This is a genomic window from Streptomyces sp. NPDC002513, from assembly GCF_053595355.1.
The window spans coordinates 1-50,641 of record NZ_JBSFXK010000053.1; the positions used below are offsets into that span (position 1 = coordinate 1).

General features: G+C 71.5%; 42 protein-coding genes. 20 read left to right on the forward strand and 22 right to left on the reverse strand.

The window, feature by feature from the left end:
• Positions 1–207 precede the first annotated feature (207 nt).
• Positions 208–1,197, forward strand: a complete 990-nt coding sequence (locus tag ACWD5Q_RS27445) for a DUF6397 family protein (protein WP_451429725.1) — start codon at positions 208–210, stop codon at positions 1,195–1,197.
• 43 nt (positions 1,198–1,240) lie between these two features.
• Here ACWD5Q_RS27445 and ACWD5Q_RS27450 read toward each other — a convergent pair whose 3' ends face one another.
• Together ACWD5Q_RS27450 and ACWD5Q_RS27455 are read right to left on the reverse strand one after the other, a co-directional pair.
• Positions 1,241–2,113 (reverse strand): acyl-CoA thioesterase, encoded by an 873-nt coding sequence (locus tag ACWD5Q_RS27450; protein WP_451429726.1) that lies wholly within the window; start codon positions 2,111–2,113, stop codon positions 1,241–1,243.
• Between the two features lie 19 nt (positions 2,114–2,132).
• Positions 2,133–4,646: a DEAD/DEAH box helicase gene (locus ACWD5Q_RS27455; RefSeq protein WP_451429727.1), complete on the reverse strand. Its 2,514-nt coding sequence runs from the start codon at positions 4,644–4,646 to the stop codon at positions 2,133–2,135.
• Positions 4,647–4,791: 145 nt separating this feature from the next.
• On the opposite strand from ACWD5Q_RS27455, the gene ACWD5Q_RS27460 reads away from it, so the two are divergent.
• The gene (locus tag ACWD5Q_RS27460) at positions 4,792–5,586 is read left to right on the forward strand and encodes a metal-dependent hydrolase (protein ID WP_451429728.1); all 795 of its coding nucleotides are present in this window, start codon (positions 4,792–4,794) and stop codon (positions 5,584–5,586) included.
• Between the two features lie 204 nt (positions 5,587–5,790).
• Here ACWD5Q_RS27460 and ACWD5Q_RS27465 read toward each other — a convergent pair whose 3' ends face one another.
• From ACWD5Q_RS27465 to ACWD5Q_RS27480, 4 genes are all read right to left on the reverse strand, one after another.
• On the reverse strand, positions 5,791–6,066 hold the full coding sequence (locus ACWD5Q_RS27465) for a type B 50S ribosomal protein L31 (protein WP_451429729.1): 276 nt from the start codon (positions 6,064–6,066) through the stop codon (positions 5,791–5,793).
• 33 nt (positions 6,067–6,099) lie between these two features.
• Positions 6,100–6,570 (reverse strand): DUF5709 domain-containing protein, encoded by a 471-nt coding sequence (locus ACWD5Q_RS27470; RefSeq protein WP_451429730.1) that lies wholly within the window; start codon positions 6,568–6,570, stop codon positions 6,100–6,102.
• A gap of 254 nt (positions 6,571–6,824) precedes the next feature.
• Positions 6,825–8,606, reverse strand: coding sequence for an ABC transporter ATP-binding protein (locus ACWD5Q_RS27475; protein WP_451429731.1), 1,782 nt, complete (start codon positions 8,604–8,606; stop codon positions 6,825–6,827).
• Positions 8,603–10,438 carry an ABC transporter transmembrane domain-containing protein gene (locus tag ACWD5Q_RS27480; protein ID WP_451429732.1) on the reverse strand — a complete coding sequence of 612 codons (1,836 nt, stop codon included), beginning with the start codon at positions 10,436–10,438 and terminating at the stop codon, positions 8,603–8,605. The genes ACWD5Q_RS27475 and ACWD5Q_RS27480 overlap by 4 nt, the downstream gene beginning before the upstream one ends.
• Before the next feature lie 464 nt (positions 10,439–10,902).
• Between ACWD5Q_RS27480 and ACWD5Q_RS27485 the strand changes: the two genes are divergently transcribed.
• The gene (locus ACWD5Q_RS27485) at positions 10,903–11,685 is read left to right on the forward strand and encodes a hypothetical protein (protein ID WP_451429766.1); all 783 of its coding nucleotides are present in this window, start codon (positions 10,903–10,905) and stop codon (positions 11,683–11,685) included.
• Between the two features lie 437 nt (positions 11,686–12,122).
• On the opposite strand, the gene ACWD5Q_RS27490 is transcribed toward ACWD5Q_RS27485, so the two are convergent.
• Both ACWD5Q_RS27490 and ACWD5Q_RS27495 read right to left on the reverse strand, forming a co-directional pair.
• A complete protein-coding gene (locus ACWD5Q_RS27490; RefSeq protein WP_451429733.1) occupies positions 12,123–13,301 on the reverse strand; it encodes a Cmx/CmrA family chloramphenicol efflux MFS transporter in 1,179 nt (392 codons plus the stop codon).
• 423 nt (positions 13,302–13,724) lie between these two features.
• On the reverse strand, positions 13,725–14,198 hold the full coding sequence (locus tag ACWD5Q_RS27495) for a MarR family winged helix-turn-helix transcriptional regulator (RefSeq protein WP_451429734.1): 474 nt from the start codon (positions 14,196–14,198) through the stop codon (positions 13,725–13,727).
• A gap of 138 nt (positions 14,199–14,336) precedes the next feature.
• On the opposite strand from ACWD5Q_RS27495, the gene ACWD5Q_RS27500 reads away from it, so the two are divergent.
• Entirely contained in the window at positions 14,337–16,139 is a 1,803-nt protein-coding gene (locus ACWD5Q_RS27500; protein ID WP_451429735.1) for an ABC transporter ATP-binding protein, read from the forward strand.
• Positions 16,140–16,182: 43 nt separating this feature from the next.
• Positions 16,183–17,010: an endolytic transglycosylase MltG gene (gene mltG / locus ACWD5Q_RS27505; RefSeq protein WP_451429736.1), complete on the forward strand. Its 828-nt coding sequence runs from the start codon at positions 16,183–16,185 to the stop codon at positions 17,008–17,010.
• 77 nt (positions 17,011–17,087) lie between these two features.
• Here the strand turns inward: mltG and ACWD5Q_RS27510 are convergent, their stop codons facing one another.
• Positions 17,088–18,194, reverse strand: coding sequence for an NAD(P)-binding domain-containing protein (locus tag ACWD5Q_RS27510; protein WP_451429737.1), 1,107 nt, complete (start codon positions 18,192–18,194; stop codon positions 17,088–17,090).
• Between the two features lie 104 nt (positions 18,195–18,298).
• Between ACWD5Q_RS27510 and ACWD5Q_RS27515 the strand changes: the two genes are divergently transcribed.
• Positions 18,299–18,721, forward strand: a complete 423-nt coding sequence (locus tag ACWD5Q_RS27515) for a secondary thiamine-phosphate synthase enzyme YjbQ (protein WP_451429738.1) — start codon at positions 18,299–18,301, stop codon at positions 18,719–18,721.
• Between the two features lie 118 nt (positions 18,722–18,839).
• Here the strand turns inward: ACWD5Q_RS27515 and ACWD5Q_RS27520 are convergent, their stop codons facing one another.
• The 3 genes from ACWD5Q_RS27520 to ACWD5Q_RS27530 form a co-directional block, all read right to left on the reverse strand.
• On the reverse strand, positions 18,840–21,515 hold the full coding sequence (locus ACWD5Q_RS27520; RefSeq protein ID WP_451429739.1) for a SpoIIE family protein phosphatase: 2,676 nt from the start codon (positions 21,513–21,515) through the stop codon (positions 18,840–18,842).
• A gap of 352 nt (positions 21,516–21,867) precedes the next feature.
• The gene (locus tag ACWD5Q_RS27525) at positions 21,868–22,608 is read right to left on the reverse strand and encodes a class I SAM-dependent DNA methyltransferase (RefSeq protein ID WP_451429740.1); all 741 of its coding nucleotides are present in this window, start codon (positions 22,606–22,608) and stop codon (positions 21,868–21,870) included.
• Between the two features lie 59 nt (positions 22,609–22,667).
• Positions 22,668–23,246 (reverse strand): TetR/AcrR family transcriptional regulator, encoded by a 579-nt coding sequence (locus ACWD5Q_RS27530; protein WP_451429741.1) that lies wholly within the window; start codon positions 23,244–23,246, stop codon positions 22,668–22,670.
• A gap of 287 nt (positions 23,247–23,533) precedes the next feature.
• Here ACWD5Q_RS27530 and ACWD5Q_RS27535 point away from each other — a divergent pair, with 287 nt between their 5' ends.
• Genes ACWD5Q_RS27535 through ACWD5Q_RS27550 form a run of 4 tightly spaced genes read left to right on the forward strand, consistent with a single transcriptional unit; the run spans position 23,534 to position 28,365 of the window.
• Complete coding sequence (locus ACWD5Q_RS27535) at positions 23,534–24,106, forward strand: 2Fe-2S iron-sulfur cluster-binding protein (protein ID WP_451429742.1); 573 nt, start codon at positions 23,534–23,536, stop codon at positions 24,104–24,106.
• A complete protein-coding gene (locus ACWD5Q_RS27540) occupies positions 24,103–25,095 on the forward strand; it encodes an FAD binding domain-containing protein (protein WP_451429743.1) in 993 nt (330 codons plus the stop codon). Before ACWD5Q_RS27535 ends, ACWD5Q_RS27540 begins: the two co-directional genes overlap by 4 nt.
• Positions 25,092–27,230 carry a xanthine dehydrogenase family protein molybdopterin-binding subunit gene (locus tag ACWD5Q_RS27545; RefSeq protein ID WP_451429744.1) on the forward strand — a complete coding sequence of 713 codons (2,139 nt, stop codon included), beginning with the start codon at positions 25,092–25,094 and terminating at the stop codon, positions 27,228–27,230. Before ACWD5Q_RS27540 ends, ACWD5Q_RS27545 begins: the two co-directional genes overlap by 4 nt.
• Positions 27,223–28,365 (forward strand): XdhC family protein, encoded by a 1,143-nt coding sequence (locus ACWD5Q_RS27550; RefSeq protein ID WP_451429745.1) that lies wholly within the window; start codon positions 27,223–27,225, stop codon positions 28,363–28,365. The genes ACWD5Q_RS27545 and ACWD5Q_RS27550 overlap by 8 nt, the downstream gene beginning before the upstream one ends.
• 118 nt (positions 28,366–28,483) lie before the next feature.
• On the opposite strand, the gene ACWD5Q_RS27555 is transcribed toward ACWD5Q_RS27550, so the two are convergent.
• Together ACWD5Q_RS27555 and ACWD5Q_RS27560 are read right to left on the reverse strand one after the other, a co-directional pair.
• Positions 28,484–30,655, reverse strand: coding sequence for a hypothetical protein (locus ACWD5Q_RS27555; protein WP_451429746.1), 2,172 nt, complete (start codon positions 30,653–30,655; stop codon positions 28,484–28,486).
• 207 nt (positions 30,656–30,862) lie between these two features.
• Entirely contained in the window at positions 30,863–32,740 is a 1,878-nt protein-coding gene (locus ACWD5Q_RS27560) for a glycoside hydrolase family 15 protein (protein WP_451429747.1), read from the reverse strand.
• Positions 32,741–32,999: 259 nt separating this feature from the next.
• Between ACWD5Q_RS27560 and ACWD5Q_RS27565 the strand changes: the two genes are divergently transcribed.
• The gene (locus ACWD5Q_RS27565) at positions 33,000–33,839 is read left to right on the forward strand and encodes an SDR family oxidoreductase (RefSeq protein WP_451429748.1); all 840 of its coding nucleotides are present in this window, start codon (positions 33,000–33,002) and stop codon (positions 33,837–33,839) included.
• Between the two features lie 179 nt (positions 33,840–34,018).
• On the opposite strand, the gene ACWD5Q_RS27570 is transcribed toward ACWD5Q_RS27565, so the two are convergent.
• Positions 34,019–34,423 (reverse strand): DUF5997 family protein, encoded by a 405-nt coding sequence (locus ACWD5Q_RS27570; RefSeq protein WP_451429749.1) that lies wholly within the window; start codon positions 34,421–34,423, stop codon positions 34,019–34,021.
• A gap of 58 nt (positions 34,424–34,481) precedes the next feature.
• On the opposite strand from ACWD5Q_RS27570, the gene ACWD5Q_RS27575 reads away from it, so the two are divergent.
• Positions 34,482–35,282 (forward strand): LysR substrate-binding domain-containing protein, encoded by an 801-nt coding sequence (locus ACWD5Q_RS27575; protein ID WP_451429750.1) that lies wholly within the window; start codon positions 34,482–34,484, stop codon positions 35,280–35,282.
• A gap of 77 nt (positions 35,283–35,359) precedes the next feature.
• Here ACWD5Q_RS27575 and ACWD5Q_RS27580 read toward each other — a convergent pair whose 3' ends face one another.
• Complete coding sequence (locus ACWD5Q_RS27580; RefSeq protein ID WP_451429751.1) at positions 35,360–35,836, reverse strand: Lrp/AsnC family transcriptional regulator; 477 nt, start codon at positions 35,834–35,836, stop codon at positions 35,360–35,362.
• Between the two features lie 228 nt (positions 35,837–36,064).
• Here ACWD5Q_RS27580 and ACWD5Q_RS27585 point away from each other — a divergent pair, with 228 nt between their 5' ends.
• Positions 36,065–37,549 (forward strand): FUSC family protein, encoded by a 1,485-nt coding sequence (locus tag ACWD5Q_RS27585; RefSeq protein WP_451429752.1) that lies wholly within the window; start codon positions 36,065–36,067, stop codon positions 37,547–37,549.
• A 78-nt stretch (positions 37,550–37,627) separates the two neighbouring features.
• Positions 37,628–38,647: a lactonase family protein gene (locus ACWD5Q_RS27590; protein ID WP_451429753.1), complete on the forward strand. Its 1,020-nt coding sequence runs from the start codon at positions 37,628–37,630 to the stop codon at positions 38,645–38,647.
• Between the two features lie 134 nt (positions 38,648–38,781).
• Here ACWD5Q_RS27590 and ACWD5Q_RS27595 read toward each other — a convergent pair whose 3' ends face one another.
• The 3 genes from ACWD5Q_RS27595 to ACWD5Q_RS27605 form a co-directional block, all read right to left on the reverse strand.
• Positions 38,782–39,705, reverse strand: a complete 924-nt coding sequence (locus ACWD5Q_RS27595; RefSeq protein ID WP_451429754.1) for a sirohydrochlorin chelatase — start codon at positions 39,703–39,705, stop codon at positions 38,782–38,784.
• A 590-nt stretch (positions 39,706–40,295) separates the two neighbouring features.
• A complete protein-coding gene (locus ACWD5Q_RS27600) occupies positions 40,296–40,973 on the reverse strand; it encodes a uracil-DNA glycosylase (protein WP_451429755.1) in 678 nt (225 codons plus the stop codon).
• A 199-nt stretch (positions 40,974–41,172) separates the two neighbouring features.
• The gene (locus ACWD5Q_RS27605; RefSeq protein WP_451429756.1) at positions 41,173–42,315 is read right to left on the reverse strand and encodes a WD40/YVTN/BNR-like repeat-containing protein; all 1,143 of its coding nucleotides are present in this window, start codon (positions 42,313–42,315) and stop codon (positions 41,173–41,175) included.
• A gap of 180 nt (positions 42,316–42,495) precedes the next feature.
• Between ACWD5Q_RS27605 and ACWD5Q_RS27610 the strand changes: the two genes are divergently transcribed.
• The 3 genes from ACWD5Q_RS27610 (at position 42,496) to ACWD5Q_RS27620 (ending at position 45,435) form a co-directional block, all read left to right on the forward strand.
• Positions 42,496–43,089, forward strand: coding sequence for an Rv1733c family protein (locus ACWD5Q_RS27610; protein ID WP_451429757.1), 594 nt, complete (start codon positions 42,496–42,498; stop codon positions 43,087–43,089).
• Between the two features lie 169 nt (positions 43,090–43,258).
• Positions 43,259–44,692 carry an MBL fold metallo-hydrolase gene (locus ACWD5Q_RS27615; protein ID WP_451429758.1) on the forward strand — a complete coding sequence of 478 codons (1,434 nt, stop codon included), beginning with the start codon at positions 43,259–43,261 and terminating at the stop codon, positions 44,690–44,692.
• Positions 44,689–45,435 (forward strand): sulfite exporter TauE/SafE family protein, encoded by a 747-nt coding sequence (locus ACWD5Q_RS27620; RefSeq protein ID WP_451429759.1) that lies wholly within the window; start codon positions 44,689–44,691, stop codon positions 45,433–45,435. The genes ACWD5Q_RS27615 and ACWD5Q_RS27620 overlap by 4 nt, the downstream gene beginning before the upstream one ends.
• Positions 45,436–45,467: 32 nt before the next feature.
• Here ACWD5Q_RS27620 and ACWD5Q_RS27625 read toward each other — a convergent pair whose 3' ends face one another.
• Positions 45,468–45,755, reverse strand: coding sequence for a metal-sensitive transcriptional regulator (locus ACWD5Q_RS27625; protein WP_451429760.1), 288 nt, complete (start codon positions 45,753–45,755; stop codon positions 45,468–45,470).
• 75 nt (positions 45,756–45,830) lie between these two features.
• Here ACWD5Q_RS27625 and ACWD5Q_RS27630 point away from each other — a divergent pair, with 75 nt between their 5' ends.
• Positions 45,831–46,430, forward strand: coding sequence for a rhodanese-like domain-containing protein (locus ACWD5Q_RS27630; protein ID WP_451429761.1), 600 nt, complete (start codon positions 45,831–45,833; stop codon positions 46,428–46,430).
• Positions 46,431–46,618: 188 nt separating this feature from the next.
• On the opposite strand, the gene ACWD5Q_RS27635 is transcribed toward ACWD5Q_RS27630, so the two are convergent.
• Positions 46,619–47,698 (reverse strand): NADH:flavin oxidoreductase/NADH oxidase, encoded by a 1,080-nt coding sequence (locus ACWD5Q_RS27635; RefSeq protein ID WP_451429762.1) that lies wholly within the window; start codon positions 47,696–47,698, stop codon positions 46,619–46,621.
• Between the two features lie 146 nt (positions 47,699–47,844).
• Between ACWD5Q_RS27635 and ACWD5Q_RS27640 the strand changes: the two genes are divergently transcribed.
• Positions 47,845–48,198 (forward strand): ArsR/SmtB family transcription factor, encoded by a 354-nt coding sequence (locus ACWD5Q_RS27640; protein WP_451429763.1) that lies wholly within the window; start codon positions 47,845–47,847, stop codon positions 48,196–48,198.
• A gap of 175 nt (positions 48,199–48,373) precedes the next feature.
• Here ACWD5Q_RS27640 and ACWD5Q_RS27645 read toward each other — a convergent pair whose 3' ends face one another.
• Complete coding sequence (locus ACWD5Q_RS27645; RefSeq protein ID WP_451429764.1) at positions 48,374–49,813, reverse strand: FAD-dependent oxidoreductase; 1,440 nt, start codon at positions 49,811–49,813, stop codon at positions 48,374–48,376.
• 226 nt (positions 49,814–50,039) lie between these two features.
• Between ACWD5Q_RS27645 and ACWD5Q_RS27650 the strand changes: the two genes are divergently transcribed.
• Positions 50,040–50,504, forward strand: coding sequence for a DUF6214 family protein (locus ACWD5Q_RS27650; protein ID WP_451429765.1), 465 nt, complete (start codon positions 50,040–50,042; stop codon positions 50,502–50,504).
• Positions 50,505–50,641: the final 137 nt, after the last annotated feature.

Consider the following 50,641-nt stretch of genomic DNA (forward strand, 5'->3'; position numbering starts at 1 on the left):
GCCCAACAAGGAAAACGCCCTGCCTGCGACCAAGAAGCCGCAGGCGAGAGCCATCTACGCCCCTTGACAGGCCCGGCCCTCATGGGTGCGGAAACGAGTCGAGCGCGGAGTTATCCACAGGCACTCTCCGAGATCTGGCGATCGGGCTACGGTTTTTCCGACGCGGATGCACACGGTGTCCGCGAGGAAATCCACGGGGAGACCGCCATGTCCGGACACACGATCACACCCACGCGCGCCGACGCTGCCGACGCCTTCGCAGGCCGCATCTCCCGCCGGTCTTCGCTGGCGTTGAGCCGAGCGGCCCGAGAACTCGACCTCAGGCTGAGCGAGTTCGACCTTGCCGTCCGGCTCGGGCGGGTACGGACCATTCCGGACGAGGGAGGAGGAGGCCGCCGCGTCACACGCGCGGAGATCGACCGTGTGCGTGCGGAGGACGGATTCCCCGAGGCCTTGCGGGGGCGGGTCGAGACCGTGGGCACCAGGGACGGCGCGGCCTTGATGGGAGTGACCCCGGGCAGGTTCACCCGGTTCGCCCGCCTGGGCCTGGTGGTCCCGGTGAAGTGGTACGTGAACCGCTACGGGGCCGTGGTGTGGCGGTATCTCGCCGAGGAGGTACGGCAGTTCGCCACCGCGCCGGACAACGCCCGGCTGCTGACCGGCCGGACACCGGAGGGGCTGCGCGGCCAGCTGGAGGCGGGAGTGGATCTGCGGCCCCGCAACTGGCGCGGACGCCACCTCGGATTCGAGCTGCGCCAGGTGGAAGACCCATGGGCGAAGGCCGCCGTCGTGGCGTCGCTGCTGGATCCGGTTCAGTTGGCGCAGATCGTCCGAGATCCGCACGAGCATGCCCATCTGGACCGTCTTCGGCCCGCCCGGCCCAGGCAGCCGGCGCCCGATTCGCCCACGGCCTCGATCGCGGCACGGATCATGACAGCGCAGGATTCCGACGAGATCGACTGGCTCCGCGCCGAGCTGGCACAGACGCTGATCGAGGCCCGCCGGCACCGGTCCGCTTCGAGGCCGGCGCCGGGGCCGCCGGACGGGCAGCCCACCCTGTCTGCCTGCCCGCCCGCGGCCTGCGGTGAGGCCGTGCGCGTTCCCGGGAACGTCCCGATCGGTGACGCCTCGGCCGCGCGCCCGGAACCGACGCGGCCGCGAGGCATGCTCGGGTGGCTGCGTCGCAGAGAGACCTGACCGTACGGCGCCGTCGGCCGGGCGTCATAGGACACCCATGACGTCACCGCTCGAGTCTGCGGAACAGTCCCTCCTGGACGACCGAGACGAGCAGGTGCCCCTGAAGGTCGTAGATGCGGCCCCGGGCCAGGCCACGGCCACCCACCGCGATCGGGGACTCCTGGTCGTACAGAAACCACTCGTCGGCGCGGAACGGCCGATGGAACCACATGGCGTGATCCAGCGACGCCATGTCGAAGCCACGTGGCCCCCACAGGGGTTCGACGGGGATACGGACGGCGTCCAGGAGTGTCATGTCGCTCGCGTACGTGAGCGCGCAGGTGTGCACGAGCGGGTCGTCCCCGAGCGGACCCACGGCGCGCATCCAGACGGCGCTGCGCGGCTCCGCGTCCTTGATCTCCTCGGCGTTCCAGCGCAGCCGGTCCACATAGCGGATGTCGAAGGGCTGGCGCCGGGCCATCCGCTCCAGCGTCTCGGGCAGCGCGCCCAGATGCTCCTTCAGCTCCTGCGCCACCGTCGGCAGCGACTCCGGGCCCGGAACCTCGCGGGCCGGCGGCAACTGGTGCTCGAAGCTCCCCTCTTCAGGCTTGTGGAAGGAGGCGGTCAGATTGAAGATCGTGCGGCCCCGCTGCACGGCCGTGACCCGGCGGGTCGTGAAGGACCTCCCGTCACGGATCCGTTCGACCTGGTACACGATGGGCATGCCCGGGATGCCCGGGCGCAGAAAGTACGCGTGCAGGGAGTGCACCGGCCGTTCGCCGTCCGTGGTGCGGCCGGCCGCGACCAGTGCCTGGCCGGCCACCTGGCCGCCGAAGACCCGCTGCAGGGACTCCTGCGGGCTGCGACCGCGGAAGATGTTGACCTCGATCTGCTCGAGGTCGAGCAGATCGACGAGCCTCTCGGCTGGGTTCGTCATGAGTGGGCTTCTCCTGTGCTCACAGCTGGCCGACGTCGGTGACGCGGACGACGGCGCGGCCCTCCGCGTCGGAGGCCGTGAGGTCGATCTCGGCGCTGACGCCCCAGTCGTGATCGCCGTTGGGGTCGGCGAAGGCCTGGCGGACCCGCCACAGCCCGTTCCCCGGCTCCTCCTCGATCATCAGCAGCTTCGGGCCGCGGGCGTCGGGGCCGGTGCCGAGTTCGTCGTACTCGTCCCAGTACTTGTCCATGGCCGCGCCCCACGCCTCAGCGTCCCAGCCGGCCTCGGCATCCATCTCGCCGAGTTCCTCGATCTGGTCGAGGGCGGCCAGTTCCACACGGCGGAACATGGCGTTGCGTACCAGGACGCGGAAGGCGCGGGCGTTCGCGGTGACCGGCTTGACCTGGTCGGCCTTCTCCTGGGCCTCCTCGGCCGTCATCTCCTCCGGATTGGCCAGCTGTTCCCACTCGTCCAGCAGGCTGGAATCGACCTGGCGCACCATCTCGCCCAGCCAGGCGATCAGGTCCTCCAGGTCGTCCGACTTCAGATCGTCCGGGACGGTGTGATCGAGGGCCTTGTAGGCGCTGGCCAGATAGCGCAGCACGATGCCCTCGGTGCGGGCGAGCTCGTAGAAGGAGACGAACTCCGTGAAGGACAGAGCCCGTTCGTACATGTCGCGGATGACAGACTTCGGCGACAGTGGATGGTCACCGACCCACGGGTGGCTCTTGCGGTACGTGTTGTACGCCTGGAAGAGCAGCTCCTCCAGTGGCTTGGGGTACGTCACGTCCTGGAGCCGCTCCATGCGCTCCTCGTACTCGACGCCGTCCGCCTTCATCGCGGCCACAGCCTCACCGCGCGCCTTGTTCTGCTGGGCGGCCAGGATCTGCCGCGGGTCATCCAGGGTGGACTCGAGCACGGAGACCATGTCGAGAGCGTAGGAGGGGGACTCCGGGTCGAGGAGTTCGAACGCGGCCAGGGCGAAGGTCGACAGCGGCTGGTTGAGCGCGAAGTCCTGCTGGAGATCGACCGTGAGGCGCACGATACGGCCGGTGGCGTCCGGCTCGTCGAGCTTCTCGACGATTCCGCCGTCCAGCAGCGAGCGGTAGATCGCGATCGCCCGCCGGATGTGCCGCAGCTGCTGCTTGCGCGGCTCGTGGTTGTCCTCCAGCAGATGGCGCATGGCCTCGAAGGCGTTGCCCGGCCGGGCGATCACCGAGAGCAGCATCGTGTGGGTGACCCGGAAGCGGGAGGTGAGCGGTTCCGGCTCGGAGGCGATCAGCTTCTCGAAGGTGTTCTCCGTCCACCCGACGAAGCCCTCCGGTGCCTTCTTGCGCACCACCTTGCGGCGCTTCTTCGGGTCGTCGCCGGCCTTGGCGAGCGCCTTCTCGTTCTCGATGACGTGTTCTGGCGCCTGGGCGACGACGAGTCCGGCCGTGTCGAAGCCCGCGCGCCCGGCGCGGCCCGCGATCTGGTGGAACTCGCGGGCGCGCAGGGTGCGTACGCGGTTTCCGTCGTACTTGGTCAGCGCCGTGAACAGCACCGTCCTGATGGGGACGTTGACGCCGACTCCCAGGGTGTCCGTGCCGCAGATGACCTTCAGCAGACCGGCCTGGGCCAGCTTCTCCACCAGGCGCCGGTACTTGGGCAGCATGCCGGCGTGGTGGACGCCGATGCCGTGCCGCACATAGCGGGAGAGGTTGCGACCGAACTTGGTGGTGAAGCGGAAATTGCCGATCAGCTTGGCGATCTCGTCCTTCTCCTCGCGCGAGCTCATGTTGATGCTCATCAGCGCCTGGGCCCGCTCCACGGCCTGCGCCTGGGTGAAGTGGACGATGTAGACCGGTGCCTGCCGGGTCTGGAGGAGTTCGGTGAGCGTATCGGTGAGCGGGGTGAGCCGGTATTCGTACGAGAGCGGCACCGGACGGGTCGCCGAGCGGACCACTGCCGTCGGCCGGCCGGTGCGGCGAGTGAGGTCCTTCTCGAACATCGAGACGTCGCCGAGCGTCGCCGACATCAGGATGAACTGCGCCTGGGGCAGTTCGAGGATGGGAATCTGCCAGGCCCAGCCGCGGTCGCCCTCGGCGTAGAAGTGGAACTCGTCCATCACGACCTGGCCGACGTCGGCTCGTTTGCCGTCGCGGAGCGCGATGGAGGCCAGGACCTCGGCAGTGCAGCAGATCACAGGGGCGTCGGCGTTGACGGAGGCGTCGCCGGTGAGCATGCCGACGTTCTCGGTGCCGAAGAGCTTGCACAGCTCGAAGAACTTCTCCGAGACGAGTGCCTTGATCGGCGCAGTGTAGAAGGTGACCTCGTCCCGGGCGAGGGCCGCGAAGTGAGCGCCCGCGGCGATCATGCTCTTGCCGGAGCCGGTGGGAGTCGACACGATCACGTTCGCCCCCGAGACCGCCTCGATCAGCGCCTCCTCCTGGTGCGGATAGAGCGTGAGGCCGCGCTCCCCGGCCCACGACTCAAAGGCTTCGTAGAGGGCGTCGGGGTCTGCGGTCTGCGGGAGCTGATCGATGAGGGTCACGCCCCCATCTTGCCTGGCCTCGCACCCGATGAGGGAATCGGCTGCCCTCGCGAAGATCACGAACGCTACGCTGTGGCGCCGATGACGCGTCAGCGCACGGGTACAACCGGGCAGCGCTGCAAGAGAAATGGGGCGGAAAGCAGCCATGATGGGACCAGCACACTCACTGTCGGGGGCCGCGGCCTGGCTCGGGGTGGGGGCGGCCGTCGCCGCAGCGGGTCACCCGATGCCCTGGCCGGTCCTCCTCGTCGGCGCGCTGATCTGCGCGGGTGCCGCGCTGGCTCCGGATCTGGACCACAAGGCAGCCACCATCTCGCGGGCCTTCGGCCCCGTCTCCCGCTGGCTGTGCGAGATCGTCGACAAGCTGTCGTACGCCATGTACAAGTCGACCAGGAAGCCGGGCGACGCGCGACGTTCCGGCGGTCACCGTACGCTGACCCATACCTGGCTGTGGGCGGTGCTGATCGGTGGGGGCGCTTCGGTCATGGCCGTCACCGGCGGCCGGTGGGCGGTGCTGGCCATCCTCTTCGTGCACATGGTGCTGGCCATCGAGGGACTGCTGTGGCGGGCGGCGCGTGGTTCGAGCAGCGATGTACTGGTGTGGCTGCTGGCCGCGACGAGTGCCTGGATCCTTGCGGACATACTCGACAAACCGGGCAACGGGTCGGACTGGCTCTTCACCGCGCCGGGCCAGCAGTACTTGTGGCTCGGCCTCCCGATCCTCCTGGGTGCCCTGGTGCACGACATCGGAGACGCGCTGACGGTCTCCGGCTGCCCGATCCTCTGGCCGATACCGCTGGGCCGCAAGCGCTGGTACCCGGTGGGCCCGCCGAAGGCGATGCGGTTCCGGGCGGGCAGCTGGGTCGAGCTGAAGGTCCTGATGCCGGCGTTCATGCTGCTCGGCGGGGTGGGCTGCGCGGCCGCGCTCAACGTCATCTGAGACCGCACCGGCCACAGCGGGCCGCCCGCCCCGGCACGGTGGCCTGCCGGTCCCGGCGCGATGGACTGCGTGTCACGGCGGGGCGCGGAGGCTCCCGGTTTCGGTGCGGCTGGTCCTCCGCCGCGGCCCGTCGCCCCTGCCCTCGGGCTGCGGGGACACCGGAACCGCGGGCGCACCGGCGGCGGAGCCGGTGCGCCCGCCGACTCAGACCGTTCCCTCCCTGTCAGCAGTCCGTCCCATGCCGCCGTATTGGCGCTCGAACCGTGCGATGCGCCCCTCCGAGTCCACCGTCCGTGCCTTGCCCGTGTAGAAGGGGTGGCTCTCGGAGGAGATCTCGACGTCCACGACCGGGTAGGTCTCGCCGTCGTCCCACTCGATGGTCTGGTCGCTCGTCGCGGTGGACCGGGTGAGGAAGGCGTATCCGGCGGAGCGGTCGCGGAAGACGACGGGATGGTAGTCGGGCTGCTTGTCCTGCTGCATGTCTTCTCCTTGCGTGGTGCCGGTACCGGCGGATCAGCCGGACCGGTAGTCCTCGTCGACGACGTGCACGGCGGCCTCCTCAGCCGAGGCCGCGGCGCCGTCGATGCCGACGTCGGTGGCGATCAGTCCGCTCTCCTCATCCTCGTGCGCGCCTTCGTTGGGGGCGACGAGGCGGCCGGAGCGGGGGCCGCCGACCTCGTTGTCCAGGGGCTCTCCTTCACCGTCGGGCCAGTCTCCGATACCGTCACCGGCCGGGACCGTGATGTCGGGGACTTCCTCGGCGAGGCGCTGGTCCAGTGTTTCGCCGGAGTGCCCCTCGGCCGCGGTCACGCCGACGTGGTCCACCGCCCACGGCCTCTCCGGTGGCGACCAGCCACGTTCGAGGGGGTCGCTCACCCCGTCGTTCTCCAGGGTGTCCTCGGCGTCGAGCAGCCCCGCGTCGTCCTGCACCTCGGATCCGTCGGGCTGGTAGACGTCGTCCCCCCAACCGTCGGTGCTGTCCACGGGATACCTCCAGGTGGTGGGACGGACCGGGCACCGCCGTATGGCGGCGGCGGACACGAGGGACTGCCGGGCGCGGGTCACGCCATGCGGAACCGGGCGGTTCGATCACGCTGCCCTCGCCGCTTCCGAGATCCAGCCTTCCACCCCCCTTGACCCCTGCGCAACGGCAAGCGTGACAGGGGGGTGTGGGGGCCGGGAAGCGGGGCCGGGTCGGCCGACCGGCCGACCCGGACCGCCACCACCGTGTGGAGCGATCAGCCGTGCCAGGACCGCCACAGCGCCGCGTACGCTCCGTCCGCGGCGACCAGGTTGTCGTGGCTGCCCAGTTCGCTGATCCGCCCGTCTTCGACGACGGCGATCACGTCGGCGTCGTGGGCCGTGTGCAACCGGTGGGCGATCGCGACGACCGTGCGGCCGTCCAGGACGCGGGCCAGGGAGCGCTCCAGGTGCCGGGCCGCGCGCGGGTCCAGGAGGGAGGTCGCCTCGTCCAGGACCAGGGTGTGCGGGTCGGCGAGCACCAGGCGGGCCAGCGCGATCTGCTGCGCCTGCGCCGGCGTGAGGGCCAGACCGCCGGAGCCCACCTCGGTGTCCAGACCGTCGTCCAGGGCGCGTGCCCAGCCGTCCGCGTCCACCGCGCCCAGCGCGGCCCAGAGCTCGGCGTCGACGGCGTCTGTGCGAGCCAGCAGCAGATTGTCGCGCAGGGAGCCCACGAAGACGTGGTGCTCCTGGTTGACGAGGGCCACGTGCGAGCGCACCCGCTCCGCCGGCATCCGGGAGAGTTCGGCGCCGCCGAGGGTGATCCGGCCGTCCCGGGGCGCGTAGATCCCGGCGAGCAGCCGCCCCAGCGTGGACTTGCCCGCGCCCGAGGGTCCGACCAGGGCGAGCCGGGTGCCGGGAGCGACCTCCAGGGAGACGCGGTGCAGCACGTCGACTCCCTGGAGGTAGCCGAAGCGCACCTCGTCGGCCTTGACGTCGTGCCCGTCGGGGGCCACCGAGGGGTCGCCCGCCTGCGGCTCGATGTCGCGCACCCCGACCAGCCGGGCCAGCGACACCTGGGCTTCCTGCAACTCGTCGTACCAGCGAAGGATCAGGCCGACCGGGTCGACGAGCATCTGTGCGATGAGCGCGCCCGTCGTCAGCTGGCCGATACCGATCCAGCCCTGCAGAACGAACACCCCGCCGATCATCAGGACCGAGCACAGGACCGTGACATGCGTGATGCTGACGACCGGGAAGAGCACCGACCGCAGCCACAGGGTGTAGCGCTCCCAGGCCGTCCACTCCTTGATTCGCCGGTTCGACAGCTCGATGCGCCGGGAGCCGAGCCGGTGGGCCTCCACGGTGCGCCCGGCGTCCACGGTCTCGGCGAGGACGGCGGCCACGGCGGCGTACCCGGCCGCCTCGGATCGGTAGGCCGAAGGAGCGCGCCGGAAGTACCAGCGGCAACCGAGCACCAGCAGCGGCACGGCGACGAGCACGGCCGGGGCGAGCGGGGGAGCCGTGACGGTCAGACCGCCGAGCAGCAGTGCCGCCCAGACGACACCGATGGCCAGTTGCGGTACGGCCTCGCGCATCGCGTTGGCCAGCCGGTCGATGTCGGTGGTGATCCGGGACAGCAGATCGCCGGTTCCGGCCCGCTCCAGGACCCCCGGCGGGAGCCCTACCGCCCGTACGAGGAAGTCCTCACGCAGATCCGCGAGCATCCGTTCGCCGAGAACCGCCCCGTGCAGCCGTACCAGCCGTACGAACACGGCCTGGATCACGAGGGCGAGGACGAAGAGCGCGGCGGTGCGCTCCAGGTGGAGTTCCCGGGCCCCGTCCGACAGGCGTTCCACCATGTCGCCCAGCAGATAGGGGCCCGCCATGGACGCGACGACGGAGACCGTGTTGACGGCGATCAGGAGCAGGAAGGGCCGGCGGTGCCGGCGGAACAGTTCGGCCACATAGGCGCGCACGGTCGCGGGGGCGCCGACGGGCAATGTGTTCGCCACTGTCGGGGCCGCCGGGTCGTACGCCGGTGGCGCCACGCCGATCATGCGCTCTCCTCGATCCCTTCCAGGGTGTCCATTTCCTTCATTTCGTTCAGTGCTTCCAGCTCGGCCAGTGCGTCGCCGTGCGTGGCGGTCTCGGCGTCGGTCTCCCGGGTGACGACCGCGCGGTACCGCGGCTCGCTGTGCACCAGGTCCCGGTGCAGACCGACCGCCGCGACCTCGCCCTCGTGCACCAGCACGACCCGGTCCGCGCGGTCGAGGAGCAGCGGTGACGAGGTGAACACGACCGTCGTGCGGCCCGCCCGCAGCGTGCGGACCCCCTCGGCGATCCGCGCCTCCGTGTGTGAGTCGACCGCCGAGGTCGGCTCGTCCAGGACGAGCACCGGCGGGTCGGTGATCAGTGACCGGGCCAGCGCGAGTCGCTGGCGCTGGCCCCCGGACAGCGAACGGCCGCGCTCGGTGATCCGTGCGTCCATCGGGTCCTCGGTGGCCGGTGCCCCTTGGACGAGCGCGTCCAGGACATCCCCGCACTGGGCGGCGGCGAGCGCCTCCCGGGCGCCGACCGCGCCCGAGGCCGGTACGTCGAGCAGCTCACGCAGGGAGCCCGACAGCAGCACCGGGTCCTTGTCCTGGACGAGGACCGCGGTACGCGCCGAGTCGAGCGGCAGCTCGTCCAGCGGTACACCGCCCAGAAGTACCGAGACGCCGTGCTCGGCCTGTTCCGCCGGGTGCCCGCCCAGCCGTTCGGCCAGCACACCCGCCGCGTCCGGGTCGCCGCAGACCACGGCGGTGAGCCGCCCCGAGGGCGCGAGCAGCCCGGTCCGCGGGTCGTACAGGTCCCCCTCCGGAACGCCGGCCGCGCGGGAACCGCCGGATTCCGTGGCCCGCTCCAGCGAGAGCACCCGGGCCGCGCGCCGGGCGGACGGCCGGGAGAAGGAGTACGCCATGGCGATCTCCTCGAAATGCCGCAGCGGGTAGGCGAGCAGCATGACGGCGCTGTACACGGTGACCAGCTCACCGACGGCGATGCGGCCCTCGCGTGCCAGTTGCACACCGCGCCAGACGACCGCGATCATCAGCAGCCCCGGCAGCAGCACCTGGATCGCCGAGATCAGTGCCCACATCCTGGCGCTTCTCACGGCCGCTGTGCGGACCTCCTGGGAGGCCCTGCGGTAGCGCTCCAGGAACAGTTCCTCGCCGCCGATGCCCCTGAGCACCCTGAGGCCCGCGACGGTGTCCGAGGCCAGTTCGGTGGCCCGGCCCGCCTTCTCGCGCTGGGTGTCGGCACGCCGGGTGGCCCGGGGCAGCAGCGGCAGCACGGCGACTGCAAGCGCCGGCACGCCCACGGCCACGGGGACACCGAGCGCGGGCTGGTACACGACGAGTCCGACGCAGACCGCCACGACGGTGAGGGCCGCCGCGCTGAAGCGCGAGACGGCCTCCACGAACCAGCCGATCTTCTCGACATCGCCGGTGGACACGGCGACGACCTCCCCGGCGGCGACGCGTCGGGTCAGGGCGGAGCCGAGCTGGGCCGTCCGGCGTGCCAGGAGCTGCTGGACCCGAGCGGCCGCAGTGATCCAGTTGGTGACCGCGGTGCGGTGCAGCATGGTGTCGCCCAGCGCGACGCCCGCGCCACACAGCAGGAGCAGCGCCCCGGTCAGAGCGAGCCGGGCGCCCGAGCGTTCGACGACCGCCTGCACGGCGAGACCGACACAGAAGGGCAGTCCGGAGACGGACAGGAAGTGCAGCAGCCCCCAGGCGAGGGCCTTGAGCTGACCGCCCAGTTGGTTCCGGCCGAGCCACCACAGGAATCGGGGACCCGAGCGGGCGTCCGGCACACCCGGGTCGGGGTACGGAAGGTCTTGAATCTGCATGGCGTCCCAGTGGCTCGTGTCAGGCAGCGGACGGGGGTGGCGGTGCGGTGCACGGGCCGGCATGTGTCCCCGCATATCCGCACGGGCCCGTAACAAGCCGTGAAAGGGTCGCGTCGGAGGGTGGGCGAAGGCAACTGGTTTTCCGGCAGGGACGGTGAGTTCCGGCCCTCCGGCAGGTGGGTGAAAAGCGGAGACAGGAAAACCATTACTCAGAAGATAATGTGACGATATGTCGTATGAGTACGGGTGAGGTGTGCGGTGCGGTGCGTACGCGAGCCGTGGCGGCGGCCTGCGGCGTGCTGGTGATGTCCCTGTCGGCGTGCGGTGGTTGGGGAGCGGACGGCCATGGTGTGAAGGGCGGCGGCCCGGGTAACAGCGCCAGGGGAGCCTCCACCCTCACGCCGGATCCCCGGCGTACCGGCGAAGGTGCCCCGTCCTCGGATCCGGGGCCTGCCAGGGAAGCCGTGCCGTCGTCGGACGCGGGATCGGCCAGCGGAGCCGCGTCGCCGCCGGATGGGGGGTCCGCCGGAGAAGGCGCGCAGTCGTCGGACGCGGGGCCTGCCGGAGGAGGCGCGCCGTCGTCGGACGCGGGATTCCCCGGGGGGACGTCACCGATCCCGGCGGATCCGAGCGCCCCGGCGACCTCCGCGCCCCCAGCCGACCCGGAGCGTGTCCCGGGTGTCGGCGACCGGCTGCACCGGTCCATCCCCGACGCATCGCGCCAGGTCCTCGCGGTCTACGGGGACGGTGAGGGCTCGCCGGACTGCACGCTCGTGCTCTACGAGAAGGGCGATGACGACGCCTGGAACGAGATCGGGCGGTGGCGGGGGCACAACGGCAGGCGGGGCTGGACGGCCGACCACCACGAAGACGATCTGCGCACGCCGGTGGGTGTGTTCTCGCTCAGCGACGCCGGCGGCGTCCTCGACGACCCGGGCACCCGGCTCCCGTACGACCAGGGGAGGTCCTACGAGGTGCCGGCCGGCTGGGGCGAGGCCCACCGGCACGACTTCGACTACGTCATCGCCATCGACTACAACCGGCTCAGAGGTACGCCGCCGAACGATCCGACCCGGCCCCAGGGCGACGAGAAGGGCGGCGGCATCTGGCTGCACGTGGACCACCGTGACGGTACGTCGGCCTGTGTCACCCTGCCCGAGTCCGGAATGGAGTACCTGCTGCGGACGCTCGACCCGGCGTGGTATCCGGTGGTCGTGATGGGGGACAGGGAGGCCCTGAAGGCCTAGTTGTTGCCGGCCATGGCGTTGGTGACGCCCGCGAGGACTGGCACGGCTCGACCTTGCCTGGTGCTGGGGTGTGCAGGGCCTGGTCCGCCGGTGGCGGGAGGCCCGCGAGGTGAGGGAACGCACGAGGACCGCGGCCCGGGACGTGGCGTCGTTGCCGGTGACCGCATGGACGAGCCTGTGGATGCCGTGGGCTGGGAAGAACGCGCGGGCGCGGCGGAGGAACTCACGGTGGTGGCGGCCTTCTCTTCGGGAAGGCGCTCGGTGTCGGCCAGGCGGGAGTACCCGTCGACGGCGCAATGCGGGTAGCCGTGCCCGCCCTGGGTACCGGCGGCTTCGAGAAAGACGCCGGCTTCGGCGGCGACATAGGCGATCGGGGGTGCGGCGGCGTTCGATGAGCCTTCGGCGTCTCTCGATGCTCAAGGGGGCGTCCGCGTGCGTCACCGGAGCACCTCGCTCCTTCGGCCTGCTGCAATCACACCGCGCGAGAGGGACGCGACGAGTAGCGCGGCCAGGACGAGGAGTCCGCTTGCCCAGAGTGGCCCGAGGTCCCCGGCCGTGGTGCTGAGGGTGGTCGCGGCGACGAGTGGTCCGATGGCAGCGCCGATGTTGAGTGCGGCGGTCGCGTAGGAGCCGGCCATGGTGGGGGCTCCTGTTGCCTCGTAGAGGACCCGGGTGATCAGTGTGCTGCCCAGCGCGAACGACAGCGCGCCCTGCACGAACACGAGGATGAGCAGAGCGGCCGGCTGGTCGGCCAGCATGGCCAGGGCCGGCCAGCCGACGAGCAGCAGCGGGCCGCCGACCGCGATGACCAGACCGGGACGCTGGTCGGACAAACGTCCGGCGAGGGTGACACCCGCAAAGGAACCGACGCCGAAAAGCACCAGAACGACAGAGATCCACAGCTCGCCCAGCCCGGCGGTGCCGGTCACGACGGGGGCGAGGAAGGTGAAGCTTGCGAAGGTTGCCGCGTTCACCAGCGCGCCGAGCAGCATCGCCAGGACCAACCGCGGACTTTTGAGCTGCGCGAACTCCGATCGCAAGGCCGGCCCGTCAGCCGTGTCCTTCTGCACACGGCGCGCTGGGAGTCCAGCGAGGATGCCGAAGGCTGCGGGCAGGCAGAGGGCGGCGACAGCCCAGAACGTGGCCCGCCAGCCGAGCAACGTCCCGAGTACCGAGCCTGCCGGGACACCGGCGATCGTGGCCACCGTCGTGCCTGACAACAGCACGGCCAGTGCACGTCCCTTCTTGTCAGGCGGAACCAGCGTGGCGGCAGTCGTCAGGGCTACGGCGAGGAACCCTGCGTTCGCCAGCGCGGCGACTACCCGGGTGGCGAACAGGACCGGAAAGCTCGTGGTGACGGCGCCCACGGCGTGTGCTGCCGCGAACACGAGGACGAAGCCAAGAAGACTCGTCCCTCCTGGCCAGTTGCGGGCGAGCCCGGCCATGAGGGGGGCGCCGACCGTCATTCCGATCGCGAAGGCCGAGGTGAGCATGCCTGCTGTTCCGAGTGTGACGTCGAGGTCAGAGGCGATGTCCGGCAGGAGGCCCGCGAGCATGAACTCGGAGGTGCCCATGGCGAAGATCGACATGGCGAGCAGGTACAGCGGGGAAGGCATCGACGGCTCCGGGGTGAGGAGAGGCACGACAAAAGGCGTCTCGTCACGCTGTCCGCACCCACGGGCACACGTGTCCGGCCGCAGAACGCGGCGGGACGACAGGACTACGAACTCAGTGGCTCAGGGGGCTGACGGCGTGACCGAAAGCCCCCACCTCGTCCGACTCGGGGCTCGACATGGCTCGCACGCTACCCGACCGATGCCCGTCGAGGCACCTCGGTTTCAGCGGCGTCGACCGGTGCCACCCGCGCTATGTCCCGCAACACCTGGTCGGTCCGCCGGATGCCGGTGCAGCGTGATCGTGTGCCCCAAAGTGCCCATTGCGCGCCGTGCCGACTCCCCGTGGAAACACGGGACATGTGAAGGTGGTCGGCGAGGGTCGCGGCGAGTCGGGCGCGGTGGCCGCCGAGGGTCGCGGCGCGGTCAGCAGCGTTGCCCTGGTCCGGCGGGAGCGATGGGCGCTTCACCGCCGTCGATCAGTGTGCCGAGCAGCCCTCCGAGCACCTCGCGCTGCTCGTCCGTCAGCGGTGCCAGGATCTCTTCCGCCGCGGCTCTGCGCGCGCCGTGCAGAGCCCGCAGTGCCTCCTGGCCCTGGTCCGTGACCTCGATGCGGATCACTCGCCGATTGCTCGGATCGGGCACCCGGCGCACCCTGCCGCTCGCCTCCAGGCCGTCGACCAGCGTGGTCACCGCCCGTGGCACGACCTCAAGACGCTCGGCCAGATCCGCCATGCGCGGCGGCGAGCCGAAGTGGGCGAGCGTGCGCAGCAGTCGGGACTGGGCCGGAGTGATGCCCAGATCGGACCGCTCCAGATGGCGTTTCTGGATGCGGTGCACGCGGCGGGTGAGCCGCAGCAGTTGCTCGGCGAGCAGGCCGTCGGGGTCGGCGATGGTCATAGGGGAACAATATCAGGACCCAGTTCATTGTGAGTATAGGTAACAATGAGCTAAGATCCGTGAGCGATCGTCCCTCATCACGTCCCGATACCCGCAGCGTCGTCGCATTCCGAACGCTGCCGACCTCCGTAGGAGCCCATGCATCCCGAAAAATCCATCTGGACCCCATCCTCCGACGACCCGTCCGCGCAGCCGCGGCAGGTCCGCCGCATCCTCAGACTCTTCAAGCCGTACAGCGGCCGACTCGCCGTCGTGGGCCTGCTCGTCGGTGCCGCGTCGCTGGTCTCCGTCGCCACACCGTTCCTGCTCAAGGAGACCCTGGACGTCGCGATTCCGCAGCGCCGGACCGGACTGCTGAGCCTGCTCGCCCTCGGCATGATCCTGAGCGCCGTCGTCACCAGCGTCTTCGGCGTACTGCAGACCCTCATCTCCACGACGGTCGGCCAGCGGGTCATGCATGATCTGCGCACCGCCGTCTACGGCCGGCTGCAGCGCATGTCCCTCGCCTTCTTCACCCGCACCCGCACGGGCGAGGTCCAGTCCCGCATCGCCAACGACATCGGCGGTATGCAGGCGACCGTCACCTCCACCGCCACCTCCCTGGTCTCCAACCTCACCAGCGTGGTCGCGACCGTCGTCGCGATGGTCGCCCTCGACTGGCGGCTCACCGTCGTCTCGCTGCTCCTGCTGCCGCTGTTCGTCTGGATCAGCCGGCGCGTCGGCAACGAACGCAAGAAGATCGCCACCCAGCGCCAGAAGCAGATGGCCACGATGGCCGCCACCGTCACCGAGTCGCTCTCCGTCAGCGGCATCCTGCTCGGCCGCACCATGGGCCGTGCCGACTCGCTCACCCAGTCCTTCGCGGGCGAGTCCGAGGGCCTGGTCGACCTCGAGGTGAAGTCGAACATGGCGGGCCGCTGGCGTATGGCCGTGATCACCATCGTCATGGCCGCCATGCCGGCCGTCATCTACTGGACCGCGGGCATGGCGCTCCAGCTCGGCGGCCCGTCCATCTCGCTCGGCACGCTGGTGGCGTTCGTCTCGCTCCAGCAGGGCCTGTTCCGGCCGGCCGTCAGCCTGCTGTCCACCGGTGTGCAGATCCAGACCTCGCTCGCGCTCTTCCAGCGCATCTTCGAGTACCTCGACCTGCCCATCGACATCACCGAGCCCGAGAACCCGGTCCGTCTCGGCCAGGTCAAGGGCGAGATCCGCTTCGAGGACGTCGAGTTCCACTACGACGACAAGAGCGGTCCGATCCTTCAGGACATCGACATCACCGTCCCGGCGGGCTCCAGCCTCGCCGTCGTCGGAGCCACCGGTTCCGGGAAGTCCACGCTCAGCTATCTGGTGCCGAGGCTCTACGACGTGACGGGCGGGCGGGTCACGCTCGACGGCGTCGACGTCCGGGACCTGGACTTCGACACACTCGCCCGCGCGGTCGGCGTCGTCTCCCAGGAGACGTACCTCTTCCATGCCTCGGTCGCCGACAACCTGCGCTTCGCGAAGCCCGACGCGACCGACGAGGAACTGCACGCGGCGGCGAAGGCCGCCCAGATCCACGATCACATCGCGGCGCTGCCCGACGGGTACGACACCGTCGTCGGTGAGCGAGGACACCGCTTCTCGGGTGGCGAGAAGCAGCGGCTCGCCATCGCCCGCACCATCCTGCGCGATCCGCCCGTGCTCATTCTCGACGAGGCGACCAGCGCCCTCGACACCCGTACCGAGCATGCGGTCCAGGAGGCCATCGACTCCCTGTCGGCCAACCGGACGACGCTCACCATCGCCCACCGGCTGTCCACCATCCGGGAGGCCGAGCAGATCGTGGTGCTCGATGCCGGGCGCGTGGTCGAACGGGGCACGCACGAGGAGTTGCTGGAGCTCGACGGCCGGTATGCGGCCCTCGTCCGAAGGGATGCGCAGCTGGAGCCGACAAGATGACGATATGCCAGGTTTTTCCCGTCTGGCGGGATACCGTGCGCCCATGCAGACGACCACTGCGCCACGCAAGCAGACCGGACTGACGCACCGGAGCCGGGCCGTCCTCGTCGGGACCGGGATCGCCGTGGCGGCCACCGCCATGGCGGTGCCGCTGGTGACGACCCGGAGCGACGGGAAGGCCCCGCATGCCGGTCTGGTGATCCCGGAGGGCTGGCGCACGGGCCAGATCTACGCGGCCATCGACAAGGCCCTGGGGCTGCCGCCTGGTTCGACGCGGAAATCCCTGCCCAAGGCTCATCTCAAGCTGCCGCCAGAGGCCCAGGGCAACCCCGAGGGGTACCTCTTCCCCGCCTCGTATCCCGTCCACAAGGGAGCGGACCCGGAGTCCGTACTGCGGTACATGGTCGACACCGCGAACGAGAGGTTCAGCGGCGGCACGATCACCGCGGGCGCCCAGCGCCACGCCCTGACCGGCTACCAGGCCGTCACCGTCGCCAGCATCGTGCAGGCCGAGGCGGCGACCAGGGCCGACATGGCCAAGGTGGCCCGGGTGGTCTTCAACCGCCTGGAGCGCGGCATGCCGCTGCAGATGGACTCCACCCTCAACTACGCCCTGAAGCGTTCCACACTGAACACCAGCATGCGCGACACGAAGACCGACAGTCCCTACAACTCGTACCGGAGCATGGGCCTGCCGCCGACACCGATCTCCAATCCCGGCGAGGCCGCCCTGCGCGCCACGCTCAACCCCGCACCGGGCAACTGGCTGTACTTCGTCACGGTCAAGCCCGGCGACACACGGTTCACGGCGAGCTACGAGGAGCAGCAGCGGAACGTCACCGAATTCAACCGGCTGCGCGCCGCGAAGTAGGAACACGACGGAACGTACGACGTCGGCGCGGGTGCCGGAAAGGGTCCCGGCGATGACGAGAAGCCGCCACCGCTCCCTCAGGCAACAGTGGCCGCTTCTCCGGCTTCTCCCGCCATTTCTCCCGCCAGCAGCCGGCGGATGTCCCGCACGGCCGCGCGTCCCGCCCGGTTGGCGCCGATCGTGCTGGCCGACGGCCCGTATCCGACCAGGTGGATCCGCGGGTCGGAGACCGCGCGCGTGCCCTCTACCCGGATGCCGCCGCCCGGCCCACGCAGGCGCAGCGGGGCGAGATGGTCGATCGCCGCGCGGAAGCCGGTCGCCCACAGGATCACGTCGGCGTCCACATGCCGCCCGTCATCCCATTCCACGCCGTCCGGCACGATCCGGTCGAACATCGGCTGCCGGTCCAGGACGCCGTCCGCGATCGCCTGCCGGATCGCGTCGTTGAGCGCCAGCCCGGTCACCGACACCACACTGCGCGGCGGCAGCCCCTGCCGCACCCGCTCCTCCACGAGCGCGACGGCCGCCCGTCCCACCTCCTCGGTGAACGGACCTTCCCGGAACACCGGGGGACGCCGGGTCACCCAGGTGGTCGCGGCGGCACGGGGGGCGATCTCCATCAGATGCTGGGTACCGGACGCCCCGCCGCCGACGACAACCACCCGCTGCCCGGCGAACTCCTCCGGACCGGGGTACTGGGCCGTGTGCAACTGCCGTCCCCGGAAGGTCTCCTGGCCGGGGTAGTGCGGCCAGAAGGGCCGGTCCCAGGTCCCCGTCGCGTTGATCAGCGCCCGTGGCGCCCAGGTTCCGGCCGACGTCTCGACGAGCAGCCGCCCGCCCGTGCCCTCGCGCACGGCCCGGACGTCCACCGGCCGCCGTACGCGCAGGTCGAAGGTGCGCTCATAGCGGTCGAAGTACTCGGTGACGACCTCGGACGACGGTCGCGCCGGATCCGCGTCCGTCAGCTCCATACCGGGCAACGCGTGCATGCCGTGGACCTTGCCGAAGGTCAGCGAGGGCCAGCGGAACTGCCAGGCGCCGCCCGGACCCGGAGCGTGGTCGAACACCACGAAGTCACGATCGGGCTCGAAACCGGTGCGCCGCAGGTGATAGGCGCTGGACAGTCCGGCCTGACCAGCGCCTATGACGACCACGTCGACTTCGTGCACCCCGATGTTGTTCACCCTTCCACCAACCGTGCCGGGGGCGGGGTTCTTCCCGGACGTTCAGCGCCCGCTCGCGGATGATCGGCCGGTGCGGACCCGGTGACATGGGTGAGGATGAAGACATGTCTGATGCCTTCAGCACCCGCGTCCTGAATGTCGCCTCCGGTTCCCGTGAGACGGTCGTCGACCTCACCCGGGAGTGCGAGGAATTCCTGCGCGAGACGGCGGCGGGCCGGGACGGCCTTCTGAACGTCTTCGTACCGCACGCCACCGCCGGCGTGGCGATCATCGAAACCGGCTCCGGCAGCGACGACGACCTCCTCGCCGCGCTCCATACGCTGCTCCCGGCCGACGACCGCTGGCAGCACCGTCACGGCAGCCCCGGTCACGGCCGCGACCACGTCGTCCCGGCCTTCGTCCCGCCCCACGCGACCCTGCCGGTGGTCGGCGGTCGGCTCGAGCTCGGGACCTGGCAGTCGGTGTGCCTGGTGGACACCAACATCTCCAATGTCAACCGTCAGGTTCGGCTGAGCTTCCTGGCCTGATCGAGATCGCCCTGGGGGCGGCCGTCAGATCTCCGTTCCTCGCGTGCTCGAAACGGAGAAGATAGGGGAGGACCCCTCGCAGCCGACAGGACCCTCGGCAAGTCCCTGTCGTTGCAGTTCAGGAGGACAGGTCGTCCAGCAGCGGTATCGGTGCCTCCCGCTGGCCGTCGGCCAGCGACTGCTCGGCCCAGATGACCTTGCCCCGGGGCGTGTACCTCGTGCCCCAGCGCTGGGCGAACTGGGAGACGAGGAACAGTCCGCGCCCGCCCTCGTCCGTCATGGACGCCCGGCGCAGGTGCGGGGAGGTGCTGCTGCCGTCGGAGACTTCGCAGATCAGGGCGCGGTCGCGCAGCAGCCGCACCCGGACCGGCTCGGCACCGTAGCGGATGGCATTCGTGATCAGTTCGCTGAGGATCAGCTCGGCGGTGAAGCTGACCTCGTTCAGCCCCCACTCCTCCAACTGCCGGGTACACGCCGCCCTGACGGGGGCCACGGCAGCGGGGTCGAGGGCTACCTCCCAGTCCGCGACCTGCGCGGGATTCAGCAGCCGGGTGCGGGCCACCAGCAACGCGATGTCATCGCTGCGGTGTGCGGGCAGCATGGTGTCGAACACCGCCTGGCAGGTCTCCTCCGGGGAGCTGGTCGCCGCCTCGGCCAGGGCGGTGCGCAGAAGAGCCAAGCTGGTGTCGATATCGCGGTCGCGGCTTTCGATCAGCCCGTCGGTGTAGAGAACGAGCCGGCTTCCCTCGGCCAACTGCAGCTCGGAGGTCTCGAAGGGCAGACCACCCAGGCCCAGGGGCGGCGAAGCGGGCACGTCGGGAAAGGTCACCCTGCCGTCGGGGTGGACGAGGGCAGGTCCGGGGTGGCCGGCCCGAGCCAGATTGCAGTGGCCGGAGACCGGGTCGTAGACGGCGTACAGGCAGGTGGCTCCGGTGACGGATTCACCCTCACCCTCGGCCTCCTGGTCGAGGTCGGTCCGGGTGACCAGATCGTCCAAGTGCGCCAGGAGCTCGTCGGGGGAGAGGTCCAGGGCGGAGAAGTTGTGCACCGCGGTGCGCAGGCGCCCCATGGTGACGGCGGCGTGCAGCCCGTGCCCGACGACGTCCCCGACCACCAGAGCCACCCGGGCTCCGGACAGCGGGATCACGTCGAACCAGTCGCCGCCGACCCCGGCCTGCGCGGGCAGATAGCGGTGCGCCACCTCCACCGCCTCCTGCTCGGGCAGACCGTGGGGCAGCAGGCTGCGCTGCAGGGTGACGGCCATGGTGTGCTCGCGGGTGTAGCGGCGGGCGTTGTCGATGCACACCGCCGCGCGGATGACCAGCTCCTCGGCGATGGCCAGGTCGTCCTCCTCGAACGGCTCGGGATGCTCCGAGCGCCAGAAGGTGGCCAGGCCCAGGGTGACACCGCGGGCGTGCAGCGGGACGGCGATGAGGCAGTGGATCCCGCGGTCGAGCAGGCGCTGGAGCAGCTCCGGATCCTGCGCCTGCCACCTGGAGGAGTTGCGCAGGTCGGGCTCGAGGACCCCCTTGCCCGTCCTGAGGGCCAGGGCGTAGGGCGTGGGCCCGGGATAACGGATCAGCTCGCCCAGTGCGAAGACCGGCTCGTCCCGATGGGCTCCGCCGACGGCCGTACGGCGCAGCTCCAGCTTGCCGCTCTCCGGTTCGTCACCTCGGAGGACGGGCTCTGCCAGATCGACGGTGACCATGTCGGCGAAGCGCGGAGCCGCGAGCTCGGTCAGTTCCTCGGCGGTCCGTGTCACATCCAGGGTGGTGCCGATCCGCACGCTGGCGTCGTACAACAACTTCAGGCGCTCCCGTGCCACCTCGGCCTTGCCGGCGAGTGCGCGCAGCTCGGTGGTATCGCGAAGCGTCGCGACACTGCCGGTCCGGACTCCATCCAGTGTGGTGGGCCGTGTACTGACAGCCAGCAGGCGGTCCGCGGCCGGGTGGACCTCGTCGCTGACCAGGCGATCCAGAGTCAGCAGTTCGGCGGTGCCCGCGTCCAGGCCCAGCTCTGTGACGTGGCGTCCCTCAGCGTCGGCGGGCAGCTCGAGCAGGCGGCGGGCCTCGTCGTTGGCCAGCAGAAGTCGTCCATCGCCCCCGATGATGACCACGCCTTCCCGGATGGCGTGGAGGACCGCGTCATGGTGCTCGTACATGCGCGTCATCTCGGCAGGGCCCAGGCCGTGGGTCTGCCGCCACAGCCGCCTGCTCACCAGCACCGTTCCGCCCGTGGACAGGGCCAGCACAACGCCCGCGGAACCGAGCAGGACGGGCAACTGGCGCACCACCACGGCACTCACGTTCTGGACTGTGATCGCGACCGACACCCCGCCGAGGAAGGAGCCATCGGTGCCGGTGATGGGTGTTGCCGAGAGGACGGAAGGACCCTGAGTCGCCGTGAAGGTCGCCGTCAGGCTTTGGCCGGACAACTCCGCCTTCACGATTGGTTCAGGGCCGATGATGTGTTTCCCGATGAGGTTCGGGTCGGGGTGGGTGTAGCGGATTCCTTTCGCGCTGTACACCACGACGGCGTCGACACCGGACTGCTTACGCACCTCTTCCGCGAGCGGCTGCAGCACCGCGGTCGGATCGTGGCTCTTCAACGCAGCCACCATTCCGGGGGAGTGTGCGAACGACTCGGCGACGGCGAGTGACCGGTGGCGAGCGTCAGCCGCGCTCTGGCTCTTGGCCTGCAGCACCAGCGTCACCACTGCTACAGCGATCAGCAGCACCACGAGCGCCAGCTGCAGGAGCAGGACCTGACCGGCGACACTGCGTGAACGCAGCAAGGAGCCGAGACGCCTTCCCGGGGACGGGTGCGAGACGTCGAGCCGGATCGGAGTACCTTTCCTAGCCTTACGCTCTGAGCGGCTGAAAAATCGGGTCATGTCAATATTTTGCGCCCCATGGGCGAGGCGGCTCTTTTCTGCCGACGCGTGGGTACGTGGGGCTCGGGGCACGCACAGAAGCGATACCGGCAGTGCTTTCCGTCGCCCCGCGGGAAGCGGGCCGACCGGCCGCGTGCTGCCAGGGCCGATCCGGCCGAGGCCCTCGGGCAGCCCCGCCCGCAGGACTGCTCCAGGGGGCACATCACCGCAGATGACGTCGGAGTTCTGGCCGACTGGTCGGGGCCGGGGTGCCTCAGGCCGGCTTACGCCACACCGAGATGTGCTGCGTGGAGTCCTGGGTGAACGGCGCCCCGTCCCAGTCCGCGACGCGTCGTTCCAGCTCGAGCCCCGCGATCCGTGCCATCAGGTCGAGCTCCGCCGGCCACGCGTACCGGTGCCGGGAGCTGCCGCTGCGGTAGCGGCCGTCTTCGCCGTCGCGGGTGAAGTGGTGCGAGACGAGAATCTGCTCGACCAGGTCGAAGGTGTCGAAGCCGAGATGCCGCTCGGAGACGTCGAACGGCACCGCGACCTGCCCGGGCGGCAGGAGCAGCAGCGGCGGCACACCCAGCTCGATGACGAATCGCCCGCCAGGCGCCAGATGACGTGCCGCATTGCGGAAACACTCGATCTGCTCGTCCTGCGTGAGCAGGTTCGAGATCGTGTTGTAGACGAGATAGACCAGGGTGAACTCCCCGGGGACGACGGTCGTGGCCATGTCTCCGACGGCGACCGGAAGGGTGTCCTCGTCGATCTTGCGCCGCAGGACCGCTGTCATGTGCTCGGACAGTTCGATGCCCACTACGGGCACGCCGCGTTGCCGGAGCGGGACGCCCACCCGTCCGGTTCCGATGGCGAACTCCAGTGCCCGGCCGTCGCCGGCGAGTTCGGTGAGGAAGGCGAGGGTCGGTCCGAGGACGGCGGCCGAGGACATCTCGGTCTCCTCGGCGTCGTAGCGGTCGGCGGTCGCACGGGTCCATAGCTCACTACTCGTCACGGGCCGCTACTCTGCCGGGCGCGGCGGGGAGCTGTCCACGTATTTAGCCAGGGAGCACGTCAACGTCCCGGCGCTCCCGCGTGCAGGCCGTCCATGACGAGGTCCAGCAACCGGGTGACCTGCGGTCGCCAGTCACCGCGGGGATCGATCTGCCAGAGCCCGGCGATGGCCAGGAGGAAGTCGTCCGTGGTGACTCCAGGGCGGATGGTGCCCGCTTCCTCGTTGGCGCGGAGCAGGAGTTCGGCCGCGGAGGTCAGCGGGGCGTGGCCCGGCTTCGCCGGGCTTTCCGGAGCGCTGGTCGCCTGGCGGATCGCGTCCGCCAGCCCGGCCTTGGCCATGGCGAACTCGGCGAAGCGGTCCATCCAGTCACGCAGTGCCCGGTCGGGTTCCCGGCTCCCGAGCAACTGGGCCGCACTGTCGGCGACCTGCTGCATCTCGTGGCGGTAGATCTCGAGGACGAGCGCCTCGCGATGGGGGAAGTTGCGGTAGAACGTGGCCTGCCCGACGCCCGCCTTCTTCGCGATCACGCTCAGCGGGGTGTCCGCGCAGCGCGTCAGCTCGGCCAGTGCCACCTCCAGGATGCGCTCGCGATTGCGTTGTGCGTCCGAGCGCTGGGGTGCGTGCTTCTTCTGCTGCACTCGTCCTCCTCCCAGGCTCCTGGCCGAACCCGGTCTTGCTAAGCGGACAGCTGTCCGCTAAGTTCTTGCTCTAACGGACAGCTGTCCGGTTGACTCCACCATAGCCGCGGACGCGGTCGGTGCGAACGGCGAGGGCCGCCGTCATGGTCACCCCTGCCGCGTATCGCGCGTGCTTTCCCCAGTGCATTCCCCTGTACAAGCGTCAGCTCACGTCCTGACTCCTCTGTCTGCCGGACCGCCCACCTCGAACGCCTTCCGGATCCCGGATATGCGAAAGAAGGCTGATCATGGCCCCAGCTCCCTCGTCGACGTACAGCGCCGTCACCTTGAACATCAACGGCGAGAAGCACCAGCTGACCGTCGACCACCGCACCACCCTGCTCGACGCCCTGCGTGAGCGTCTCGATCTGACCGGCACGAAGAAGGGCTGTGACCAGGGACAGTGCGGTGCGTGCACGGTCCTGATCGACGGGCGTCGAGCGGTTTCCTGTCTGCACCTCGCGGTGGCCGCCGAGGGGCGCGAGATCACCACCATCGAAGGCGTGGCCGAGGGTGAGCGGCTGCATCCGGTGCAGCAGGCGTTCCTCGACTTCGACGGCTACCAGTGCGGCTACTGCACTCCCGGGCAGATCTGCTCGGCCATCGCGGTGATCGAGGAACACGCGGCGGGCTGGCCCAGCGCCGTCACCGACGACGTACGGCCCGAAGCGGACCCGCCGCCACTGACGGCCGACGAGATCCGGGAGCGGATGAGCGGCAACCTGTGCCGCTGCGGCGCGTATGTGTCGATCGTCCAGGCCGTCGCCCGGGCTGCTGCCGTCCAGGCGGCGGGCGACGAGGCCACGGAGGCGATGGCATGAGGGAGTTCGGCTATCAGAGGGTGTCCGATGTCGCCGGTGCGGTCGCGCTGCTCGGTGCCGATCCGGACGCACGCTTCCTCGCCGGCGGCACCAACCTCGTCGACCTGATGAAGACCGGCGTCGAGCGGCCCGCCCGGCTCGTCGACGTGCGAGAACTACCCCTGGACCGAGTCGAGTCGACGCCGGAGGGCGGACTGCGCATGGGCGCGACCGTCACCAACAGCGACCTCGCGGCCCACCCCGAAGTCCGTCGGAACTACCCGGCGTTGGCGCAGGCGGTGCTGGCCGGCGCCTCCGGGCAACTGCGCAACATGGCCACGGTCGGCGGCAATCTGCTCCAGCGCACCCGTTGCGGCTACTTCACCGATGTGACCCGCCCCTGCAACAAGCGCCTTCCCGGCAGCGGCTGCCCCGCCGTCGAGGGTGAGCACCACAACCACGCCGTCCTCGGCGCTTCCGACCACTGCGTGGCCGTCCACCCCTCGGACATGGGTGTGGCGCTGACCGCCTTCGACGCCGTGGTCTCGTACGAAACCGCGGACGGGCCGGGCGAGTTGCCGCTCACCGAGTTCTATCTGCCCGTCGGTGACACCCCGCACCGGGAGACCGCGCTGCCGGCGGGTGCGCTGATCACCGGCGTCACGCTGCCGCCCGCCCCGGTCGCCGCCCGCTCCCGCTACCGCAAGGTGCGCGAGCGTGCCTCGTACGCGTTCGCGATCGGTTCGATCGCCGCCGCGCTCGACGTACGCGACGACGTCGTGCGCGAGGTGCGCCTGGCCTTCGGTGCGGTCGCATCCCGGCCGTGGCGGGCCCGGGCGGCCGAGCGGGTGCTCACCGGGGCACCGGCCGACCCCGAGACGTTCGCGGCCGCCGCGGACGCCGAACTGGCGGCGGCGAAGCCGCTGCCCCGCAACGGATACAAGGTCACGCTCATGCGCAATCTCGTGGTGGCCGTGCTGACCGAACTCGCCGAGGAGGCCGCCCGATGACCACCACCACGACCGGTACCACGACGGCGCGGGGCTCCGTCGGCACGGCGCACACCCGTGTGGAAGGCCGGGACAAGGTCACGGGAGCCGCCCGCTACGCGGGCGAGATCCCCTTCGCCGGGCTCGCCCACGGCTGGCTGGTCCTGTCCACCGTCGCCCGCGGCCGACTCCGCTCGGTCGAGACCGGCCCCGTCCTCGCGATGCCCGGCGTCCTCACCGTGCTGCACCACGAGAACGCCCCCCGCGTGGACAGCGACTTCATCGGCACGCTCGGGATCCGGCCGGACCCGGGCGTGGCCCTCTTCCAGCACGACCGGATACCGCACCTGGGCTGGCCGGTCGCGCTGGTCGTCGCCGAGACGTCCGAGCAGGCCAGAGAAGCCGCCGAAGCACTCGTGGTGCACTACGAGCGGGAACCCCACGACGTCGCCTTCTTCGCCGGACACCCGGACGCGTACCCGGTGGACGGTCATATGCCGGCGGTGGCGGAGAAGGGCGACCTGCAGGCCGCGCTCGCCGCCTCCACCGTCCTCGTGGACGCCGAGTACACCACCCCGGAAGAGCACCACAACCCGATGGAGCCGCACGCGGCGACGGCTCACTGGGACGGCGGCCGGCTCGAAGTCGTCGACTCCAACCAGGGCACCACCTGGGTCGCGGGCGACCTCGCGAAGTTGTTCTCGCTCGACCCGGCTGCGGTGCGGGTGCGGTCCGAGCACATCGGCGGAGGCTTCGGCAGCAAGGGCGTCCGCGCCCATCAGGTGGCCGCCGTGATGGCAGCGACCGCCCTCCAGCGCCCGGTCCGGGTCGTCATGACCCGCCGTCAGATGTTCTCCCTGGCCGGTTACCGCAGTCCCACGACACAGCGGGTCAGGCTCGGCGCCGACGCCGACGGGCGGCTGCGCGCGCTGGAACACCGCTGTCTGAACCTCACCTCCACCGTGTACGAATTCGTCGAGCCGGGCGCCGCTCCGGCCCGGGTGATGTACGACGCCGATGCCCATCACACGGCCAACCGGGTCGTACGGCTCGATGTGCCGACCCCGACCTGGATGCGGGCGCCGGGCGAGGCACCCGGATCGTTCGCGCTGGAGGCCGCGCTCGACGAACTCGCCGAGAAGTGCGGGATCGACCCGATCGAGCTGCGCGCACGCAACGAGCCCGACCGGGGCCCCGTGTCCGGACTGCCGTTCAGCAGCCGCAATCTGCTCGCCTGCTTCCACGAGGGTGCCCGCAGGTTCGGCTGGGCGGACCGGGATCCGCGTCCGGGCCGGCGCCGCGACGGGCGCTGGCTGCTCGGGACCGGCACCGCGGCCGCCTCGTTCCCGTCGGGGGCCGGACCGTCCACGGCGGCCCTCACGGCGGAACCGGACGGCACCTTCACCGTGCGCATCGCCGCCGCGGACATCGGAACGGGCGCGCGGACCGCGCTCACCCTGGTCGCCGCCGACGCGCTCGACGTGACGCCGGACCGGGTCCGGGTGCGGATCGGGGACAGCGACTTCGGACCGGCGATGATCGCCGGCGGTTCGATGGGCACCCGCTCCTGGGCCTGGGCCGTCCAGACCGCGGCCGGTGAGCTGCGGGAACGGCTCGCCCTCGGGGCGGACATCCCCCCGGAGGGGATCACGGTACGGTCCGACACCACCGCCGTCCTCAAGTCCCTCGCACGCAAGGAGCGGCACTCGTTCGGGGCGCAGTTCGCCGAGGTCGCAGTGGACGTCACCACCGGCGAGGTGCGGGTGCGGCGCATGCTGGGCATCTTCGCGGCGGGCCGGATGGTCAACCCGCTCACCGCGCGCAGCCAGTTCGTCGGAGGCATGGTCTGGGGCATCTCCATGGCCCTGCACGAGGAGGCGGTGCGGGACCAGGACTCGGGCGGCCACGTGGGTGCCGACCTCGCTGGCTATCACGTCGCCACGCACGCGGACGTGCCGCTCATCGAGGCGGACTGGATCGACGACCCGGACCCGGACGACCCGGTCGGGATCAAGGGCGTCGGCGAGATCGGCATCGTGGGCGCCGCGGCGGCGATCGCCAACGCGGTCTGGCACGCGACCGGCGTCCGTCACCGGAGCCTGCCCATCCGGCCCGATCGCGTCCTGTCGGGCGGCAGCGGAGCGACACATGCTTGACATCGCCGAGGAGCTGAACCGCTGGACTGCTCAGGGCCGGTCCTTCGCCGTGGCGACCGTCGTGGCCGTCGGCGGCAGCGCGCCGCGCGAACCCGGCGCCGCCCTCGCCGTCGACAGTGAGGGAACGGTCATCGGCTCGGTCTCCGGCGGCTGTGTCGAGGGTGCGGTGTACGAGTTGTGCCGACAGGCGCTGAGCGAGGGAGAGAGCGTCCTCGAACGGTTCGGCTACAGCGACGAGGACGCCTTCGCCGTCGGCCTGACCTGCGGCGGCGTCATCGACATCCTGGTCACCCCGGTCGATGCGCAGGCGCCCGCCACGGCGGTGGTCCACTCGGCGTTGGCGGCGGCCGTGCAAGGCGAGCCGGTGGCTCTCGCGCGGATCGTCCGGGGCCCGGCCGAACTCCTCGGCAGGGCCCTGCTGGTCCGCCCCGACGGATCCGTCGAAGGCGGCCTCGGGGGTCATCCGGAGCTGGACCGGACGGCGGCGGAGGAGGCCCGGGCCCTGCTGGACACCGGCCGCACCGGCACGGTCGACCTCTCCGAGGACGGATCGCACTGCCCCGGCGGTCTCACACTGCTGGTCGAGTCGAGCGTCCCCCGGCCCCGTATGATCGTCTTCGGCGCGATCGACTTCGCCGCGGCGCTGGTGCGGGTGGGCACGTTCCTCGGCTACCACGTGACCGTGTGCGACGCCCGCCCCGTCTTCGCCACGCGAGCCCGTTTCCCCGAGGCCGACGACATCGTGGTGGACTGGCCGCACCGCTACCTCCAGCGCACCGCGACCGACGGGCGCACCGTCCTGTGCGTGCTCACCCACGACGCCAAGTTCGACATACCACTGTTGAAGGCCGCCCTGCGGATGCAGGTCGCCTACGTCGGCGCCATGGGGTCGCGCCGCACCCACGAGGACCGCACCCGGCGACTGCGTGAAGCAGGCGTGAGCGGGCGGGAGCTGGCCCGGCTGAGGTCGCCGATCGGCCTCGATCTCGGCGCGCGTACGCCCGAGGAGACCGCGCTGTCCATCGCGGCGGAGGTCGTGGCGGCCCGGCGAGGCGGCACCGGCGTCCCGCTGACCGGCTCGGGGACGCCGATCCACCGCGACAGCGACGGGCGCGGCAGCGCCGTGGCCGCCTGAGGCGCCGGGCGCTGGCGGCGCGACGTCGAGGGCGAGGAAAGCGAGAGGACTAGCATCAAAGGGGATTTGAGTGGAGAAGGAAGCCCCCTCATGGCCTCGCCACGATCAACGGTAGCAGTCAGTCCGGGATCAGGTCGCGCAGATTTCCCGGGGTGATGACCCGGGAGCCGGGAGGCAGTACCTCGGGCCGCTCCAGGCCGATGTAGGTGACCGGACCGTCCAGGACCGTCTCGCCGTCCCAGACCGTCACACGCGTGGCATCGTCGGCCATCAGGTCGGTGAGGTAGCGCACCGTCAGGGGAGCGCGCTCCATGACGCCGCGCAGCAGCGTCGCGACCGACACCCGGTGCTCCTCGACCCGGTTGGCCGACGGCTCGCCCTTGAGGTAGAGATGCAGCCATCGGGCGCGCCACCGGCCGTCACGGCCGCGGTGGAACGCCAGCGGCAGCGCGACCCGGCCGGGGCCGCGCAGCTCCGACTTCATGCGCACGGTGCGCGGCTCGAACGGTCGGCCTCGCTGTTCGGCGTCGCGCAGCATGAAGCCGAAGAACGACTCCTCCGTCTCCTCGAAGCCCTCACCCGTGTAGATGTGGACCTGCGGGACGATGAAGGTGCCGCGCACGGCGCCCAGCCGCAGATTGATGAACTCCGAGGCGCCGTCGGGGGCGTCGGTGATGTCGCCCGAGTGCTCGCCCTCGACGTCGGTGAGGCTGGTGTAGGACAGCCAGGAGCGGGTCGAGTAGTCGGAGTTCAGGGTCAGTGCCGACAGGTCGTAGTCGGTGCGGCGGGCCGTCTGCTTCCAGTGGACGAAGAAGCGCAGCAGCTCGCCGTCGACCGGGGAGACGGAACCGCGGGGCAGTACGCCGAGGCCGGACGTGGTCGCCCGGCCGCTCAGCGGGAGCGCGACCTCCAGCACATCGGGGTCGACCACCAGGTGGCCGGGGGCCGGGAGGCGCCGGCGTATCTCGGTGTCGAGGGCGGCTATCAGGCGGGTGCGCTCCGCAGCTCCCACGGCCGGCCGGGTGTCGGGGACGACCCGGGCGCGGCCGAGACGGTTGACGAAGAGCCGGCTCTTGCCGGTCTGCGCGGCGCGGTTGTGGAGGTGCTCCCGGACCGACAGCACCACCCGGCCGGAGACCAGGGGGGCGACCTGTTCGGCGGCGGCCATGACGGCGTCGCGTTCGGCCTGTGTGGCCGCCGTGCGCAGCAGGCGGTCCAGGGCGCGGAACAGCTTGCCGGGTGCGGACTTGAGCATCTCCGTCGCCGAGACGACGTCGCCCGTGTCGAGCAGCTCCTCGACCCGGCTGTCGAAGGACCGTGCGGTCTTGTCCCCCCGGGCGACGGCGAACACCTCGGCGGCATGCGGCCGGCCAGGGTACTCGTGCGGGTGGAGGCGTTCGCCGAGGCGCTTCCACGCCTCGCGGTGCGCCGCCACGTCGGCGAGCTTGGCCGGGGCCGTGGCGACCACGGTGTCGAGGCCGGCGAGCAGGGCGCGACGGACCGGGCGGGGCAGCGCGCGGAACCGCGTCGGTTCCCGCAGGGTCACGTCACCGCCCGAGAGCGCACAGGCCAGGCGGAGCACATCGGTGACGGTGTCCAGCAGGGGCTCCGCGCCCGCCGTGAGACGGGCCTGGTTGACGACGGCGCGGATCTCCCGGACCGGTATCGCGTCCGGCTGAGGGCCCTTGGTGCAGTGCTCGGCGAGTATCCGCAGGTCGTCCAGCTCGTCGTCGCCGAGCGGAGTGGGGCTGCCGGCCAGCGCCAGATACAGGGCCGTGACCTCGTCCGCCAGGTCGCCGCCCCGCCGCAGAACCGTCATGCGGTCGCCGGCCGCGGCGATCAGCTCGTCGTGGGCGGCGAGCATCTCGGCGTAGGTGTGGCGGTAGTTGCCGTAGGACGGGAGGGTGAGCAGGTCCAGGACACCGCTCTTCAGCTGGGCCATCGTGCGCTCGTGCGTGGTGTCGTCGTCGAGCGCCTCGGCGATGCGGCCCATCCAGAAGTCGAAGGTGTCGGGCACGTTGGCCGGGAAGTCGATGAAGTAGACGTTGTGCCGCACGTGGTCCCCGACCATCTCGCGGACGGTGGCCAGGGTACGCACGGCGGTGTCGACGACCGTGTCCTGGGAGAGCGTCGACAGGTGCTCCAGCAGGTCCGCCGAGAGTTTGAAGCCCACGGACATCAGCGCGGCGTCGAACTGCCGCGCTGCGACGTCGCCCGTCCCCGAGGGCCCCGTGGGGGCGGGGAGGCGGTGGGTGTGCCGGACGACCAGCGGTTCGAGACGGTGGATCACCGCCGCATGATTCCACGGCGGCGCGAGACGGTGCATTCGGGTTTTTCGTCCCCGGCCGCGCAGACGTCCCGGACCGCCCCTCTACGTTCCCGGCCGCACACACCCCGGACCGCCCCTCTACGTCCCAGTCCGCGCGCCCCCCGGTCGCCCGCATGCTCCCCGCCCGTCCACACGCCGGAGGCTGCCCATCGAGCGCGGGCGGATCGCTCATATGGGGGTGATGCGCCATGGGGGTGCTTCCTCGTCTTCCGGCGGGCGGGAGGGCCGGTCGGCGGCCTCGTCGAGGGCGTCGTCGAGGGAGGAGGCGGCCATGACGAGCGAGAGATGGGTGAAGGCCTGGGGGAAGTTGCCCAGTTGCTCGCCGCCGGGGCCGATCTCCTCGGCGAACAGGCCGACGTGGTTGGCGTAGGTCTGCATCTTCTCGAACGTGTAGCGCGCTTTGGCCAGTTGGCCCGAGCGGGTCAGGGCGTCGACGTAGAGGAAGGTGCACAGGCTGAAGGTGCCTTCCGCACCGCGCAGTCCGTCGGGGGAGGCGGCCGGGTCGTAGCGGTAGACCAGGCTGTCGGAGACCAGTCTGCGGTCGATGGCGTCCAGCGTGTTCAGCCAGCCCGGGCTCAGGGGGGCGAGGAAGCCCAGCCGGGGGATCAGGAGCAGCGACGCGTCCAGGACGTCGCTGTCGTAGTGCTGGACCAGCGCCTGTTCCTCCTTGTTCCAGCCGCGCTCCATGACCTGGTCGAGGATGGCGTCACGGGCGGCGGTCCACAGTGCGGTGTCCGCCGGCCGGCGCCACTCCTGGGCCAGCCGTAGACCGCAGTCGAACGCCACCCAGCACATCACGCGGCTGTAGGTGAAGTCCTTGCGCCCGCCGCGGGTTTCCCAGATGCCCTCGTCGGGCCGGTCCCAGGAGTCGGCTAGCCAGTCCAGGGTCCGGCTCAGTCCCTTCCAGCCGTGGTAGCCCACATGTGTGCCGATCTTGCGGCTCTCGGACAGCGCGTACAGGGCCTCGCCGTAGATGTCCAGCTGGAGCTGGTCGGCGGCGGCGTTGCCGGCCCGGACCGGTGAGGAGCCGTGATAGCCCTCCAGATGTCCGAGGATCTCCTCGGGCAGCCGGGGGTCCCCGTCCACCCGGTACATGATCTGGAGGGGTTCTCCGTCGGGCCCCGCCTGGTCGTGCAGCCGGTCTCCCAGCCAGTGGACGAAGGCGTTCGCCTCCTCGACGAAGCCGAGGTCGAGCAGGGCGCGCACGGACAGGGAACCGTCGCGGACCCAGGTGTAGCGGTAGTCCCAGTTGCGTTCCCCGCCGATCTGTTCCGGCAGGCCCATGGTGGCCGCGGCGATCGGGGCTCCGGTGGGGGCGTAGGTGAGCAGTTTCAGCGTGATGGCCGAGCGGTGCACCATGTCCGGCCAGCGTCCTCGGTAGCGGCAGGTGCGGACCCAGCGCTGCCAGAAGCCGATGGTCTGCCAGATCTCGCGGGACAGTTGCTCCTCGGTCGGCGGCGGGGGCGCGGATCCGCCCGGCTCGCAGACGGTGAGGACCGTGGCGGAGACCTGTCCTTCGGACAGGGTCACCTCCCCGATGACGTCCTGGCCGTCACGCCGCAGCGGAAAGGTGCTCTGCAGATGGGCGGTGATGCCCGGGGAGTGGAAGGACGCGGTGTCCTCCCGCAGTTCGAGGGTGTGTGCGGCCCGCGCGTAGTCGAAACGGGGACGGCACTCCAGGACGAAGCGGACCGTACCGCGCACGGTCCGCACGGCCCGGACCAGGGTGTGGCGGTCACTGGCCTGATGGGGTCGCTTGATCGGCATGCAGTCGATCACTTCGCCCACGCCGTCGGCCGACATGAACCGGCTCACCAGCACGGCGCTGTCCGGATAGTAGAGCTGCCGCCAGGTCCCGCCGTCCCCGCTCACTGGTGCCCACCGGAAGTAGCCCCCTCGGTCGTGGTCCAGCAGGGCCGCGAAGACACTGGGCGAGTCGAACCGCGGAGCGGCGAACCAGTCCACGACACCCTGCGCGGAGACCAGGGCGGCGGTCTGCAGATCGCCCACCAGCCCGTGATCGGCGATCGGCGGATAGCGATCCATGGTCCCAATGTGACTCATGAGGTGGCGGTGCGCACGGCGAGTCCGGCAGCGAGTCCGGGTGGCCGCGGCTCCGGTGGACCGCCGCCCCCACCACCCTGTCGGACGGTCTCCTTCCGCAACGCCGAAGGAGTGAAGGCGCACCGGAGTCGGGTTTCGCGGCCCGCCGAGTGCCGTCCGCAGTGGTGGGGTCAGGGGTGGTCGGCCGGAGCGCCGAGGTGGTCCCGGCCGTGTTCCGGGGCGGTACCGACAGGAGGCGGACGTGGGCACCATCGTGGACGAGGCTCAGAAGACCGGCGGTGTTCCGCTCCTCAAAGGACAGAAGGCGTTGGTCACCGGCGCCAACTCCGGGATCGGCAGGGCCACCGCCGTCGGTCTGGGCCGGATGGGCGCCGACGTCGTCGTCAACTACGTCGCCGACGCCGACTCCGCGGACCAGGTGGTGCGGGAGATCGAGGGCTTCGGGGTGCGCGCCTACGCCCACCAGGCGGACGTCTCCCAGGAGGACCAGGTCGTCGGCATGGTGTCCCGCATGGTGGAGGAGCTGGGCACCGTCGACATCCTGGTCGCCAACGCCGGTCTGCAGCGGGACGCCCGCCTCACGGACATGACCCTCACGCAGTGGCAGAAGGTCGTGGACGTCAATCTCACCGGGCAGTTCCTGTGCGCGCGGGAGGCGACCCGGGAGTTCCTGCGCCGGGGAGTGGTCCCCGAGGTGTCGTCGTCCGCCGGGAAGATCATCTGCATGAGCTCGGTGCACCAGACGATCCCCTGGGCGGGCCACGCGAACTACGCGGCCTCCAAGGGCGGCGTCCTGATGCTGATGGAAACCATGGCCCAGGAGCTGGCACCGCACCGTATCCGGGTCAACGGGGTCGCGCCCGGGGCGATCCGCACCCCCATCAACCGCAGCGCCTGGGACACCCCCCAGGCCGAGGCGAGCCTGCTGAACCTGATCCCGTACGGCAGGGTGGGCGAGCCGGAGGACATCGCGCGGGCGGTCGCCGTGCTGGCCTCCGACCTGCTCGACTACGTCGTCGGGGCCACCCTCTATGTCGACGGCGGTATGACCCTGTTCCCGGGCTTCGCCACGGGAGGCTGAGGCTGACGCGCGGTCTCCGGCATGGGTGCCCCCAAGCGTGCTACGAGCCCCGGCGGGGCACCCGGCTGCCGACCCGGGCCCTGCGCCGGAAGCGGCTCACCCCGGGGCGGTGGCGGACGCCGTCCACGAACAGGTCGTACACCGTGCCCGGCCCGTCGCGCGGGACCGGGGGACGGACGTCAAGAACGCGACCCGCGGTCCTGTTCCGCGCGCTCGGCGTTCCTCTCCTTGATGCGGGCGGCTTCCCTGCGGACCTCGGCCTGGGTGGCGCGTTCCTTCTCCAGCCACTCGGGCCGGTCCTGCTTGAGCGCCTCGATCTGCTCGGTGGTGAGGGGCTCCGTGACCCCGCCGCGCGCGAGACCCGCGATGGACACGCCCAGCTTCTCCGCCACCACCGGGCGGGGGTGCGGGCCGTTGAGCCGCAGCTCCCGCAGCCACTCGGGCGGATTCGCCTGGAGCTCGTTCAGCTCGGTGCGCGAGACGACACCCTCCTGGAACTCGGCGGGGGTGGCGGGGAGGTACACACCCAGCTTCTTCGCCGCGGTCGCGGGCTTCATCGTCTGGGCGGTCTGGTGCGACTTCATGGTGTCCAGACTATCCGCCGGGTACGAGCCCTTTGACCACGCCCGGTAACCTGGCGGGGTGACAGGCTCGGAAGTACCTCCCGCGTTCCGGCTCGCGTACGTCCCCGGGGTGACGCCCGCCAAGTGGGTGCGGATCTGGAACGAGCGCCTGCCCGATGTCTCTTTGGCCCTGCTCCAGGTGCCGGCGGCACAGGCCCCTGAGGTACTGCGCGACCGGGCGGCCGACGCGGGGCTCGTCCGGCTGCCGGTGGACCGCACCTTCTTCAGCGCGATCCCCCTCTACACCGAGACGACGGTCGTCGTCGTCCCCAAGGAGCACCTGGTGACAGCCGTGGACGAGGTGTCCCTGGGAGACCTCGCCGACGAGGTCCTGTTCCACCCCCTCGACGACGTCCTGGGCTGGGAGCAGCCGCCGGGGCGGCCCGCGTTCGAGCGGCCCGCCACGACGGAGGACGCGATCGAGCTGGTGGCGGCAGGTGTGGGGGTTCTCGTCGTCCCGCAGTCGCTGGCGCGGCTGTATCACCGCCGGGACGTCACCTACCGGCCCGTCGTGGACGCCCCCCAGTCGGGCGTGGCCCTCGCCTGGCCGGAGGACGCGACCACGGACCTGGTCGAGGACTTCATCGGGATCGTGCGCGGGCGGACGGTGAACAGCACGCGGGGGCGCACTCCGGCTCAGGCCGGCGCGCAGCCCCAGCAGACGCGCCCCGACACGGCCGGCGCCCGGCGCCAGCCCGCGGCGGGCAAGACGGCGGGGAAGTCCGGAAGGTCGGGGAAGCCGACGGGCCGGAGCGCGCGGAGCGGTTCCGGCGGATCCCAGGCCAGCAACCGGCGCGGCAAGCCCCGCCGCCGCTCGTAGACGCCCGGCGCCGATCGTGGTCGGCGGGGACGCCACTCGAGGTGTCGCACAACGGGTGGCCCGGCCGTCCGGGGCGGTCAGGTCGGGGCCGTGCGGCCGATCGACTCCACCAGCGGCAGCAGCCGGTGCGGCACGCGCTCGCGCAGCGCCACCTCCGTGCGGGTGCGCACGACCCCCGGCAGGCTGATCAGTGTCTGGATCACGTCCTCAAGGTGCTCGTTGTCCCGCGCCACGACCCGGGTCATCAGATCACCGCCCCCGGTGATCGAGAACGCCTCGACGATCTCCGGCACGGCCGCGAGCGCGTCGCCCACGTCGTCCAGGTGCCCCTGGGTGACCTCGATGTGCACGAACGCGAGCACCGGGTGGCCGAGCGCGGCGGGGGACAGGGAAGGGCCCGTACCGGTGATCACTCCGTCGCGCTCCAGGCGGTCCAGCCGGGCCTGGAGGGTGCCGCGCGCGATGCCCAGGATCCGCGCGTACTCCCGCACGCTAGTGCGCGGCTGCTGAATCAGCAGCCGCAGGATACGGGTGTCGAGTCCGTCCACGGCCATGGTCCGTTGGCCTCCCTGGTGCCCGGCTGGATCTGGCACGACTGTACCAATGGCTCAGTGGGCGGCCAGCCGCTTGAGCCACTTCCCTGCTGATGCTTTCCTTGGGGCCATCAATGGCGCCGCGCAGCGCAGGACCGGTGACGAAGCCGGAAACCGTGCCCGCGGCGCCATTCCCATGTCCGGGCGGCACACAGACACGCGGGGGGCGGATTTCCCACGGTGAAGAAGATGTTCATGGCTCCGGATCCGGGGCTGTTCCGGCTGCGGGTCTCGCTGCGCGCGGTCCTCGGCATCGGCGTCGCCGTGACCGCGTGCGCGTCGGCCGGGCTGTCCCTGCCCGCCTCGATCACCGGCGGGCTCGCCGCGCTTCTCGCGCTGTTCACGGTCGCCGACCCGACGGTGCGGGGCCAGGCGGTCACCACCGCGCTGCTGCCCGTCGTCGGCCTGCCCGTCCTCGCGGTCGCGACCGTCCTGCACGGGGTGCCGGCGGTGCGGGACGCGGCATGGCTCGTGGTGGTCTTCGCCGGTGTGTACGCCCGCCGCTGGGGTCCGCGGGGCAACGCGCTCGGCATCTTCGCCTTCATGACGTTCTTCGTCGCGCAGTTCCTGCACGCCGTCCCGGATCGGCTGCCGGAGCTGTGCGCGGCCGTGGCGCTGTCGCTGGCCGCCGCGGCGGCGGTCCGGTTTCTGTGGTGCGTCGAGCGCCGTACGCCGCTGCCCGCCGTACCCGCGCCGCTCGACGGGCGAGGCCTGGCCCGGCCCGCCACCCGGCAGGCCTTCCAGGCGACGGCCGCCTGTGCCTTCGCGGTCGTCGTGGGCCAGGCGCTGTCGTACGAGCGCTGGTACTGGGCCGTCGGCACCACCTGGTGGATCTTCGTGAACACCGCCTCGCGCGGCGAGACGCTGGTCCGCGGCTTCCGGCGGGTCGTCGGCACGGTCACCGGCATCGTCGCCGGGCTGCTGGTCGCCGTGCCGCTGCACGGCGCCCCCGCGCCCACGGCCGCGCTCATCGCCGCCTGCGTGTTCGGGATCTTCTACACGGCTGCGCCGTCCTACAGCTGGATGATGTTCTTCGTCACCGTCATGGCGGGCCTGCTGTACGGGCTGCTCGGCGTCCTGCGCCCCGGTCTGCTCGGTCTGCGCCTCGCGGAGACGGGCGTCGGGGCGCTCGGCGCCGCGCTCGCCGTCGTGCTCGTCCTGCCGATCACCACCCACGCGGTCACCGACCGATGGGTGCGCCGGGCCGTGCACGCCGTGCACGGCTGCACCGCAGCGGCGGCGCGGCGGCTCGCGGGCGACACAGAGGCGGACCCCGCGTTCCGCGCCGCCGAGCTGGAGGCGCTGCTGAGGCGGGTGCGGCAGGCCCTCGCACCGCTGGTGCACCCGCTGAACCCGCTGCGGGCCCGCAAGGCCCGGGCCCGGCAGGTGCTCGCCCTGCTCGACATGTGCGCCCGGGAGACCCGCGGCCTGGTGGCCGTGGCAGCCGACCCCGACGCCTCGCACGACGCACGCCTCACCGCCGCGTGCCGGCGTGTCGAGGCCGCGGTGGAGGCACTGCTCGGCGCGGTCCCGGAGCGCGTGCTCGCGGCGCACCCGGGTGCCCCCGGCCACCACCCGGGCGCCAAGCAGGCGCTCGGCCACCTCCACGGCCTGGAACGGGCCCTGCTCGCACTGGCCGCGCCGCTGCGCGGCTCGTCGCCGGCCCAGGCCTGACTTTTCCCGCACGCCGCCCCTTGGTCTAGACCTACTGCTACGGTCGTCCCGGCAGCGCGTCGACGAGAGGGGACGGCAGTGGCGGACGGCGGCGGGCGGCGGGCGTACATCGGCTCGTTCACCACGGCGGGAGGGCGCGGCATCCTCACGGCCGAAGTCGATCCGGACAGCGGAGCCCTGACCGTCCTCAGCGCCCTGAACGGGCTGCCCGACCCGTCTTACCTGGCCCTGTCCGGGGAGATGCTGTACGCGGTCAGCGAGGCACCCGACGGTGCGGTCGCCGCGTACCGTCTCGACGATCACCGGCTCGAACCCGCCGGTCCGCCGGTCCGCGTCGGCGGCGAACCCACGCATCTGAGCCTGCACGACGGTCATGTCCTGACCGCCGACTACGGCTCCGGCAGCGTCACCGCCGTCCCCCTGCGCGCCGAGGGAACCCTGGCGGACCGCGCGTCCGGCGTGCTCCGGCATCGGGGCGCGGGGCCCGTTCCGCGGCTACAGGAGGGTCCCCACGCCCATCAGGTACAGCCCGACCCGAGCGGTCGCTGGGTGGTCAGCGTCGACCTGGGCACGGACTCCGTCCGCGTGTGCGTACTTCGGGACGGGGCCGTGCTGCTGCACCGCGAGACGCCACTGCCCGCCGGGTCGGGCCCGCGCCAGCTGGTCTTCCATCCGGACGGCGACCGCGCCTACGTCCTGAACGAGCTGACGCCGACCGTCACCGTCTGCCGCTGGGACGCCGGGGCGGGAGTCCTCGAACCGGTCGCCGAGACGCCGGTGCTGCCCGAACCGCCCATGGGCGACGCCTACCCGTCGGGAATCGTCGCCTCGCCCGACGGGCGCTTCGTATGGACCGCGACCCGGGGACAGGACCTGCTGTCCGTGCTCGCCGTCGAGGGCGACGGGCTGCGGCCGGTGGCCGCGGTGCCGTGCGGGGGCATCTGGCCGCGGGCGATCGCCCTGTCGAAAGGGTTCCTCTACGTCGCCAACGAACGGTCCGGGGACGTGACCTGGTTCGCGCTGAACAGGGAGACCGGCCTGCCGCGGCGTGGCGGTTCGGTGGAGGCGCCGGCGGCCTCCTGCGTCGTCTTCCGCTGACCAGGGCTCTCCTGTGCCCTCGACAGCCGTCCTGTGCACCGGTAGGGCAACGGGCCCCCGGGCCGGCGAAGCCAAGGGCCCGCTCCTGTGAGGGAAGCGGGCTCCTTGGCCGTACAGGTGCTCTGGTGCGGGGCTCAGCGGACCGGTGCGCCCTGCGGCTGCTGCGGGGCGATGCCGAGCGCCGTCATGTACTTGGCGAGCGTCAGCTTGCCGATCGCCGGATACGCGCCCAGGGCCTCGGCGGTGGGGCAGCCCGCCTCCTCGGCGGCCGCGTTCAGCAGACCGGCCTCCAGCTCCGGGCCGATCAGATACGGAGCGAGCGCGAGCTGCTGAGAACCCGATGAGCGCAACTGCTCGGCGATGCCCGCGATCGAGCCCTCCTGGTCCAGCGCAGCCGCCATCACCGGCACGGCGAGACGGGCGGCCAGCAGCATGCCGGTGATCCCGGCCGCCTGCACGGCCTCCTCGCCGCCGACGGTCGCGAGGATGATGCCGTCGGCGGCCGTCGCCACGGTGAACAGACGGGCACGGTCGGCGCGGGCCAGACCGGCCTCCGACAGGCGCACGTGCAGCGCCTCGGCGAGCAGCGGGTGCGGGCCGAGCACATCGGTGAGCTCGGCCGCGACGCGACTGTCCATCACGGCCTGGCGGATCCGGCGCAGCAGCGCGCTGTCCGGACCGGCCAGCAGGGGCACCACGATGGCGACGGGACCCTCGGGCGCCTTGGTCTCCACGCCGGCCGCGACCGCCTGCTCGTAGCGGGCGGTGCGCGCCTCGGCGGCCTGGGTGAGGACCGACTGCAGCGTGGGGAACTCGGAGTCGTCCCCGTCCACGTAACCGATCTGCGCGTCGAGACCGGGCAGCTCGGAACGCGCGATGCTCACGACCTCCTCGGCGAGGCTGCGCGTGGCGGCGCTGGGCGTGCCCGGCACCGCGAGGACGAGCGCGGGCGCGCCTTCGGGAGCCGCCAGCGGCTCGGGGCGGCGGTGCCGCCCGGGCTGGCGGGGTCGCGGCATTCGTACAGGCAGGCCGGATGCCGGCCCAGTGGGGGAGCTCATGGCGCCGCATGCTACTGGCTTTGTGGGCTTCCCTGTTCGGGGAGGGTGCAGGTGAGCGGTATCCGTCCGGTTTTGTCGGATGAGTTACGTACGGATGAGAAGTGATCGATACGGTGCGACTTTCCCGTCACGCACCGCGATTATCATCCCACTCCCGGCAAAGGAGACCACTCGCCTTTTTCGGTCACGACGTACGGCGGTCGTTCGTCGCAGGGCAGTTGGAGCGCATCGTCCGCCGGGGCGAGTGCGATCCGCACGGCCCCGCGCGGCGGGTCGCACTCGGCAGGGACCGGCGGAGCGTGCGGAAGCCGATGCGCCAACTCCTTCCGCGGCGGCGCTGCGAGGCGGCGGGACGAGGACCGGGCCCCGCATACCGAACCGGCCACCGCTCAGGGCGACTCGAGGGCTGCCGGAGGAGGGTGCGCGGCCTTTCCCCGGACGTGAGGGGGTCCGTCGCGACCGAGACCGGACCATGGCCGCGCGGGCAAGGGCGACTCGCAGGCCCGTACCTCCCGAGTCCACGGTGCGGACGGTCTGCGGCGCCGTTGTGTCCGTGCCCGCCGCCGTGTCGGCCGCAGGGCCCGGCGGTGTCACGGCAGGCGCCAGTCCACCGGCTGTGCGCCCTGCCTGAGCAACAGGTCGTTGGCGCGGCTGAACGGGCGTGAGCCGAAGAAGCCCCGGTCCGCCGACATCGGGGACGGGTGCGCGGACTCGACCGACGGCAACTCGCCGAGCAGGGGCCGCAGATTGCGGGCGTCTCGGCCCCACAGAATGGACACCAGGGGCTTGCCACGTGCCGCCAGCGCGCGGATCGCCTGCTCGGTGACCTCTTCCCAGCCCTTCCCCCGGTGTGCCGCGGGACGGCGCGGAGCCGTGGTCAGCGCCCTGTTGAGCAACAGCACGCCCTGCTGGGTCCAGGGCGTGAGATCGCCGTTGGACGGCTGAGGCAGGCCCAGGTCGGTGTTCAGCTCCCGGAAGATGTTGATCAGGCTGCCCGGCAGCGGACGGACGTCCGGGGCGACCGAGAACGACAGTCCCACCGCGTGTCCCGGGGTCGGGTACGGATCCTGTCCGACGATCAGGACGCGAACGTCGTCGAAGGGCTGCTGGAAGGCCCGCAGGACATTCGGCCCGGCGGGGAGGTAGGTACGCCCCGCGGCGATCTCCGTGCGCAGGAAGTCGCCCATCTCGGCGATCCTTCCGGCCACGGGTTCCAGGGCCTTCGCCCAGCCGGGTTCGACGATCTCATGCAACGGTCGTGGTGCCACGGGCGTCACCCTACTGCCGGTCGCACGCCGATGATCAACCGGTGGCCCGAGGCCGACCGGGAATGATCGTGTGAGTCACGAACGGGGCACGGGATGTGCGGATGTGACCGAGCGTAAGTCCTTCCTCTCCAGGGTTGTCTCAGGAGTCGTCGTCCGGCCGGCCAGGGGGCGCCGGGGCCGCCGTCCTGCCGGTGCCGGATCAGGCGATCACCGCCGCCCGTACACACAGCACGTCCGGCAGATGGGAGGCGAGCTGCCGCCAGCTGTCGCCGTCGTCCGCCGATGCGTACAACTCGCCGTTGCGATTGCCGAAGTACACGCCCGCGGGATCTCCGTCGTCCGTACACAGGGCGTCGCGCAGCACCGTGCCGTAATGGTCCTCGTCGGGCAGGCCGGCCGTGAGCGGCTCCCAGCTCCTGCCCGCGTCCGCCGTCCGGAAGACGCGGCACCGGTGGCCGGCCGGAACCCGGTCCGCGTCCGCGTTGATGGGGAAGACATACGCCGTGTCCCCGCGATGCGGATGGGTGGCCGCGGCGAATCCGAACGTGGAGGGCAGCCCGTCCCCGATGTCCGTCCAGCGTGCGCCCCCGTCGTCGCTTCTGTACACCCCCCAGTGGTTCTGCAGATACAGCCGGTCCGGGACCGCCGCGTCCTGCGCGATCTTGTGGACGCACTGGCCGAACTCCGGGTTCGGATCGGGCAGGAAGACCGCGGACACCCCCGAGTTGGACGGCTCCCAGCTCGCGCCGCCGTCCCGGGTCCGGAACACCCCGGCCGTCGACACGGCGACCGTCACGGCCTGCGGGTCGCGGCTGTCGGTCACCACCGTGTGCAGGCCCTCGCCACCGCCGCCCGGCACCCATCTGCCACGCGTCGGGTGCTCCCACAGCGGACGCACCAGTTCGAAGCTCTCGCCGCGGTCCTCCGAGCGGTAGAGCGCGGCCGGCTCCGTGCCCGCGTACACGACGTCCGGCTCCGCGGCCGCCGGGTGCAACTGCCATACGCGCTCCAGCGAAGCGCCGGTGCCCTGGGGGAACTTGACGGCGGGCCGGGCCGGCTCGGTCCAGGTGCGGCCCAGGTCGTCGGAGTGGAAGACGGACGGTCCCCAGTGCGCGCTGTCCCCTCCGGCCAGCAGGCGCGGGGTCGCACCGCGGGTATCGATGGCGATGGAGTAGATCGCCTGCGCGTTGAAGTACGGACTTTCGTCGAACTCCCATGCGCCGCCCCGTCGCCGCGCGATGAACAGTCCTTTGCGGGTGCCCACGGTGAGCAGTACCTCGGTCATGCCGACCACCTCCGAAACGTCGTTGTTCCAGACACGGGCCAGTCTGCACCCAGGCACTGACAGTCACCCCGGGACACCTTGTTCGCGCAGGTCACGTGCCGTGTTGACGGAAGACGGGGAGGGACCCGCCCGGGGTTGGACCCGGAGACGGCGGACGTCACGTGAGCGGCGGCGGCCCGGCTCCCGTACGAGAGGGCGTTCGGGAGCGTCCGTGTGCGCGTGAGAAGGAGGGCATCGATGAGGCGGCTGCCATCGGTGACGGTGTTCCGCGGTCCCAGGGTGTGGTGGTGGCGGTGGCGGCGCAATCCGCTGCGGCGCCGCAGCGACGTGCTGGAGGCCTGGGTCGTGCTCACCGTGTGGGTGGTGACCGTGGTCGGGGGAGTGCTGACGGGGCTGGCGGCGACGCACTCCGTGGAGCACGGCCTGGCCCGGGAGCGGGCCGAGTGGCGCCCGGTCGTGGCCCTTCTCACCCGGGACGCGCCGAAGGCGACGACCGCGTCCGGTGCGGGACGCGTCTGGGCGGACGTGCGCTGGACCGGGACCGACGGCCGGTCCCACGCGGGCCAGGCACGTGCGGCCGCCGGCAGCCGGGCGGGCGCGGCCGTCACGGTGTGGACGGACGGCAACGGCTCTTTGGTGACCCGTCCCGCCTCCCCGTCCGCGGCCCGGATACGCGCGGCGATGGTCGGGGTGCTGGTCGGGACGAGCGTCGCGACGGTTCCGTACCTGGTCGGGCGCATCGTCCGCGAGCGCCTGGAACGGCGCCGCATGGCCCGGTGGGACGCGTCCTGGGCGCGGTTCGGCCCGATGTGGGGCCGCAAGACGGGCTGACCCGGCCCGGGCCTTCGGTCGCGTCTCCGCCTGGCCCTACGGGCGTACGCGTGGCCGGGGGCCCAGCCCCCGGCCTGCGGCTCCCTGACCCACATGAGATACCCCCCGGGGTAATCGTGTTAGCCTCCAGATACCCCGGGGGGTAATTCAGTCAGCAAAGGAGTGCCCGGTGTTCTTCATCGACACCATCGAGCTGTCGGGGCTCGGAAACCGCAGCTATCTCGCGGGCGGCGCGCACACGGCCGTGGCCGTCGACCCGCCCAGGGACATCGACCAGGTCATCGCCGCGGCCGCGCGGCGCGGCGTGCGGATCTCGCATGTCGTCGAGACACACCTCCACAACGACTACGTCTCCGGCGGGCTTGAACTGGCCCGCGTCAGCGGCGCCGCCTATCTGGTCCCGGCCGCCGCGCGGGTCTCGTTCGCACGGACCGCCGTGCACGACGGTGACACGGTGAAGATCGACACCGGCCTGACCCTGCGCGCGCTCGCGACCCCCGGGCACACGCCGCACCACACCTCGTACGTCCTGGAGGAGTCCGTCGTCCCGGAGGGATCCGCCGTCCCGTCGGAGTCGACCACGCCCGTGGCGGTGTTCACCGGCGGCTCGCTGCTCATCGGCGCGGTCGGCCGTCCCGACCTCGTCGAACCGCGGCTGACCGAGCGGCTCGCCCGTGCCCAGCACGCCTCCGTGCGCCGCCTGGCCGCCGAACTCGCGGACGACACCCCCGTGCTGCCCACACACGGCTTCGGCAGCTTCTGTGCCTCCGCACAGGCCGCCGGTACGGACACCACCATCGGCAAGGAGAAGGAGACCAACGCGGCCCTGCTGCGCGACGCCGACGCCTTCGTCGCGGACCTGCTGGCCGGCCTGGAGGACATACCCGCGTACTACGTGCACATGGGCCCCGCCAACGCCGAGGGCCCCGCACCGGTCGATCTGACCCCGCCCGCGGTCGCCGACGCCGAGGAGATCGCCGCGCGCCTGGCGGCGGGGGAGTGGGTGGTGGACCTGCGCAGCCGGGTCGCCTTCGCCAACGGGCATGTCGCGGGCTCGCTGAACTTCGAGGCGGGCGGGCAACTCGCCACCTATCTGGCCTGGCTCGTCCCGTGGGGCAAGCCCGTCACGCTGCTCGCCGAGTCGCCGGAGCAACTGGCGGCGGCGCAGCGCGAACTGACCCGGGTGGGCATCGACCGCCCGGCCGCGGCGGCCGTGGGCGGCCCCGCCTCCTGGATACCGGAAGGTGCGGCCCCGGCCTCCTTCCGGCGTGCCACCTTCGCCGATCTCGCGGCTCGGCGCACACGCGGGCGCACGGGCGGGGACGTCGTCGTCCTGGACGTCCGCCGTGCCGTCGAACGCGCCGACGGGCACGTCGAGGGATCGGTGCACATCCCCCTCCACACCTTGTACCGGCGCCTCCACGAGATCCCCGCGGGTGAGGTGTGGGTGCACTGCGCGGGCGGCATGCGCGCCGCGATCGCCGCGTCCCTGCTCGATGCCGCGGGCCGTTCCGTCGTCGCCGTCGACGACGGCTTCCCGGCAGCCGTGGCGGCCGGACTCACCGTGCGCGGGAGTCGTGACGGCGGCGGACCGGCCACGTGAGCACCCTGGTTCTCGCGCTGTCCGCCGGTGCCGTCATCGGCCTGGCGCTCGGGGCGCTCGGCGGCGGGGGGAGCGTTCTGGCCGTCCCCGCCCTGATCCATCTGCTCGGCTTCACACCGGTCGCCGCCACCACCGGGAGCCTGCTCATCGTGGCGGCGACGTCCGCGACCGCCCTGGTCGCACACGCTCGCGAGGGCAGCGTCCGCTGGCTGACGGGAAGCCTGTTCGCCGCGGCCGGCATCCTCCCCGCGATGCTCACCGCGGTCGTGGCGGCCAGAGTGCCCGCCCCGCTGCTGACCGGTGCCTTCGCCGTCGTCGCGGTGGCGGCCGCGCTGCGCATGCTGCGTCCGCGACCGGTGGCCGACGACCGGCGCGAGAGACGCGCGGCCCCCGCCGCCGCGGCCGGCGCGGGGCTCGGCGCGGTCACCGGGTTGCTCGGGGTCGGCGGCGGCTTCCTCGCCGTACCGGCACTGGTGAACGTCCTCGGACTGCGGATGCGGCTCGCGGTGGGCACCAGTCTGCTGGTCATCACGATCAACTCGCTGGCGGCACTCGTGGCCCGCACGGGCACGGTCGCCGGTCTGGACTGGTCCGTCGTCGGGCCCTTCGCCGGGGCGGCGGTCCTGGGCGCGTGGGACGGAAAGCGGCTCGCGGCCCGGATTTCCGGCGGCCTGCTGCAGCGGTACTTCGCGGTCGTGCTGCTCGCGGTGGCCGTGTTCATGCTGGTCAGCGCGGTCGTATGAACACCCGCCCGGTCAGGTGGACGACCGTCGCGTCACGCCAGCGACAGGAAGAGCTTCTCCAGACGCGCCCGCATCACCTCGCGGTCCTCGGTCGGCGTGGATCCGTCCTCGCCGTCGGTGAGGCACTGCTGCAGACCGGTCGCGATGATCGCGAAACCCGCCCGGTCGAGGGCACGGGAGGCGGCGGCGAGCTGCGTGACCACGTCCTCGCAGTCGCGGCCCTCCTCGATCATCCGGATCACACCGGAGATCTGGCCCTGCGCACGGCGCAGTCGGTTCAGCACGGCTCGTAGTTCGGCGCCCGCGAGATCCAGGTCCACGATCCCTCCTCAGGAATACCCCCGGGGGTAATCTACCCCGTTTCGGGGCAACAATGACAACCAAGGATGGCATTCATGTCCGACGCACAGACCACCACTCCGTACGCCCCGCCCGCCCTCGACGCCGCCGCGGCCCGGGCCCGGCTGGCCGATCTGACCGTCATCGACGTGCGGACGCCGGCCGAGTACGCCTCTGGGCATGTCCCGGGCGCGCTCAACATCCCCCTCGACGACCTCCGTGACGCTCTGCCCGTCCTTCGGGAGGCCGCCTCCCGTGGTGATGTGCTCATGGTCTGCGCCTCCGGCAACCGCTCGGCGACCGCGTGCGGGATCCTCGCCGAACACGGGGTGGCCGCGGCCACCCTCGTGGGCGGGACGACGGCGTGGGCCGCCGCCGGATATGAGGTGCGCCGCCCGGAGACCGGCGCGCGCCGGGTGTGGGGGATGGAGCGTCAGGTGAGGTTCGCCGCCGGCTCGCTGGTGCTGGTCGGCCTCGGGCTCGGCCGTCTGGCCCACCCGGCGTTCCGGCTGCTGTCCGCCGGCGTCGCGAGCGGCCTCGTCTACTCGGCCGTGACCGACACCTGCGGGATGGCCCGCCTGCTGGGCAAGCTCCCGCACAACCGGTCGTGCGGAGTGGGCCTGGACACCACTCTCGCCCGGCTGCGCGAACGCTGACGGGTTCGGCGGCGGGCGCCACGGTCGCGGCCCGAGCGGGCCGGCGCGGCCGGAGCCGGCCCGTGGCCCCGTACGACGGCGCCGCCGCGCCTGGTGATACGAGTCGGCCAGGGCGACCGCCGGTACGGAGTCCGTCGGACCGACCGCCGGTACCGAGTCCGTCGGACCGACCGCCGGTACGAAATCCGTCAGACCGACCGGCGGTACTGGTCCGGTATGTGCACCTCGGCGCCCCGTGCGCGGGCGGCGAGCCGGGCGAAGGACGGGTTGCGCAGGAGTTCGCGGCCCAGCAGCACCGCGTCCGCCTCGCCGTTCACGAGGATCTTCTCGGCCTGGTCGGCGTCGGTGATGAGTCCGACGGCGGCGACCGGCACAGACGTCTCCGCCTTCACCCGGGCGGCGAAGGGGACCTGGTAGCCGGGGCCCGTGGGGATGCGTACGCCCGCGGCGTTGGCCCCCGTCGAGACGTCGAGGAGGTCGATGCCGTGCGCCTGGAGGTCGGTCGCGAAGCGAACCGTGTCGTCGGGCGTCCAGCCGCCCTCGTCCAGCCAGTCGGTGGCCGAGATGCGGAAGAACACCGGCTTGTCGTCCGGCCACACCTCCCGCACGGCGTCGACGACCTCGAGCGGGAAGCGGGTGCGGTTCTCGTACGAGCCGCCGTAGGCGTCCGTGCGGTGGTTGGAGTGCGGGGAGAGGAACTCGTTGATGAGGTAGCCGTGCGCGCCGTGGATCTCGACGACCTCGAAGCCGGCGGCCAGGGCGCGGCGGGCGGAGTCCGCGAAGTGGTCCACTATGGTCCGGATGTCTTCCACGGTCAGCTCGGTCGGCACCGGGTGGCCCTGGTCGAAGGGGAGCGGGCTCGGGGCGAGGGGCTGCCAGGCGTACGCGTCGGGGCCGAGGGGAGCCCCGCCCTTCCAGGGCTGGGCGGTGGATGCCTTGCGTCCGCTGTGTCCGAGCTGGATGCCCGGGACCGTGTCCTGCTCCCGGAGGAAGCCCGTGATCCGGCGGAACGCCTCGGTCTGGGTGTCGTTCCACAGGCCCAGGTCGTACGGGGAGATACGGCCCTCGGGTGAGACCGCGGTGGCCTCGACGATGATCAGTCCGGTGCCACCGGTCGCGCGCGCCGCGTAGTGCGCGAAGTGCCAGTCGTGGGGGGCGCCCACCGCGGGCCCCTTCGGGGCCGCCGAGTACTGGCACATCGGGGGCATCCAGATCCGGTTCGGGATGCTCACGTCGCGCAGGGTGAGGGGTTCGAAGAGCGCGTTCACAGTGGACTCCGTTCGGGGCGGGGCCGGTGGGTCACTCGTACGATAGGCGTCGTAGTACGGTGAATGTCAAACTACGATACTTCTCGTACAATGACTCGGACAAGGAAAGGCCTTCCGGAGGAACCCCCGGACGAACTGGAGCCGTTGTGACCCCCGCCCCCGCCCCCGGCAGTCGTGACCTTCCGCACCCGGCGCGCGAGGAGATCCGCCTGGAGGCGGTACTGCACGCGCTCTCCGACCCCATGCGGCTGCGGATCGTGCGAGAACTGGCCACCGACGGCGACGAGCTGTCCTGTTCGCACTTCGACCTGCCTGTGACCAAATCCACGACCACGCACCACTTCCGGGTGCTTCGGGAGAGCGGGGTGATCCGGCAGGTCTACCGGGGCACGGCCAAGATGAACGGCCTGCGCAGGGACGATCTGGACGGTCTCTTCCCGGGGCTCCTGGACACCCTCCTGGCCGCCGCCGCCCACCAGGCCGTCCGCTCCGGTGACTGAACCGGCCTTCGAGGGAAGGCCCGGCAGCTCCACCGCCCGTCCGCGATCAGCGGCACGGGCACCGAGCCCCGCATATCGCGAGGATGCGCCGGGAGCCGAAGGCGGTGAGCCGACGCAGGGGCGGGACGTCGTCGACCGGGTCCACGGCTGTCGTCAGGGGGAGACGGTGGGCGGCTCAAACGGGCTGTTGATCTCGAGGCGGTTGCCGCTGTGGGTCGTGGTGCGCGGCGGTCTTGCGCGTGTCGCACCCCGCGGCGGTCATGAGCGACTGCCAGTCCGGGAGCTTCACCACCGTGCGGCCGAGCGAGACTCCCAGCTCCGCCTCCGCCCGCTCGATCGCCAGCCACCCCGGCCACTCGACGGGGGCGAGCCCGTCCGCGCGCAGCAGGGGGAGCGCGTCCTCGGGCACCTCACGCCCCACGAGCCCGGAGGCGTCCTCGAACAGCGAGGTCACCGTCTCCTTGGCACAGGGCCGGTTGGTGCCGATCACACCGGTCGGACCCCGTTTGATCCACCCGGCCACGTACTCGCCCGGTGAGACGGACCCGTCCCGCAGCACCCGTCCGGAGCGGTGGGGCACGGTGCCGCTCTTCGCGTCGAACGGCAGCCCCTCCAGCGGCACCCCGCGATAGCCGACCGAACGCAGCACCAGCTGGGCCTCCATGTCCTCGTAACGCCCGGTGCCCTTGATCCCGCCGGCCCCGTCGGGGACCGTCCGTTCGAAACGCACCGCGCCCACGTGGGCTTCCCCGGGCTCCGGGCTCCGCCCGGGCGCGGAGGTGCCTCCGGCGGGGAGCAGCTCCACCGGCCGCAGGAAGAACCGCAGCCGGATCCGGCGGGGGGCGTCTCGCGGGGGCGTTGCGGCCCAGGCGCGCAGCACCTCGACGTTGCGGCGCTGGGCGGCCGGCAGCCCGGACGGGTCGAGGTAGGCCGGGTCGAGCGCCAGCTCCTCCTCGTCCACGATCACCTCGGTGTCCGGCAAGGCGCCCAGTTCGCGCAGTTCCTTGGTGGTGAACCGGGCCTGCGAGGGGCCACGCCGGCCCACCATGTGGATCTCCCTGACCGTGCTGGCGGCCAGCGTGGTGAGCGCCGCCTGCGGCATGTCGGTGGGGCTCAGCTCCGTCACTCCCCGGGCCAGCATCCGGGTCACGTCCACCGCGACGTTCCCGACGCCGATCACCACGGCCGTGTGCGTCCCGCGCACGAAACCGTCGGTGACGGAGTCCGGGTGCGCGCTGTACCAGGACACGAACTCGGTCGCCGACCAACTCCCGGGCAACTCCTCGCCCGGGATGCCCAGATGCCGGTCGGTCGCGGCCCCCACGCAGTAGACCACCGCGTGGTACAGCTCGCGCAGCCGCGAGGGCGGCACCCCGCCCCCGCCCACCTCGACACCGCCGAGGAACCGGATCCGCTCGTGCTCCAGGACCGTGCGCAGATTGTTCTGCAGCGACTTGATCTTCTCGTGGTCGGGCGCCACGCCGTACCGAACCAGCCCGTACGGGCAGGGCAGCCGGTCGAGGACGTCGACCCGCACCTCCGGGTCCTGCTGGACGAGGCTCTGGGCGGTGTAGACCCCGCTCGGCCCGGAGCCGACGACGGCGACATTCAGCACGGCGGAACTCCCTCGCTGAGGAGATCGCTGGTGGCTCCAGCATTGCACCGCGCACGGCGGGAGGGGAGGGGGTGGCGCACTGGGCCGACGGGGTGCGGAGCGGGTTCCTGCCGTGCGTGGCTCTTCGCATGGTATGTGATCGATCGCTTACGTTGCGTATATGTTGGAAGCGTCCTTTGGGGATTTTTCCGATCACTTCCGATCCGACTTCCTTTCGGACGGGCCGGTGTCCGTCTGGCCCGCGTGGGAAGTGCAGGAGTGCGGGAGTGTCACGTCGTGGTTCGCGGTCCGGCTTGATCTGCCCGACGGGGGACGGGTGGACGTGCTCGCCGTGGCGGCCGGTGGACGCGTGGAGATCGAGGAGGTGAGGGCGCAACCGCCCCTGTCCCTCGGCGACCTGACGGCGCTCGCCGACTGGATCGAGGACCCCCTGCTCGAGGCGTGCGGCGCGCACTCCGCCCCGCCGCCCGAGTCCGCCGGTGCGCTCGCGACCCGCGACCGCCCCGCCTGGCCGCCCGGTGTCGAAGGGATGCGCCTGGCCGCCGAGGAGTACCTCGCGGCTCAGGGGCGGGGCGCCGATCCGGTGCTCGCGGTGATGTCCGCGACGGGCCGCAGCCGCCGCGGCTCGCTGAAGCTGATCGGTGGGGCGCGCGACGCCGGATTCCTGACGCCGCGTCACACAGACCGCTGAGCAGGGCACGCGCCGACCGCGGGGTCGCTGCCAGACCGTTTCGCTAGTGCCGCGGCAGGCAACGTTTGCCCGTTAAGGAGCGGCGTCCGGTGCGTGCTCTGGGGGTCCCCCCGGCCGAAGGCTGGGGGAGTGCCGGC

Excerpts from the sequence above, each read along its gene's own strand:
- ACWD5Q_RS27445 (WP_451429725.1), top strand. The coding sequence starts at position 208 with ATGTCCGGACACACGATCACACCCACGCGCGCCGACGCTGCCGACGCC.
- ACWD5Q_RS27450 (WP_451429726.1), bottom strand. The coding sequence starts at position 2,113 with ATGACGAACCCAGCCGAGAGGCTCGTCGATCTGCTCGACCTCGAGCAG.
- ACWD5Q_RS27460 (WP_451429728.1), top strand. The coding sequence starts at position 4,792 with ATGATGGGACCAGCACACTCACTGTCGGGGGCCGCGGCCTGGCTCGGG.
- ACWD5Q_RS27465 (WP_451429729.1), bottom strand. The coding sequence starts at position 6,066 with ATGCAGCAGGACAAGCAGCCCGACTACCATCCCGTCGTCTTCCGCGAC.
- ACWD5Q_RS27475 (WP_451429731.1), bottom strand. The coding sequence starts at position 8,606 with ATGATCGGCGTGGCGCCACCGGCGTACGACCCGGCGGCCCCGACAGTG.
- ACWD5Q_RS27480 (WP_451429732.1), bottom strand. The coding sequence starts at position 10,438 with ATGCAGATTCAAGACCTTCCGTACCCCGACCCGGGTGTGCCGGACGCC.
- ACWD5Q_RS27490 (WP_451429733.1), bottom strand. The coding sequence starts at position 13,301 with ATGCCTTCCCCGCTGTACCTGCTCGCCATGTCGATCTTCGCCATGGGC.
- ACWD5Q_RS27495 (WP_451429734.1), bottom strand. The coding sequence starts at position 14,198 with ATGACCATCGCCGACCCCGACGGCCTGCTCGCCGAGCAACTGCTGCGG.
- ACWD5Q_RS27500 (WP_451429735.1), top strand. The coding sequence starts at position 14,337 with ATGCATCCCGAAAAATCCATCTGGACCCCATCCTCCGACGACCCGTCC.
- mltG (WP_451429736.1), top strand. The coding sequence starts at position 16,183 with ATGCAGACGACCACTGCGCCACGCAAGCAGACCGGACTGACGCACCGG.
- ACWD5Q_RS27515 (WP_451429738.1), top strand. The coding sequence starts at position 18,299 with ATGTCTGATGCCTTCAGCACCCGCGTCCTGAATGTCGCCTCCGGTTCC.
- ACWD5Q_RS27535 (WP_451429742.1), top strand. The coding sequence starts at position 23,534 with ATGGCCCCAGCTCCCTCGTCGACGTACAGCGCCGTCACCTTGAACATC.
- ACWD5Q_RS27540 (WP_451429743.1), top strand. The coding sequence starts at position 24,103 with ATGAGGGAGTTCGGCTATCAGAGGGTGTCCGATGTCGCCGGTGCGGTC.
- ACWD5Q_RS27545 (WP_451429744.1), top strand. The coding sequence starts at position 25,092 with ATGACCACCACCACGACCGGTACCACGACGGCGCGGGGCTCCGTCGGC.
- ACWD5Q_RS27550 (WP_451429745.1), top strand. The coding sequence starts at position 27,223 with ATGCTTGACATCGCCGAGGAGCTGAACCGCTGGACTGCTCAGGGCCGG.
- ACWD5Q_RS27560 (WP_451429747.1), bottom strand. The coding sequence starts at position 32,740 with ATGGATCGCTATCCGCCGATCGCCGATCACGGGCTGGTGGGCGATCTG.
- ACWD5Q_RS27570 (WP_451429749.1), bottom strand. The coding sequence starts at position 34,423 with ATGAAGTCGCACCAGACCGCCCAGACGATGAAGCCCGCGACCGCGGCG.
- ACWD5Q_RS27580 (WP_451429751.1), bottom strand. The coding sequence starts at position 35,836 with ATGGCCGTGGACGGACTCGACACCCGTATCCTGCGGCTGCTGATTCAG.
- ACWD5Q_RS27585 (WP_451429752.1), top strand. The coding sequence starts at position 36,065 with ATGTTCATGGCTCCGGATCCGGGGCTGTTCCGGCTGCGGGTCTCGCTG.
- ACWD5Q_RS27595 (WP_451429754.1), bottom strand. The coding sequence starts at position 39,705 with ATGAGCTCCCCCACTGGGCCGGCATCCGGCCTGCCTGTACGAATGCCG.
- ACWD5Q_RS27610 (WP_451429757.1), top strand. The coding sequence starts at position 42,496 with ATGAGGCGGCTGCCATCGGTGACGGTGTTCCGCGGTCCCAGGGTGTGG.
- ACWD5Q_RS27630 (WP_451429761.1), top strand. The coding sequence starts at position 45,831 with ATGTCCGACGCACAGACCACCACTCCGTACGCCCCGCCCGCCCTCGAC.